Source organism: Secundilactobacillus sp. MJ173 (assembly GCF_059704265.1).
This window is the reverse complement of the sequence record NZ_BAAKGN010000020.1, coordinates 1-57,671: the sequence shown is the minus strand read 5'-3', so window position 1 is coordinate 57,671 and position 57,671 is coordinate 1. Positions and strand designations below refer to the sequence as shown.

Here is a 57,671-nt window from a genome sequence, read left to right as displayed (position 1 = left end):
GTCGCTATTCCATGCAGCTTCATTTGGAAGCCGGCACTTATCAAAAAAATACCGGACTAGAAATTGACGTTTACGATGATAATGTTGGTCAAGTTCGTAGCGTGCATACACTTTCTGGTGGTGAAAGTTTTATTGCTGCTTTGAGCTTGGCATTGGCCTTAGGCGAGTCCATTCAAAACGAATCGGGTGGTATCAGCATCGATGCATTATTTATTGATGAAGGCTTTGGTTCACTGGATCAGGAATCTCTGTCCACAGCTATGAAGGCCTTGGAAAATGTCGAGAGCAGTAATCGCATGATTGGCATCATTAGCCACGTTACTTTGCTGCAAGAAACCATCCCATATCAGATTCAGGTTCAGCCAACGGGCCAGGGTAAATCGGTGGCTAACGTTGTTTTACCCTAGTGGTACTAAGAGAGTAAGAATAGTCGTTTTCAATCTTCGATGAGCGTATAATAAGTTTTCGACTGATTAAAAAGCATTAATTTGAATCAGATAATTTATTAAATAAGGAAGTTAAGTGATGATTACATTAAAATCAACCCGAGAGATTACACAAATGAAGGCGTCTGGTGCTGTACTAGCCGGGGTCTTAAATGGTCTTGAAGAAGTTATCAAACCTGGAATTTCAACCTGGGAAATTGAAAAGTTTGCCAATACTTATATTGAAAGCCACGGTGCTACCGCCGAAGAAAAGGGGTTTGAGGGCTATAAGTATGCGACTTGCGTCAACGTTAACTATGAAGTTGCGCATGCAACTCCGCGAAAAGCACTGCTTTTAAAATCTGGCGATGTTGTGGCAGTGGACTTAGTCGTCAACTTGAACGGTTTCTTGAGTGATGCTTGCCGAACGTTTGCGGTTGGTGAGATTTCATCAGAAAATCAACGTCTGCTGGACGTTACCAGAGAATCACTATATCGCGGCATTGATCAGGCTGTGATTGGTAACCGACTTGGTGATATTGGTGCTGCTATTCAGCAGTATGTAGAAACAGAAAACCACATGGGTGATGTCCGTGAACTCATTGGTCATGGGATTCAGCCAACCATGCACGAACAACCCGATGTGCCAGCCTATGGTGAAGCGGGTAAGGGACTACGGTTGCGCGAAGGCATGACCATAACCATTGAACCAATGGTTAACTTAGGAACCCGTGAAATTCGTTCGATGGAAACCGCTGATCATTCTTGGGAATACTACGTCACAGCTGACGGTAAACCATCAGCGCAGTTTGAACATACCTTAGTCATTACTAAAGATGGTCCTAAAATTTTAACTTCTCAGGATCCAAAAAGAGACGCCAAATACCTATAATGCTTGAATGCCAAACAAAATTGATGGCAAAACTCATCTCCACGGCTATACTATTCTTATAAGTTTGAGGGTGAGGAGAAATCATGGATCAAGTACTTTTATTAATTATTATTTTGGCAGTTGTGGTACTCGCTAATATTCTAGCGAGACATCTCACAGCCATTCCGTTACCATTTTTCCTAATTATTTTGGGATTGTTGCTGGCACTATTACCAGCTTATTCAGGTTTTCATTTGGATCCATCAACGTTTGCTTTCGCAATTATTGCACCAATGCTATTTAATGAAGCGCAGAATAGTTCGCGGTTTTGGATTGGCAGATCGATTACGAACATTCTGTCGTTAGCTGTTGGTCTAGTGGTCGTGACTGTACTGGCTGTAGGGACCAGTATTCACGCACTTTATGCGGTTTTACCGTTAAGTCTAAGTTTTGCTTTGATTGCAATTGTGGCACCTACCGATGCATCGGCCGTTAACTCGATTTTCGAAGCTAATCCCATTGCGGAAGAACAGGCGGAGACCTTGCAGCATGAATCTTTGTTTAACGATGCGGCTGGTATCGTTATTTTTGACATGGCATTGGCAGCCTATATGTCTGGTCGGTTTTCTATTGAGGCAGCCATTGGGATGTTTGCCTGGGAGTTTCTAGGTGGGCTATTATTTGGTGCTATTATTGGCGTAATCGTCGTCAGTTCAAGACTATTTCTCATTAGGCACAATGACGCAACGCCATTGATTATGGTGTTAATTCAATTGCTAACACCGTTTTTAGTTTATTTGTTAGCTGAGAAACTGGAATTATCTGGCATTTTGGCGGTTGTGGCCGCTGGTCTGGTCCAGGGATCGGAACGAGATAAGTTGGGACTGATCTCATCACGGATGCAGCTAGTGACCAGCAATGTTTGGGAAATTGTCAGTGGTATTTTATCCGGAACGGTGTTCGTACTCTTAGGCTTATCGTTACCAGATGTGATTCGGGCTTTAAATGCCCACACCAACGCTCAGGTGACGATTATTAACTTACTGGTACTGGGACTGTTTCTCTATGCGTTAAAGGGAATTATTCGGCTTTTGTGGACACGCTTTTTACTCAAACGTCGAACAAAAACGGATCATGTTTGGCGCGACAGTTTGGTCATGGCTCTGAGTGGTGCTAATGGTACGATTACACTGTCGCTTGCATTTTCAATTCCAACGATGGTCAATGGTCATCCCTTCATGCTACGAGGACCGTTAATTTTTCTAGCAGCCGTGGTCATTTTAACCAGTTTAATCTTGCCAACGATTTTCGTACCGCTGTTATTACCGAGTCAAGAGTCTGCTCAACCGCAGTTCAAGTGGGTGCGGCGGATGATTCAGGCGGGTATCAGTGATTTGACGGGTGAAAAAGATTATCCGGGTGAAGCCCAGATCGTCATTGACTCCCTTCAACAGCAGTTAATTCTGGATGCTACGCCTAATCTACGAATTGAACGTCAAATAAGACGACAAACGCATAGGGTAGAAAATCAAAAGATTCGGGAAATGTATGAGGCTGGTCAAATCACAAAAGATGAGATGACTTACTACAGCCGGTTTTTGCAGTTAAATCACTTTTCTGCTGATGAAAAAGTTTGGAAAAACGTCTGGTTACGGATTCGCTTTAGTTTGCACATTGGCACCCTTTACAAAGATCTGCACCGGGCTCAAGAAGCCTTCTTAACGGCCCCTATCGCGCTAGAAGAGGTTTATTGGCGAGAACAGTTTGAAAAACACGGTGAAGATATTCTGCCAATTGAAAATGCTGGGTTTGAAGCAGTCATGGCTTATTTAAAACAAAACAGCGGGGAAAACGGCGTCGAGACGAATCTTGTTCGACGTTTCTATCGCACCCGTCACCGACGGATCCGTGGTGGTGATGTTGATCCTAATATGGTTTACCAACTCTTTATGCGTGCGTTTCATGCCGAGTATGAACTTGTGCAGCGAGCCATTGCTAAAGGTGATATCTCTGCGGATCTTGCCGAAAAATTGCAACAACGGATTTCTTTTGATGAAATCACATATATTCAAAATAGCGAATCGTATCGATAAATAAAAGCTTGATATTCAGCTGTGAAATTAGTAACATAATAGATGTAAGCCAGCAGTAGGAGTATTATTTTGGTGGGGCCGGTGATTAGGATTACGATGTTTAGATGAAGTAAGGTCCGTCAGACTGTTGACAGGGGATGATAGCGTGATTGCTTATACATTAAAGATTCGAAATAAGGTGACTACCCGCGATATTGTAGTGACTTATCGAGCTACGGTGGATGGTGAACATAAGGATTTAACTACGGGGTCAATGAAGTTTAATTTGGAAACGGCTAATATTAACTACCTGACAAATAGCAAATTTGTGTTAGGAATCGTTGAAACGGTCATTTTGCGACTTAACCAGGAGTGTCAGCTAGACCGGATCGAAGTCGATCAGTCTGCTAACCGACTTCAGTTGCAGGTGCCCAAACTGACTGAGTTTAGAGCTTACGTTCAATCTCATCATTTGCTGAGCCATGTGGCACAGTCTTGCGTGGCAAATGGGCATCAAGCCATCAACGTGACAATTTCAACACCATTTAAATTAGGATGATTCTTAAATAGCTCACTTCGGTGGGCTTTTAATTTGCCTTATTTATATAAAAATGGAATATCAAAATTTTACCATAATGTATATTCAATGGTTTCCAGCAGTATTCTGTGATGTAATTTATAAAATTTTACATTGAAACGGTGACTCCAACATTTTCGAAGTTGTACCGATTATATTGATAAAAGCTTGTGCTATCAGCTGATAATTGAATTTTGTTTATCGATAGATTAGTGAAAAGATGTACTAATTTGTGCTTTTTTGTTTTATTAACGACTATTTTCGAGGTATAATTCTCAACGTAGAGGTACTTTATATATTTTCTAATTTGTGAACTGTTCTGTTTTTTTTGGAGGAGTAATTGGAGCAGGAAGTATTGCTTATTCTGGCTATCAATAAATTATTTTATTATCGGAGGAATTATTTATGAGAAAATATTGGTTTAAGAAATTATTCGGGGGATTTTTTTTAGTTGTTTTCACGTTGTTGAGTGTGAGTGCTGCGGGGCAGGTTAAAGCTAATGCTTTGGCTGACGGTACATATACAGTACCGGTACTGTCAGTAAAAGACGATGGTACAAATGCACATAGCATGGCACAAGGATTTCTCGGTGATACTGGCAATGTAAACGTTGATAATGGAACTTATGAAGTCTCAGTTCCAATCACTTCCGCAGCTGGTCAAGCTGCTTTAAAGAGTGCACTTGTTGATGGAAAATCAATTTTAGATGGTTCAAGCTTAACTTTCGTATTGCATGACGAGTCTCCTAGCGTTGTAGTTGATTATCATGTAGTTGTGACTGTTCCAGGAGTAACGAAGCCTTTAGTAGATAAGCAGGTTTCAGCGTACGAAACTTTTGATTGGTCGAAAGTCAAAAATATCAATGTCATTGATGATTCAGATAAACAGGAACCGGAAATTAATTCAGATTCCATAAGCTCATCTTTGAGTGATAGTAGCACATCATCAAGTAGCTCATCTTCATCTAAACAAAGTGTTATTAATCCAGGAACTGACAAAATCACTAAATTGAATTACTCAGTTCTTCAGGCGGATAAAAAATCTATCTCTGCAGCCAATCAATACTATACTCACGTTGCCAACATTGAAAAATTAAGCGATGGTTCCTACAAAGTCACCATGCACGTTCAGTATGGTAAAAATTCAGGAATGTCTGCTAAGGGCTTTGTTCCATTAACTGTAAATGGTCAAAAGGTAGCTGATGTCACTTACGGATCAACTGACAAAGACTATACGGCAAGCTTTAGCTTCAATGTACCTAGCCTCGATGCGTTAACGAAATCGCCAGTTAAGGGAACGATTCACGTCTCCGTTCCGACAATGGACATTAGTTCTGACTTTGATATCTTCTATAACTTCACGGGTGCAACTACTTCTGATGGAACTGGAACGACTAATGCTAATAATTCAAGTGCAGCAGAAACACCAAGTAACAGTTCTCAAACATCTGCTAAAGCTTCGACTACCAAAAAGGCAGCAGGTAAATTACCACAAACTAACGACATTCAAAACGCGACTGTCGCAATTGTTGGTGTCATCAGTTTAATCATGATTGTTACAACCGCAGTTTACAGAAGAAACCGTGTTTAATGATGTCGTCAAAGGCCACTCAGGTGGGATTAAACTGAGGTGGTCTTTGTGACGATTAACGGGGAAATATGTAGAAAGTAGGGAGAATATGAAACGAGTGAAATGGTTAGTCGGCTTATTAGCTTTTGCTGCCTTGGGACTGGGGTTAGCGGCCGGCAGCACAATGGCTCAAGCAAAATCGCTTAATTATCAGGCGTTAAAGTACAATACCAACCAGACATCCATGGCCAGTGGTTACTTTGTTAAACCGGCCAGTGTGAAAGTCGTTCACCATAAGTACGTGGTGACCATGCACATTCGAACGGCTAAGAAGCTGACGTCGTATCCTGTTAAGGTGCTCTCAGTGAATGGCGGATCACCTCAGAATGTTCGTCGGGTAAAGGATCGTGCTGGGAATTCAAACTTGTATTATTCATTTAGCACAACTAATTTAAAGAAACGAATTAACGCAAAGCTGGCAATCAACGTGCCTAAGGTATATAAAGCCACCCATCTGATTTCGTTCAAATTCAGTACTAATGGGTTACCCAGTTTAAAAGGTAAGGCGGCTGTCACTGCCGCTACAGCCAAAGTGACGGGTGCGTCCACCGCCAAAACCAGCCAACCAGCTAATGACAGTAAGTCTACTAGCGGCCATGATGTCAATTCGTTGGCTCACAATAAACAGGAAAAGCAAAACGGTGAAAACAAGGCAACCAGTCATAAGCCAACTGTTGATTCATCTTCTGTAACAAGCAAGGCGTCTAGTGAAAGTGCGGCCAAGGCTTCATCCACTCAGCCGCAAACCACTTCTGCAGACAAAAAAGATCACAGTAATCCGTCATCGCGAATGCCATTCTTGATTGCTGGCGTGGTGGTCATTGCGGTGGTGGTTCTTGGTGGTAGTTTAATTGTCATGAAAAAGAAGGAATAGGGGGCGCCAATTTTGAAATCGCCAAGACGAACAGCTTTGATCGTCGTCATCGTGTTGCTGATTGTAGGGGGATTTGGTGGCTTCTTTGCGAACCGACAGCTAGCTAAAAAACATCATCAAGAGCGAATTGTGGCGACTACCTATGCCGTGGTGCAAATTGCTGATCGATTAAAACTGCCATTGGTAGGTGTACCGAATACAGCCAATAAACTGCCGGAAAGGTACAAGAACGTCACTAAAATTGGCAGTCCGATGAATCCTAGTGCGGAAAAAATCGCTTCGGTAAAACCCACGGCTGTCTACAGTGTGACGACGTTGAAGGATCAGTTTGGTAAATCATTTAAACAGCAGCACATCAAACCCTACTTTTTGAATTTGCAAAGTGTCAGTGATTTACAGCACGTGGTGACAACCATGGGTAATCAATATGGCCGTAAGGGTGAGGCTAAGACTGCCAATCGAGAAATTAATCAAGCCATTTCTAAGGCTAAACAACGTGCAAACCATCACCAACAACCACGGGTACTCGTGCTGATGGGATTGCCCGGTGCCGGTTATATGATTGCGACTAACCGCTCTTATGTCGGTAATCTAGTCGAATTGGCGGGCGGGAAGAACGTTTTTACTTCCAAGGATCAAGAGTATGTCCAGCCTAGTGATGAAGCCATCCAAAAGGCAGAGCCTCAAGTTATTTTGCGCCTTGAACACGCCATGCCTAAAATGGTGACGGAACAGTTTAATAGTGAGTTTAAATCTCAATCATTTTGGCGACAGACGCCTGCAGTCCAGTCAAAGCGTGTATACGATTTACAAGAACCCGACTTTGACGCCACGGCTAATATGCACGCAGCAAGGGCGTTAGGCGAAGTGTCCCAGTGGTTGTATCCGGGGAGTAAATAAGATGGTAAAGGAACGCATCGCTTACATTTTTATCTGTATCGCCCTTATCGTTACCGCTATATTGACCTTAATGTTAGGCACACAGGATTATTCGGTGAGTCAACTTTGGCAAGCATTGATGGGAAATCATCCCGAAATCCTGACAACGGTGTTGAATTTTCGGCTGCCTAGAATTTTAGCGGCAATGCTGGCAGGCGGAATGCTGGCATCGGCTGGTGCAATTAGTCAGGCGGTTTTTCGTAATCGGTTGGCCGACCCAACCATTTTAGGGGTGACTAGTGCTGGGGAGCTGTTCATGCTGCTGGGTGGGATGTTACTGCCTGCTTTTAGTTTTCAAAAACAGTTATTTGCGCTCATAGGTGGTTTGTTTGCCTTCGTATTATTAGCCAACCGAAAAACCTTACGGCAACCGTACCAGCTAATTATCGTTGGTGTGGCACTGAACCTGACGTTTATGGCATTAACGCAATTATTCACCAAAGGGATCAACGTTGGTACCTCATTAGGATTTAACGGCATTACCTGGTCGTCAGTTTACGTGCTATTAATCACCGGATTCGTGGGGTTAGTCGCCGTTTTGCTGATGGCGCCGTGGGCCAATGATCTCAAGTTGCCGGATGAACAGCTATCTTCAGTTGGTGTTCCCGTCACTGCTATGCGGTTAGGCCTACTGGCGTTAGTCGTTTATCTGTCAGCTGATGTGACTGCCGACGTAGGGACGATTCCGTTTATTGGCATTATTGTGCCAAACGTTGCCCGGTATTTTGTTGGTCATGATTATCAAACGATTTTGCCGTTTTCAATGCTGAGTGGTGCTTGGCTGTTACTTGTGGTGGATACCATTGGCCGCATCGTGGTTCTTCCCAGTGAAATTTCGGCTGCAACCATTATGGCAATTATTGGTGGTCCGTTCTTGATTATTTTGGTTCAAAGAGGGGGATTCCATGGAATTAAAGCACGTTAATTATGGGTACCCAGGTTCAGAACAATTAATTAAAGATTTTACGGCCACGGTACCCAATGGGAAAATTCTGTCGATCATTGGTCAAAACGGTGCCGGCAAATCAACTTTGCTTAAATTACTGATGGGGTCTGTCTCACCAGATACCGGAACGGTTGAATTGGACGGCCAGTCGATTGAAACGTTATCGAATCGACAACGAGCAGCAAAAATTGCGCTGGTCAGTCAGCAACACCAAGTTTACGATGAGATGGCGGTTAAAGAAGTGGTCAAAACGGGACGGTTGCCGTTTCATTCACTATTGGCCACTATTCCTGACGATGAAGTTCAGCCATTTCTGAAAATCGTCGACTTGGCGGATGCCATGAATCGGCCCTTATCGTCGCTTTCTGGTGGTCAGCAACAACGGGTATGGTTGGCTGCAGCGCTGGCGCAGGAACCACAGTATCTGTTTTTAGACGAGCCCACAACGTATCTGGATATTCGATACCAGAATGAGTTAATGGGGTTGATCCAGAGGTTAAACGCAGAGCAGCGGATTACAGTGGTGATGATTTTACACGATATCAATCAGGCGTTGAAAGTGAGTGACCAGCTTTGGCTCGTTAAATCAGGCCAACTTGTGGAAGCAGGAGCGGCCGACGTAATGCTAAATGAGCAACTATTAAGCGATGCCTTCGAACTGCCAGTAAAAATTGTGAATATCGAAAAATATGGCCCATATGTGATTCAATTAACGGCCTCGTAGCGGTGCAAACCGCTTTTTTTGTCCCAATTTTCCAAATCCATTGGCAAGCACGTGAAATTATAGTTAAATATGGTTATAACTGTTGGCATACAGTGACTAATTTTGAGAGAAGAGGTTGGTTCAACTTGAAAGAGATGAGACTTAGTTCCGCGTACGTGGTGGCCGCTATGAGCGTGTTGATTGCGATGCAAGTGGTTTTGGGAAGCTTTTTATCGATTCAGTTTTTAATCACCAAAATTACGTTTTCATTTGTGGTGACTGCTATTATGGCACGCTTGTTTCCGCCAAAATTAACGGCTGCTGCAACAACCATGTCGAGCTTGATTGGTATGCTATTATTTCCTAAATTTAGTTTTTTCTTCGGCTTTCTTATCACGGCTGGTTTGACCGGTTATACGTTCGGTAAACTTTTTTATCAAAAACCGGTTAGACTATGGCGAATCGTGCTGGCCTCATTCATCGTGACCATGGGATGGAACTTACTTCTAAATAGTCTCTGGCTTCACATCATGTACGGCATGACGTGGAACATGCTGTTTGCAACCCGGGTTCCGCAAGAATTAATTTCATTTGTGATTTACAGTGTTCTGATTTCAGTGGTCTTTAAGGCAGTTCCCATTGACCGCTTTACAAAATAGATTAGGAATTGGCCATTGGCAGTGAATAGAAGTGAAGATAGTTGACTTTAACTTCTTAAACGGGCATACTACCCGCATTAATTGGGGGTGATGGACTTGATAGCAATACTGATTGGATTGGTGATTGGGATTGGCCTGCCAATGCAGACCAGTATTAATTCGCGCTTAAGAGCAGCGTTAGGATCACCGTTTTTAGCTTCTTTGGTGTCATTTGGAATCGGCACCGTTTTTCTGGCCATCATGACGCTCATCGACCACCGTAGCTTATTGATCAGTGGTTCTTTGATTGGCACGCAGCCTTTTTGGTTGTGGTTAGGTGGCCTGCTAGGTGTGATCTATCTTACCGGCAATATTATTTTGTTCCCCAAATTGGGCAGTGTCCAAACCGTTATTTTTCCAGTATTAGGGCAGATACTTGCGGGAATCATGATAGATGATTGGGGCTTGTTTTATTCCCCAGTGAGCCCATTAACCATCGTACGAGGACTTGGTGCCTTATTGGTGCTTTTTGGTGTCATGGTCACGGTTGCTGGTAATAGCTGGATGGAACGGATTACCGGTCAAGCCGGATTGGAGACTGTCACTGAAGAAACACCTCAATCAGCTCATTTGATGATCTGGCGGTTGTTTGGTGTATTGGCAGGAATCCTGAGTGCGACTCAAACTGCTGTGAACGGTCATCTAGGGGAAGTTTTAGGATCTAAAATTCAGGCTGCATACGTGTCATTTCTGATTGGTACCATCACGTTGATTGTAATCGTATTGGTAGTGAGACCAAGATTGCAATTTCAGCGAGATAACGGTCATACACCTTGGTGGATGTGGCTTGGTGGCATCCTTGGTGCGTTATTCGTCTTAGGCAATGTCTATCTGGTGCCGATTATTGGAACTGGTTTTGCCGTGATTATTGTTTTGATTGGTTTAATGATCGGAAGTCTGCTGATCGACCAGTTTGGCTGGCTGTCTTCCGAGAAAAACCCAGTGACGTTACTGCAAATTGGTGGGTTGCTGATTATGATTGTTGGCGTAATGGTTATCCGAATTTTGTAAACTAAAAGGGCCTTGGAAAAATTCCAAGGCCTTTTTGCTTTAGCTATTGCTATTCAGCATTGTGCCGATTCCGAACCACGCTATGACGATAACCATAGCTGAAGTAGAATACTAAGCCGATTGCCAGCCAAATGAAGAAGGCAATCCAAGTGAATGATTTCAATTCCAACATTAATGTGACGCAAAGAATAAATGAAACAACTGGTAAAACGGGATAGAAAGGTACCCGGAAAGCTGAATCAAGTTCTTTGAATTCGGGGTTTCGACGTAAGAAGACGATACCAATGGAAACCATCGCGAAAGCAAATAACGTCCCAATGTTCACCAATTCAGTAATCTTATCGATTGGAATGACGCACGCAAAGAAACTGCCCAAGATACCAAACAGCCAAGTATTAGTGACTGGTACATGACTTTTTGGACTCAAACGGCTGAATGCGCGTGGTAACAGACCATCACGACTAATAGCAAAAACTAGTCGTGTGCCACCATATAAGAACACCATTAACACGGTGGTCATCCCAATAACAGCCCCCAGAGAAACAATTCCTGAGACCCAGTTTTGATGGATGAAATGAAGGGCATAGGCAACGGGATCGGCAACGTTTAAGTTTGTGTACTTTACCATGCCAACTAAAACGAGTGACAACGCAATGTAGAGTACTGTGGCGATGACCAGAGAGCCGATAATGCCAAGCGGGACGTTCTTCTGTGGGTTTTTGACTTCTTCTGCCGCAGTTGAAACGGCATCAAACCCAATGTAAGCGTAGAAAGCAACCGCTGCACCTGAAACAATGCCTTTCATACCAAATGGTAAGAAAGGATGGTAGTTCTCTGGGCGAACGTAGAAAACACCCACGACAATAAATAAAATAATTACGATGATTTTCAAAATAACCATGATAGCGTTGATTTGTGCTGACTCACGGACACCACCAATTAGTAAGAATGAAAGCAGCATGATGATGATAAAGGCGGGTAAGTCAAAAAACGCGTGCGGCATTCCAGCAGTTCCGTATGCTGCACGAAGCGCCTCTGGCAGATACCAGTGAAACCCTGCTAAGATGTTTTGAAAGTACGATGACCAACTTGCTGCAACCGCTGAAACGGAGAATAAATATTCTGAGACCAATGCCCAGCCTAATATCCAGGCAATAAATTCCCCGAAAACAGCATATATGTATGTATATGCACTACCAGCTAGTGGAATAGTCGACGAGAATTCAGAATAGCATAACGCAGCCAGGGAACAAACAACGGCGGCTACGACAAATGAAAGAAATGCACCAGGACCGGCATACTTTGCTGCAATGATACCGGGCGTGATGAAGATGCCGGCGCCAACAATTGCGCCAACTCCCATTGTGATTAGACTAAAAGCTGTTAAGGATTTTTCCAACCCTGTTTTCTTATAAAGATCGGTCTTGATATCTTTACGAAGGAAAAGGGTAGAAGCCCTCTTTTTCTGACTCATTTTCAAACTCCTTTCATGAATGAATAAAATGTAAAAAATTGAATATAATGTCCTATTATACATCAAACTCTAATGAAAAGTGAGTTTAAATGAGAAATGCTTAATAAGTTAACTTTCACGGACTCATAATGATCAAAAAACAACTATTAACCTTGTGATTTATATCAAGATGTTATAGAATGCAATGAGTGAGGTTACCACGGTAACCCAGTTCGATGATAAAAGAAGAGTAGTCAGGTCATTAGTTCACAGCGAGTTTGGGGCGATGGAAGCCAAGCAGCTAATCCGATGAAGCGCGCTTTTTAGAATAACATTTTTATAAGTTGAGTGGATAGTAATATCAACAAGAGTGGTACCGCGGGTAGTCTCGTCTCTTACAGTATTTATTTATTGTAGGAGAGGGACTTTTTTTATGCCCTAGGTTCTCATTAGTCGGTTATAACTGCAGTCATAATTTAATAGGTGAGGAGTTAATTTCATGGATTACAAACAATTTGTCGCTGATACGTTAGCACCAGCATTAACGGATGTCCTTTCAGCTGAGGATATTTACCAAAAAATCGAACGGCCTAAGGATACGAGCAAGGGTGATTATGCCTTCCCAGCATTCACATTAGCCAAGACTTTCAAAAAGGCACCTCAGCAGATTGCTGCTGATTTGGTTGAAAAAATTGATACTAGCAAATTTGAAAAGGTCGAAGTCGCGGGTCCTTATCTGAACTTCTTCTTGGATAAAACGGCTTTCAGCGTTCAAGTGTTGAATGATGTTTTAACTCAGGGTGCCGATTATGGTCAGAACCAATCTGGCAATAACGGTAATGTGCCGATTGACATGTCATCACCTAACATTGCTAAGCCAATCTCAATGGGTCATTTACGTTCAACAGTGATTGGTAATTCAATTGCCGAGATTCTAAGAAAGAACGGTTATAACCCAATCAAAGATAATCACTTGGGTGACTGGGGAACTCAATTTGGTAAGTTGATCACTGCTTACTTGAAGTGGGGTAACGAAGAAGATGTTAAGAAGGACCCAATCACTAATCTGGTGAAGTATTACGTTAAGTTCCATAAAGAAGACGTGGAGCACCCAGAATTGGATGACGAAGCACGTGAATGGTTTAGAAAACTGGAAAATGGTGACGAAGAAGCACACCATCTCTGGTCATGGTTCCGTGACGAATCACTGAAGGCCTTCAATGCGATTTATGATAAGTTGGGGGTTAAATTCGATACCTATAACGGTGAAGCTTTCTATAACGACAAGATGCAAGCTGTTATTGATACTTTGAAAGAAAAGGGCTTACTGAAAGAATCACAAGGTGCCCAAGTCGTTAATCTTGAAAAGTACGATTTAAACCCAGCTTTGATTTTGAAGAGTGATGGGGCTTCACTATACATCACACGTGATATCGCTACGGCGGTTTACCGGGAAAATACTTATCACCCAGCGATGAACCTTTACGTTGTTGGTTCTGAACAAACTTATTACTTTAAACAATTAAAAGCTGTCCTGATGGAAATGGGTCTGCCTTCCGCTAAGGATCTGCACCACATTCCATTCGGTTTGATTACCGTTGATGGTAAGAAACTTTCTACCCGTTCTGGTCGGATCATTTTACTGGATGCAGTCTTAGATGACGCCATCGATATGGCTAAAAAACAGATTGCCGCTAAGAATCCTGATTTGCCAAACAAAGATGAAGTTGCCAAACAAGTTGGTGTCGGTGCCATCATCTTTGGTGATTTGAAGAACGAACGGATGAACAGTATCGACTTCAATCTTGAAGAACAGTTGAAGTTCGAAGGGGAAACTGGCCCTTACGTTCAGTATGCTCATGCTCGTGCTGAAAGTATTTTACGGAAAGCCACTGATGTTACCATTTCAACAGATGGTGCCAAGATTTCTGATCCAGAAGCTTGGGAAACAGTAAAAGCATTAGCTGACTTCCCTGATACGGTGGTTGAAGCCTTAAAGGAATTTGAACCTTCAGATATTGCTAAGTACGCCATTCGTTTGGCTAAATCATTTAACAAGTACTATGCACACTCTAAGATTTTAGCTGACGATGCAGAAAAGCCTGCTCGTTTAGCGTTAGTTAAGAGTGTTTCAACTGTGCTGAAAGAATCACTGCGTTTGTTGGGTGTTCAAGCACCAGATGAAATGTAATTTGGAATCGTGAGTGTGTGACGTAACTCGGGAGATTCTAGAGTTTTTAACACAAATAACGCGTATTTCGGTGAACTTGCCGGAATGCGCGTTATTTGGCTTTAAATGGCCGGAATCTGAGTTGTGGCGCATAATTAGGCTATATCAATAATATGAACAAAAGAAAATTGATTTGATAATGCCATTTAAAAAGAATTGCAATCCTCAGCGATATAGATCTTTGTCCCGACGTATTTTTTCACAATCGGCTTGATAAGCGCTTGCAGATGGGTTTATAATTCGTGTTAAATTGTGGGCGTAACATTAAAAAAATATTAACTTCTAAATAAAGTGTCGTTAATTCTAACCATAGAATTCCTGCATTAATATTAATTATGTTGGCGAAGGCTTTGGTACTATTAGCGAATTTTAAATGTCATGGGGTTAATTTATATTCCAATTTATGCTCACTTTGAATAGTTATTTAAAATTGAGCTTTCTTTTCTTTTTTCATTTTGTTATAATAATCACGTATTATACAGTAAGGGGGCTGCATTAGGATGAAGAAAAGTATTCGTCAATCACGGATTGAACAATTGATCAATCAGTATCCGATTGGTACACAAGAAGACCTAATGCGTCATCTAAATGAAATTGGGATTAAGGCGACGCAAGCAACAATCTCGCGTGATATTCGTGAGATGCAGGTTGTCAAAGCCCAGGATGGCCATGGACACTTGCGTTACACAATTTTCAAACCCGGAAATAAATCAGAAGAAGAACACTTGCGCGAGACCATTAATGAAGTCGTGATCGGCTTGACTCAGATTGAGTTTATGAATGTGATCAAAACGCTGCCAAGTAATGGCAATCTGTTAGCTGCAATTTTAGATGATTTAAAATTACCTGAAGTTGTCGGAACATTAGCCGGTCATGATACGATTTTAGTGATTAGTCCAAATGCTGATGTTGCTCAGCAGTTGAACGAAGAAATTGCCAAAAACATGAATCCTGACATTGTGCACTAACATTTTGCAGGTATAAAGAAAACACGCTGATTCTGGCGTGTTTTTTGTTTGTTTAAGCTCCGTTAAAAATTGACGGCTTTTTCAGCCATCTTTATATAATATGATAGAATTAAAAGTGCAAATCTTTTACTTGTTGAGGGAAACGAATGAATAATAATCGGGGAAATTCATCAAAACAGGGCTTTAGAGCTTGGTTATCACCATATTACCAAGTCTTTAAACGACATCTAGGTAAATTTTGGCATCGCTATCAGTTAACACGATGGCTCATTGTCGTTATCCTAACATTAGTCTTTATCGTTAGTGCGACGTTGACTTTTCAAGCAAAGACGGCGAATGTTGGTAACCTAAAGGCTCAGTTGGAAAAAACTACGTATATTTACGATAAGAGTAATCACAAAGCAGGCTCACTGTACGCTCAGAAAGGAACGTATGTACCACTGAGCAAGATTTCGCCAAACGTTCAAAAGGCGGTGATTTCAACGGAAGACCGTAACTTTTATCATGAGTATGGTTTCTCCGTGAAGGGCATCGCACGGGCGTTTTATTTGTTAGCTAAAAATAAACTGCTTCATCGCGACTATATTAGCGGTGGGGGGAGTACATTAACCCAACAGCTGGTGAAGAACGCCTTTTTGACCCAGGAACAAACGATGACACGGAAGTTAAAGGAAATTTTTCTGGCCATTGAAGTTGAAAACGTATATTCCAAACAGGATATTCTTTCCATGTATTTGAATAATGCTTACTTTGGCAACGGTGTGTGGGGAGTTCAGGATGCTGCACACAAATATTTTGGAACGAATGCGGCGAGTTTAACAGTTCCCCAGTCAGCCGTTTTAGCGGGGATGCTGACCTCGCCAAGTGGGTTTAACCCGATTGATCATCCACAGGCTTCTAAAGATCGCCGTAACGTGGTACTGGGGCTAATGGCTCAGACGGGTGCTATCACGAGCTCACAGGCGGCAAGTTATCAGCAAACGCCGTTAACCACAGCGGATACGTATCAGTATAAGGATTCGTACCGTTATCCTTATTACTTTGATGCGGTCATTGATGAAGCAATCTCTAAATATGGGTTAACTGAATCAGATATTATGAATCACGGGTATAAAATTTATACTTATTTGGATCAAGATTATCAGTCTAGTTTGCAAACCAACTTTAAGAGTGACTACCTCTTTCCTCAAAATGCTGCTGATGGCACCAAAGTTCAAGCAGCATCAGTGGCCATTAACCCGAATAACGGTGGTGTGATGGCAGTTGTCGGTGGTCGGGGCAAGCATGTGTTCCGGGGCTACAACCGCGCCACACAGGTTAAACGGCAGCCGGGGTCAACCATCAAACCATTGGCAGTTTATACGCCAGCGCTTGAGAACGGCTATTTCTACGACTCGGAACTGCAAAACAAGAAGACGTCGTATGGGAGTAATCATTACACGCCTAAAAACTATAACAACGTGTATACCGGTAAAATGCCGATGTATGAAGCGCTAGCAAACAGTGTGAACGCACCGGCAGTCTGGCTGTTAAATAAAATTGGTGTCAATAAGGGTTACGATTCCGTCAAAAGATTTGGTATCCCGGTGACAAAGTCAGATAAGAATTTGGCGTTAGCGCTGGGTGGCTTGAGTAAAGGGGTTTCACCTCAGGAGTTGGCGGGGGCGTACACGGCCTTTGCCAATAATGGGACACGAACCGATACGCACTACATCCGCAAAATCGTGGATGCTTCTGGCAATGTCATCGTGGATAATCCTAAAGTTTCGACCCATAAAGTGATGTCGCCTAAGGTTGCTAAGCAGATGACCAGTATGATGCTGGGTGTATTCAACAGTGGAACTGGTGTCGATGCCAAGCCATACGGGTATTCGGTGGCCGGTAAAACGGGCAGTACTGAAGCCGACGACACCGGGGACGGCGATGCTACCCGTGATAAATGGATCGTGGGTTATACGCCAGACGTTGTTTTGACGACTTGGGAGGGCTTTGACAGCACGAACAAGGATCACCATTTGGAGAACTTAAGTGGCACGGGAGTTGGCCCACTGTTTAAGACTGAGATGGAAGAAATTTTGCCGTATACTAAACAAACCAAATTTGATACGCAGGATGCATCTACCTTAGCGAAGGCCTCGAAGTCAGATAATAATTTCTGGGATAACGTCCAGCAGGGCGCTGGAAGTGTTGGTGATCAGATTCAGCAGGGAGCGAATAACGCTGCGAACACTGTCAAAAAGTGGTGGCAGAGTACGTTTGGACAATAGCGTGTGTAAGTTAAGGCGCTTAGAGACCGTAGTATAGTGAAGGCCTCTGCCGCATGAAACAGGTTTAAGCTAGATAAAAACTCACCCTCAAACCCGCACAGCCGTCTTTCCCCGTCTATCATTTCATGATACAATATGAAAGTATTGAAGACAGGAGGATGCTTTTTATGGCAGACATTTTAAAAACCGCTGGTGAGTTACGCGACGAACTAGCTAGTTCTGATGAATTCACAGCTTTACAAAATTCTTATAACACGATGAAGGCTGATGCAGAGGCTTATGACTTGTTCAAACAATTCCAGGGACTGCAATTGAAGTTACAGCAAAAGCAGATGCAGGGCCAACAGCCTGATGAAGATGAAATGAAACAGGCACAGGACCTTGCTGGTAAGGTTAGGGACAAGGACGCCATTAAAGATTTGATGGAAAAAGAAAAGGACGTCAATCAGCTATTGGCTAAATTAAACAGCGAAATCACAAAACCAATCCAGGCCCTGTACGAAAACTAAAACAGGCGTTTAATCGTTGGTTAATAGATCAAAAACGTCGAAGAATTTTTCTTCGACGTTTTTTTAGGAGTTGAGTAGAGTGAAATTTATCCATGCGGCGGATCTACATCTAGACAGTCCTTTTGAAGGCTTACAACGTTTACCCAAAGCACTGTGGCAGCAAATTCACGAAGCGCCTTTTAATGCTACCAAAACAATGGTGAATGATGCAATCGAACAAAAAGTGGATTTCGTTTTATTGGTGGGTGACTTATTTGACCGTGAGACTCAGAGTATCCAGGCACAGGTGTTTTTGAATGAACAATTGCAACGGCTAGTAGATGCCGGCATCGCTGTTTTTGTTTCTTTCGGTAACCACGATTATTTGACAGAGGACCGACAGCTTGTCTTACCGGATGGCGTCAATGTTTTTGGTGGTGACGTCACCACCAAAATGCTGACTACCGCAGATCATACGCGAGTGGCAATCAGCGGGTTTAGTTACACTGATCGCTGGCTGGAACAAGATGTTGTGCCGGAATTTCCAGAACGTGGTACCGTTGACTTTCAAATTGGTATGCTGCACGGTGCGATGAAGCAGGGCAGTACCAACCACTACGCACCGTTTACAGTCAGCGAACTATCAGCGACTCATTACGACTACTGGGCATTAGGCCATATACATAAACCTGACGTGTTAGCTGAACGACCGCCCGTGATTTACGCCGGTACCATTCAAGGCCGTCATAAACTTGAAACGGGTGAACACGGTTATCAGCTAGTAACGACGCAAGGGAATAATTTGCAACGCCAATTTGTGCCGGTTGACCAAGTACGTTGGTCCTCGCTAACGTTGCCAGTGAACGAGGATACAACAGATACCAGTTTAATTAAATCGGTTGAAACAGTTTTGATGCAGCAACAATCAGATGTTTTTGAATTAATAGATTTAAGACTAACTGGCATTGAAACACTGTCCGCTAGTATGCTGAGCCGGTTAAACGATGGCACGTGGCTGGAACGGTTTGATCAAACTCAGAAAAAAAGTTATCGAGAATCCAGAGCGTGGGTCTATGAGGTAAATGTTTTACCAACTGATCAGCCAGTGCAGTATGCAAAATTAGACGCAAGCTATTGGCAAAAAGCCCAAGAAACCGTATTTACACAAGACAACGTGGAAATGACTGCTGGCAAATTAATGCAGTATGCGTTCATTGCGAACCATCTGCATGACCCGAAAACCACGGCTTATTTGACTGATCGGGCTAAAAACGAATTGTTAGCCCAATCTCGTTTGGAGGAAGAAAACGATGCAGATCAAGACGATTAAAATCTACGGGTTCGGTAAGTTTCACGATACAACCATTGACCTGTCGAAGCGGTTTTCACTCCTGTATGGTGAAAATGAAGCCGGAAAATCGACTTTAGTTGCCTTTATTTCCAGTATGTTGTTCGGTTTTGAAACAGCGAAGCACCGCTATGCCATGTATCGGCCTAAGCAAGGTTCGCAGTATGGCGGTGAACTTTATTTTAACCATGGTCAAAGTGATTATTGGTTGAAACGAGTGGCAGGTACTCACGGTGGCAAGGTGACTTTTCGTAATCTGACTACTGATACTTCCTTGTCCAACGATGACCTCTTGCAGTTATTACAACCCTTAAATAAGGAATTGTTTTACCAAATTTTTTGTTTTGGTGAACAAGAGCTGCAAGCTGTCTTTAACTTAAACCGTTTTGATTTGGTGAAACGGATTCAGCGAATTGGGGCTATTGGCAGTGAAAACTGGATTGGATTAACGCAAGAACTGACCGCATCAGCAGGCGAGTTATATAAACCTCGTGGCCGAGTTCAACCACTAGTACGCTTATTACAGGAAAACGATGAACTGACGGCTAAAATCGAAACCGCTAAAGCTCAGTTCCAACAGTATCAGACATTACAAGACGATGAGCAAGAAACGGCTCAACAACTGTCAGAAATTCAAAATCAACTGGAAATACTCAGAGATCAGCAGAATCAATACCAACGTTTGATTAGACTATATCCGCAATACCAGCAACTGAAAAATAGTTCGCCAGTTCAATCGACGACGTTAATTAATAGTACGGATTGGCGGAAGGCTACTCAGCTGTCAACGGCGATTAGACAAATGAAGCAGGATTTAGTTGCTCAAGCAGAAACGATTCAGCAGCAACGTCAGGAACATATACCAAGCGAAGCACAGCAATTTTATACCAGTCATCAACAGCAAATTGATCAGTTGGGTACCCAGATGTCGGCAATGGTGCAATTGGAACGCCGACAGCAGCAAAATGAAAGTCAACTGGTGGCTGTAAATCAGCAACTAGAAAAACTCAATCAGCAGTATGGAACTTCATTGGCGCACCTTAGAGTGCTGACACCTAGTGAACAGCAACAAATTGAAGGCTTATTTGATCAACAGCAACACCTAAGTATTCAGCGGGATTCCCGTGCGGACCAGCGGCTGGAACACCAAAAAACGTTCGAACAGTTGCGACAGCAAGCAGATAAAGAGTCGACTTCTGGCATGGACCTTAAGTGGTTGATTGGTGGGGTAGGTGTGGTATTGGTTGCTTTGTTCGCCTTAAGTGGTGTGATGCGGACAATCGGTGGCATTATTGGTATGCTGATCGCCGCGTACGGGATTTTCAAACCGATTATCTCGGGAAATCAGCAATCCGCCATTGATTCTCAGATGGCGCTGCTGTCAGCTCAGTTAGATCAGGATCGGCAGCAATTAGCGAGCTTAGATCAGCAACTGATAGATGCTGATGCGCAAATCACGCAGTTTGGTGCTGAAAAACACCTGCAAGGTTTTGCGCCAGAACGGTGGCTTGATCTGCAGGCTGATATTGGTCAGTTTCAAACTGCCAGTGCTCAGCAAATTCAGCTTCAGGAACAGCAAAACCAGGTCAATCAAAGTATTCGCGCCTTTTTGGCACAGTGGCAATTTGCTGGTGAAATTATTAGTTTGGGGGGCAGCAATGCCTATCAATTACAGCAAATTAGTCAGTTCTTATCCGAAAGAAGAGATGAGAGTCAAAAACTGCATTGGGCAAATGAGACGCTGACTGCAAGTACGCAACGGCAAGAAAAGCTTCAGCAACAGCTAAACGAACAGCAGACTGCCCTGAAACAATTATTGGCACAATACCACCTTGCAACCTTTGCTGAATTTGAACAGCAGTATCAGCAAGATCAGGTCATTGCTGATCAGACTCAGCAACTAAGCGTTTTGAACGCTCAACTGACACAGGTAGACCGGGAAATCTTGAGAAAGACTGCTTCTCAATCAGCTTTGGAGCAGTTTAGTGAAAAAATTCAAACAGAATTTGTCATTAAGCAGCAAAAACAAGCCGAATTGCTGAGTCAATCTAGTCAGCAGCATTATCAGCTTGAACGGTTGGCATCCAGTGACAAGTATCAGAATTTACTTCAGCAACAGGCGGATTTACAGTCGGAGATTCTTTCATTAACCGATGACTGGTTAACTAAGAAGCTTCTGATCAACTGGATCGATCAAACGTTAATTAATGCTTCGCAGGGACGCCAACCCCAAATTATTAAGGTGGCGGAACAGTTCTTCCAAGAATTGACGGGAGGTCGTTACAGGCAAATTATCTTTACTGATCAGACGGTTCAGGTCACTCGTCATGACGATTTAACCTTCGACGTGGGTGAATTATCCAGTGGTACAGCTGAACAGCTATACGTGGCGTTACGGTTCGCGTTTACCAAGGTAATGGCTGATGTGATCGCCATGCCAATTATCATTGATGATGCTTTTGTGAACTTTGATCGCCAACGCACACAAGCAGCGTTGACAATGCTCAGGGCATTGGCTCAAATAAGCCAGGTTGTTTATTTAACAGCAAACTACGATAATCTTAGATTGGTGGATGATAGTGAAGTCTATCGTCTGGATGCTGGAAAGTCGGTTTGAAAAACTGTAGAATTAGTTTAAATAAGGGGGATTAACCATGGCAGAAAAACAATTAATGGCTTATGCAGTTGGCGAACAGATGAATCTAATGGCACTCCTGAAAAATGTGAACGTTCGAGTAGCTAAAAACGGCAAGCAGTACCTTGATTTGACCTTCGAAGATCAGTCGGGTGAGATCACGGGTAAGTTTTGGGATGCCAGCGCTGCTGATATTGAACGTTATCAGGCAGGGCGCGTGGTTCGACTGGCAGGTAAGCGAGAGAATTATCAGGGTTCCCCACAAGTTAAGATTGGTTCTCTAAGGTTGGCTAACGCTGATGAGCCGAATGATCCCAGTGAATTTGTGGTTCACGCACCAATGAAAGCTAGTGAAATGGAAGATGAACTTAACCAGGTGGTTTTTGAGATCACTAACCAGGTTTGGAATCGCATCGTTCGTTATTTGATTGCCAAGCATCGTGATGATTTCTTCACGTATCCGGCTGCCAAACATAATCACCACGCATTTCAAGGTGGACTTGCTTACCACACGCTTTCAATTCTGCGGTTAGCGCACAGCGTGGTTAACCAGTACCCATCGATCAACGCACCGTTACTTTATGCAGGTGCTATTTTGCATGATCTCGGCAAAGTGATTGAATTGTCTGGTCCCGTTTCCACTCAGTATACGGTAGAGGGAAATCTGCTGGGACATATCAGTATTGTTGATGGTGAAATCGTGTCCGCCTGCAATGAACTAAAGTTTGATTTAAATAACGAAGACGTGGTTTTGCTCAGACACATGATTTTAGCTCATCATGGTCTGTTAGAATACGGTTCACCAGTTCGACCTCGTCTATTAGAAGCTGAAATATTGCACCAATTAGATGAATTAGACGCTTCAATTATGATGGTCACTAGCGCTGTCGAGAATACGACCCCAGGTGAATTTGGTGAACGGTTGTTTGCCATGGACGGTCGTTCGTTCTATCGACCAAACTCACCGCAGACTGGCAATCAAGAAGAGTAAAAATAAACCAAAATAAAAAGGGTTGAAATCCTGATTTTCATCAGGCATTTCAATCCTTTTTTAATTCATCGATTAACACGGAGAATTACTTACTACTCTTTGATGAGCTGCTTGAAGTCAAGTAGTCAGCAAGAACGTTTTGTAATTGACTGTCCTTAATTGAAACGTTACCCTTCTTGAGCACTTTAGAAACAACGCTCTTCAAGGTTGCGCTATCGTTCATACGCTTGTCGTAGATTTGGTTCTTCAATTCAGTTTCATGTTGCTTGTAAGTACCCTTACCAGGGTTGCTGTCCATCTTGATGACGTGGTAGCCATAAGAAGTCTTAACAGGGGTAGTGGTGTACTGGTTAGTCTTCAGCTTGAAGGCAGCCTTCTTGAAGGTTGAGTCAAGTTGCGTATCAGTGTTATCAAATGCATCTAACTTACCACCCTTGTTCTTAGTGGCACTGTCAGTAGAGTACTTCTTAGCTAATGAAGCGAAGCTCTTACCATCTTTCAACTGCTTGATAACATTTTCAGCGGTTGACTTCTTAGAAACTAAGATATGAGAAACAGTGACTTTTGGTTGGTAACTCTTAAATTGTTGCTTGAGTTGTGCATCGGTAACTTTAGTATCAGCCTTAACAGCTTCCTTCAAAAGTAAGTTACTTTTGATTTGCTGCTTTAATTGAGAAGCAGTCATACCACTTTGCTGAAGGACACTACTAAACGATGAACCATATTGTTTCTTATAACTGTTGTATTCTTTGGTAACATCTGAATCCTTTACTTTGCTACCAAATTGCTTATCAAGAACTTTGTTCAAGATCATTTGTTGTAAGACTTGCTTACCGCTAGAAGTGTTTTTTAAGCTGCTGTAAAATTGACTTTCCGTAATTTTACCGCCTGAAGTGGTGGCAACTGTTTTGCTACCACAAGCTGCAAGTGTCAAACTTAACATAACACCTGCAAGAGCAACGAACCATTTTTTCATATCTGAATACACATCCATTTCTTTAGATTAGTTTCATCCCGTTGGGACATCCTACTTAATATAACATAAACTCAAAATAATTTTCAGATGTAAAGGGAACTTAATAAAAATTGAATAGTTCTATTTACTTGAATCCGAATTCTCTAAGTTGGACACACGCTCATTAATGGCATCGAGATGCGGTTGAATTTTGAACTGAAACTGATCAACCGCCGATTCGATACTATCAATGACCGGCTGTGCTTTTTTGAGCTCAGTTTGTAGATCCGCCAAACGTGATTGAACGACCGTGGCTTGTTGCTTAACGTTATTTAGTGCTGTCTGACGAGCTCGAAGGTGGTCAACCGTTTCCTGAACAAAATCGATGGGCGACTGTTGCTTACGGTAAAGGTGAACCGCCAAGGAAGCGCCAGCCGTGAATAGGGCACTGGTTAAAAATCGTTTCAAATCTTCACCTCAAATTAAAATTGTGACTTGATTGCATTTTGAATATCGGTATAAGCTTTTTCGTCATATTTGCTGGAATTATCCTTAAATGTCATGGCGAAATCATCATGGTCAGTATAGCGAGGTATCAGATGAATATGGGAGTGGAAAACGGATTGGTAAGCAACCTCACCGTTATTGTTCAAAATGTTAAGTCCTTTGATCTCAGGGTTAGAAGCCTTAACTGCTCGAGCAATTGCAGGAATCTTACTGAAAACAGTTGCTGCCAGATCAGCGTCGTAAGCAAAGATATCAGCAACGTGAGTCTTTGGAACAACTAAAGTGTGGCCAGGAGTCCCCTGTGAAATATCCAAAAAGGCTTTGACATCATCGTCTTCATAGACGGTGTAACTAGGAACTTCACCCTTAATAATTTTGCAGAAAATACAATCATCATCATAGTTATGAACCATTTTAAATCCTCCTTTAAAATCATAAAAGTTACGTTAAGTATAACGCATTATGCTAAAATTCCATACACTTCGGCGTATGATATAATGAAAACAATTGACCCAAAATACAGAGAAATGAAGGGATGTTCATGACGCTTCAAGTAACCAAAGTTGTTGGCGGTTATTCACAAATACCAGTCTTAAAAGAAGTGACATTTGATGTTCAAGATGGCGAGCTTGTGGGCTTAATTGGGCTGAATGGTGCGGGTAAATCAACCACGATCAATCACATTATTGGGTTGTTAACGCCTTTTAAGGGTGAAATTAAGATTAACGGACTTACCTTAAACGAAGATAAAAATGGTTATAAAAAACAAATTGCCTATATTCCAGAAACACCGATTCTTTATCAAGAGTTAACGCTAAAGGAACACTTGGAAATGACCATGATGGCTTATAGCCTTGACCACGATAAAGCGTGGGAAAAAGCGAATCATTTGTTGAGTATCTTCCGTCTAGATAACAAATTAGACTGGTTTCCAGCTAACTTTTCAAAAGGCATGAAGCAAAAAGTAATGATTGTGTGTGCCTTTATTACGGAAGCGCCACTGTTCATCATTGACGAACCCTTCTTAGGATTGGATCCGTTGGCGGTTCATGACTTGTTAAATTTGATTGATGAACAAAAAGCTAAGGGGGCCAGCGTGTTGATGTCAACGCACGTTTTGGATACCGCCGAAAAGTACTGCGACCGGTTTGTGCTGTTGCACGATGGGACAGTCAAAACGGAAGGAACCTTACCAGAGTTGCGTCAAGCTCTGCCGGATGCGGGTGAATCCTTAGACGATATTTACATGTCAATGACGAGGGCGGATCAGCATGAATAATTTATACCGACAGCGTTTGTCTAGTCATTTAAAAGAAATGTTTAAATACCTGCGATTGGTGTTCAACGACCACTTTGTTTTTGCGCTGCTGATTTTTATTGGCGGACTGGGATATGCTTATTCTAATGGCCTAAAGGAATTGCAGCCCAACCTCTGGTGGGCTAAGCCGGTGATTGTCGTTGTATTACTACTAGTGTTGCAGCTGAAACGATTTGCGACGCTGTTTCAGGACGCTGATGTGGTTTTTCTACTGCCAAAGGAAGCTGAAGTTCGTCAGTATTTAAGCGGTGCCCGTGCGTACAGTGAAAGTCTGGCCTTCATCTACGAACTATTTGGTATGTTCGTCTTGCTGCCATTCATTCAAGTAACGGATGCCATGCCGGTCTTTGATTTGGCACTGATTGCAGTTGCACAATTACTGCTGAAAGATGGTTTGTTTAGCTTAGCAATCGTCAGACGGTTTCAGGTTAAATCGGCTTGGTTAAAAGAGTCAGTCTGGTTCAAATGGGTAGTACCACTGGTTGTGTTAGTAGCCAGTGTATACGGGACGCCAATTATTGGCATGCTGCTGGCACTTGTACTGGCGGTAGGCTTACGAGTAGCGGATAAACGTTACAATGTCGTACCGTTTGACTGGTGGCAAGCCATTACGTTAGAGAATAATCGAATGATGGGTGTTTACCGGTTCTTTAATTTATTCACGAACGTTCCCATGCTTAAAGGGGTGGCCAAACGGCGCCGTTATTTAGACTGGTTATTAAACATCGTGAAGGTGACACCCAAGAATACGTATCTCTACCTCTATAGCCGAGGAATTGTCCGTAGCGGCGAGTTTAGTGGTCTGTATTCTCGGCTCACGATTCTAGGAATGGTTTTGCTCTACTTCGTTCGGGGTACTTGGCTACCAGTAGCGTTGGCTGCACTGTTTCTCTATCTGATTGGTTTCCAGCTGATTCCGTTTTACTGGCAGTTTGATGATATCGTCTTTACTCATTTATACCCTGTCGAGGAGAAACAGCGGGTGAACAGTTTCAGACGTCTAATGTTTTCATTAATTGGCATCACCGCTGTTCTGTTCTTAGTGATGGTCTTTGTTGCCAATCAAGACTTGACGGTGGGACTGATTGCGCTTGCAGTTGAATTAGTCGAAGTAGTTTTGATGGTTCAATATTATTTGCCGTTACGTCTAAGAAAGAAGAAGTAGTAAAAACCAGTTGACTCAATGGGTTTGTTTGCCTAAAATGAACAGTAATCTTAAACGACGGGCTTGAGTTAAGTTCGTCGTTTTATAATGGAAATCGGAGGAACAACATACATGCGGGTACGTAAGAAACCGTGGGCAGCGCAGTACATTAAGGATCACTCAGATTTAATCGTGACGGATCCTGAATCACAGTTAGGTCATTGGCAGGAACGTTTTCCTAATCATCAACCCATTCAAGTTGAAATTGGGATTGGTAAGGGCCAGTTTATTATTGAAATGGCGCGACAAAATCCAGAGATCAACTTTTTAGGGATTGAAATTCAGGAATCAGTCATCGCCACGGCACTGCGTAAATTGGTTGAAAGCGAGCTGCCTAACGTCCAGTTGGTAGAAACTGATGGTGCGTTTGTGGATACCTTATTCGCTGAAGGTGAAATCGATAAGCTATACCTTAACTTTTCAGATCCATGGCCGAAGAAGCGGCACGCTAAGCGTCGACTGACGTCACCTAACTTTTTAACTCACTATCAAAAAGTGCTCAAAGAAGACGGCCGAATTCAGTTTAAAACTGATAACCGTGGTTTGTTTGAATACTCGTTGACCAGTTTTAATAACTTTGGAATGGTTTTTGACGAAGTCTGGCTGGATTTGCACAATAGCGAAGGCAACGAGGGCAACGAGGGCAACGTTCAAACAGAATATGAAGAGAAGTTTAGCGCTAAGGGACCAATTTATAAATTAGTGGCTCGCTTCGACACTAAATAAGCACGAAAAAGTCCCGACTACAATTAACTTGTAATCGGGACGCATATTGCAGAATTTTACAGACGATTCATTTTTAGGATACTACCAGTCTTAGCATCCGCAATAAATTCATACGAAACGAGTTTATTGTCTTCCATGCGGGAAATGCCACCGGAATAAACCATGGTGTGAATGGCGAATTGTGCGTGCTTGTACGGATGATCGTTGATCCAAGCACCTTCAATGGTGGATTCTTTTCGGAAGGCTTGCTTGACACTGTTTAAAATATCGTTTGGTGTCATGTATTGGTGGTTAAATGCTGATTTACCCATCAGAAAGCCAAATAAAATACTTAATAAGGATAATAGGCTGAGTTGCTGATAATCTTTGATGTTTAGTTCCATACGCGTTTCCTCCTGCGCTGTTTAGTATCATGTTAGCTCAAATCTCTCTTTGATACCACATTAATGTACTTTTTCTGAAAACAGGGTATAATCAATTTGCTGAACAAAAGTAAGTAAGGAGTGATAGTAATGGAAAAATTACCTCAAATGACAAAGGATCAACTACTTGAAACCATTAAAAATGGTCGCTACATGTTATTCTTCTCGGCAACGTGGTGCACTGACTGTGCGTTCATTAAGCCATCAATGCCAGCAATTGAAGCCGAATATCCGGACTTTAAATTTATCAACGTTGATCGTGATGAAAACATTGATCTTGCCGTAGATTTAAACGTATTAGGCATTCCTAGCTTTATTGCGTATAATAATGGTGAAGAAATCGGTCGCTTCGTAAATAAAGACCGCAAAACAAAACAGCAAGTAGAAGAATTTATCAACGCACTTTAGTTCTTCTGCTTTTGAAAGGATGCTCCATGTTAATTTCTAGTTATAATCAAAAGGCACTTGGCGACGTGATGATTATTTATGTGGCACCAGATGTCGAAGAACAATCCGTTGTTACTAAAGGTAATTTCACTCGCATCTTTGATCCCGAAACTGATACGACGCTGGGCTATAATGTCGCTCACGTGTCGGATATTTTAGGACCCATCGATCAAAATGGACAGGTTTTTTTGACGGCAGAACAGGTATCGACCTTGAATCAAGCACTGTCTGATGCTGGTTTTGAGCCAGAATTACAGGCTGATTTAACGCCGAAGTTCATTGTGGGTTACGTTGAATCAGCTGAGCCGCACCCAGATTCTAATCACTTATTGGTGACAAAGACCCGGGTCCAAGACGGTAAAACGCTGCAAATCGTTTCAGGTTCGCCCAACATGCAGGCGGATATCAAGGTGGTTGTAGCTGAAGTTGGTGCGATGATGCCAGATGGTCTGATTATTTGGCCTGGTAAATTGCGTGGCGTTGAAAGTGATGGTATGATTTCATCAGGAAGAGAATTAAAGATTCCTGGGGCACCCGATCGGCCGGGCGCGTTGATTTTACCTGATGATTACGAAGTTGGAACGCCATTTGACTTTAACAAGGCACAAACTTTATTCAGTTAGATGAACGACGTGAAAGGGGCCTCGGCTCCTTTTTATTTTGCCCTCGGCCATAAAATGATTAAACTAAACTAACTTGAATACTGAATGGATGACTAATATGAATCACTATGATGGACCAGCTTTTTACCGGAGATACCGTCGACCAGAAAAGTCGGCTAAAGAGCCAGTTTCGCCACAGTTTAAAGTACCTGGTAAACAGGTCAAACATACGGATGAAGAACCGGCAATTTTTCGACGGGAAAAACCGCATCGCGAAGAGATAAAACGGCGTGAGACTAACCAACGACCTGAAACACGGTCAGAGCCTGCGCCCAAGAAACCGGTTAGTAATGATTGGCGCTCTTCAACACCCTTTAGACCAACGCAGGTGCCTAAACAACTTAACAGAAGGGTGATTCGTCAGCCCAAAATAGATTACACCGCTATCATCAAGCAATACTTTCAAAAAGATGATCGTGATGTGATGGTCTTTGACGATGGCACTGAATTGACAGCTGACTCGGTAGTGGAAGAGCAACCACGGTTAGCATTTGAAACAGATAACACTGTTGATGTAGAAACAATCGCTGACCAGAGTGAATTGAATCAGCAACAACCAACGCAAGCTACTCAGGGTAATGCAGAAATATCTGATCAGCCTGATCTTGGTGGCGAGCAACAAACTGAGGCGGGTGAAGAATCACTAGAAGATGCTGCAGACGAAGTTGTTGAAACGACAGTAGATACTAATCAAACAGTCTCATCATTTAATTCTGATGTAGCTGATTCAGATGCTGCATCGGCTGAAGCTGAATCTAATCAAGAATTGATTGATGAGTCAGCGGACACGAGTCGCATCCCTATTCCAGTGATTGCAAAACAGCCTGAGGTGCAAAATGCCGAACCCAATTTGGCATCGCCACAGGATGAAGTGGACACTGATCTTTCCAACAATCAGGCGAAGGGGATTACTGGCCCTACTGATACGACACTGCCAGAAGATTCGGCTGAAACAACTGAGATGGCGGCGTCAAGTGATGATATTGAACAACAGCTAGAATCAGAAGTAAACCCAGAACCAGAACAAAAACCAGAAGCAACACCAGAAACCAAACCTAAACCAGAACTAGGACATGGCTTGGGTCATTCCCTTGGAGATATTCTCGAAGAGGAAAATACTAGTTCACAAATGAATAAACTGGCATTATTCCAGGATAAGCCAACGGCGAAAGCGGTCAATCAGGATGACCAAGATAATCGTGGTTATCAATTTCCGGCTACTTCTTTGTTGACACCACCCGTTGTTACGGATGAAAACGCATTGGATGAATGGATCGAACATCAGGGTGAGGTATTGGATGAAACGTTGCAAGCTTTCCACGTGGATGCACACGTGGTGGACTGGACAGTTGGTCCAACCGTCACCCAGTTTCAGGTTCATTTAGCACTGGGAGTTAAAGTAAACAAAATTACTAATCTGACGGATGATTTGAAGCTGGCATTAGCGGCTAAGGATATTCGGATCGAAGCACCGATTCCTGGTAAGACCACGGTAGGAATTGAAATTCCTAACCCGAAGACGCGACCGGTGATGCTGTCAGAAGTACTGGAATCAAAGGTCTTTAAAGATAGTACCTCACCATTGACCGTTGCCCTTGGAGTGGATTTATTTGGCCAACCAAGAGTGACCGATCTACGGAAAATGCCTCATGGATTGATTGCGGGTGCTACTGGTTCCGGTAAGTCAGTCTTCATTAACAGTCTGTTAATTTCGTTACTATACAAAGCCACACCGGCCCAGTTACGGTTGTTGCTGATTGATCCTAAAGCAGTTGAGCTCGCACCATACGACGGGCTGCCACACTTGTTATCACCCGTGATCTCTGATCCTCAGGCCGCTGCTGCAGCGCTAAAGTGGGCGGTCAAGGAAATGGATGACCGGTATGATCGATTAGCCGCTGCTGGTGTACGAAATATTGAACAATATAACGACCGTGCTGAATTAACTGGTGATTACGCGCAGAAACTGCCATACATTGTCATCGTGATTGATGAGTTAGCTGATTTAATGATGATGGCTTCCAGCGAGGTTCAGGACTACATTGTCCGAATTACGCAAAAAGCACGTGCAGCCGGGATCCATCTGCTGATTGCTACCCAACGGCCAAGCGTTGATATCGTGACGGGGACCATTAAAAATAACATTCCGACTCGGGTAGCCTTCATGGTATCCTCTCAGGTGGACTCCAGAACGATTATCGACACGTCTGGCGCGGAACGCTTGCTAGGGAAGGGCGATATGCTGTTCTTGGGCAACGGTGCCTCACAGCCGCTTCGTTTGCAAGGAACCTTCGTTGATAAAGAAGTTGACCGGGTAACTGATTTCGTGCGGACTCAGGGTCAGCCACACTATGCCTTTGATCCGGATGGTCTGTTAGAAAAACAACAGGTCCAAGAAAGTCAGGATGAATTGATGCCAGAAGTTTTGGACTATATCGTTCAAGAGAAAACGGTCTCTACGTCGAAACTGCAACGGGTCTTTTCAATTGGCTATAATCGGGCAGCAAACTTAATTGATACCCTTGAAAATAAGCAATATATTTCTGGTCAAAACGGCTCCAAACCCCGGGACGTTTTTCTCACTGAAAAACAGCTGGCCGAAATGCGTGCACCTCGAACCGATTAAAAGGTGAAAACCACTCATGTTACAGTGCAGAAAATGCACTGTTCAAGAAGTGTTCGCTCTGCTAAAATATTGATATGGACCAATGATGGCTGATTAACCAGCAATAGTCGGCCTAAATTAAATCATTGAAACGATGAAAAGAGGATTTTGATGGACAACACAACCACGTATTATTTTGTTGGAATCAAAGGATCAGGGATGAGCTCACTTGCGCTCATTCTTCACGACAAAGGTTTTAAAGTAGCGGGATCTGACATTACACAGTACACGTTTACACAACGTGGCCTTGAACAGGCTAAGATCCCAGTTTATCCATTCGACGAAGCGAATATTCACGAAGGCTTAACGGTCATTGCTGGGAATTCCTTCACCGATAATCATCCAGAAATCAAAAAAGCACGGGAAATGGGCTTACCCGTTTACCGTTATCATGAATTTTTAGGTAAATTAATTGAAGGCTATACCAGTATTGGGGTTGCCGGTGCCCATGGTAAGACCAGTACTACTGGCCTACTTTCGCATGTGTTGTCCGGCATCGCACCAACGAGTTACTTGATTGGTGATGGGACTGGTAAGGGTACGCCAAACGCACGGTTCTTTGTCTATGAAGCCGATGAGTACCGTCGCCATTTCTTAGCCACTAAACCTGACTATGCCATCATGACTAACATTGACTTTGATCACCCTGATTACTACCAGGATATCGATGATGTGTTCAGTGCTTTTCAGACGTTTGCTAACCAAGTGAATAAAGGTATCTTTGCCTGGGGCGACGATGAGAATTTACGTCGGTTAAAGACGGATGTACCTGTTTATTATTATGGGACTAGCGACCGGGATGATTTTCAGGCGCGTAACATCAAGCGGACGACTAAGGGTTCTCAGTTTGACGTCTACTACCACGATGAATTCTTAGGTAACTACCATGTTCCACTGTTTGGTGAACACAATGTCTTGAATAGTTTGGCTGTGATTGCCGTGGCATACTTTGAAGATGTTGATTTGGATGCCATCAAAGATGAATTATTGAGTTTTAAGGGTGTTAAGCGTCGGTTTGCTGAACGCAAAGTGGCTGACATGACCATCATCGATGATTACGCCCACCATCCATCAGAGATTCGGGCAACTTTGGATGCTGCTCGGCAGAAGTATCCTGACAAAAAAGTGATAGCTGTTTTCCAACCACATACGTTTACCCGTGTGATTGCGTTAATGGATGATTTTGCGAAGGCTTTAAATAACGCGGATGTTGTTTACTTGACCGATATTTTCAGCTCAGCTCGTGAATCAAACGGTAAGGTTTCCAGTGAAGACCTTGCTAAGAAGATTAACAAGGGTGGCGAAATTTTGAAGTTGGATAACATGTCACCATTGTTGGATTACCATGATGCTGTTGTGGTCTTCATGGGTGCGGGTGATGTCCAGAAGTACGAACGTGCCTACGAAGAACTATTGAGCCATCTGTCATTAAAAGATAACTAATTATTAATATTTTCTAAAAGGTAACTTATTTAAGCTGTAAGCAATCACTTTTCATTGCTTTTTCCACTAGGGTTGTTAGAATGTATTCTTAACAAGGAATATAAAAGGAGAGACCTTAATGAACAATTACGATGAACAGCCACGACGCGTGATTAATGCGGATGTTGGTTTAAACAAATTTTTAACTAAAATGTATGGTTGGATGGCAGTAGCCGTATTGTTATCAGCCTTTGCAGCGTTTTACGTTTCTACCACGCCAGCTTTGATGTCGCTTTTTACGGGTTCATACCGAATCGTGCCAATTATTGTATGGTTTGTCTTTCCATTCCTAGTGAGTGGTCAAGCAATGAAGCGGCCATCGGTTAGTTTCGTGCTGTTAATGGCTTATGGGCTGTTGACGGGTGGCATTATGTCAATGTATGCGTTGGTGTACACCGGAACAACCATGGTGAGTGCGTTCGCTTCTAGCGCAACGATTTTCATTGCCATGGCCGTATACGGGATCGCTACGAAACGTGATTTATCACGAGTGGGTGCACAAGCAACTGCTGCCTTGATTGCGTTAATCGTTGCTTTCTTGATTAATATTTGGTTGAAGAGTTCCATGATTGCCTTTGTTTTCTCCATTATCGGAGTGGTTATCTTCACTGCTTTAACGGCATCAGATAGCCAAAAGATGAAACGCTTGTATTTGCAAAGTGATGGTAGTGCAACCAGTTCCACTGGTTTGGCCATCATCGGTGCGATGCAGCTTTACCTCGACTTCGTGAACCTGTTTATTTTATTACTGCAGATTTTTGGCGGTATGGGTGATCGAGACTAAGCATTTAAAATTAAATATCAATAAATATAGTTTTAACATGTACAAATAATTAAACTTGAACCTGATTATCAGTCAGTAGGTTATGACTGTAGTCAGGTTTTTTGTTTAGATATTTTTTACTTCTAATTACTTGACGTAACTATCAGATTGCTTTACCATCTTTTCAAGTACTTTTTGCGAGAACAGGGGGCATGTTGTTTGAAAAAACGTAGTTGTCACTTCTTTTATAAGTACTTTTAACTTTATATATCATTAAGGACATTAACTTAAATAAGAGGAGGAAATCTTCACTGGTTGGCGACGTGTAAGTAAAACTTGAATCACTATTGTAGAGGGAGAATGGTTTGATGACAATTAAAGATAAAATTTTGGGAACATTGTACGGTCAAGCTATCGGGGATGCTATGGGTATGCCGTCAGAGCTATGGCCGGTGCAGCAGATTCGACAGCAATTTAGCGGCCAGATTACGACCTTTTTGGATGGACCAGCAAATAACGATATCGCTGTGAATTTTACCAAGGGTGAATATACGGATGATACCAATCAAGCACTAGCAATTTTAGACTCACTGATTGAAACGGGGTGGCATCCAGATCAGCAAAATCTGGTTCAGCACATTATGAAATGGGCTGATGAGGTGGGGGCTTGGGAAAACAATATTTTGGGACCCAGCAGTAAAGCGGCCTTGACCGCCATCAAAAAGGGTGAAGATCCGCGTCCCGTAACTGATAAAGCCTTAACCAACGGTGCTGGTATGCGGATTGCGCCTATTGGCTCACTGTTTGATCCTAATGAGCTTAGTGAACTGCTCAAGATGGTTTATGAAGTTACTCGGGTGACTCATTCCAGTGACGTGGCAATGAGCGGTGCTGCCATGATTGCGGGAGCTGTGGCCGCGGCCGCAGCAGACTATTCTTGGGATGAAATCATTGACTTCGCGTTGAAATGCAACGATGAGGGTTTCAAGCTGGGGGCGCCAACGTGGGCTGCCAAAACCCATGAACGGTTAAAATTAGGAATTGAACTAGCAAACCGCTATCCAAATGATGAAGGTCGCTTTAGTCAAGCCATTTACGATGTGATTGGTACTGGAACCATGATTTCTGAAAGTATTCCCGCAGCCTTGTCAATTGCTTATTACACCCAAACGGTGCGGAAGTCTGCCATACTGTGTGCCAATTTGGGTGGGGATACCGACACGATTGGAGCCATGGCAACAGCAATTTGCGGTGCTAAGAATGGCGCTTCATCAATTGACCAATCGTGGCTCAGTTTGATTGATATCAAGAATCCGCAGCACCATTTTGACAAATACGCTGAGCAAATGTTGCAGTTTCGGACAACTAACGAATAGGACGGTATAACATTATGGACGATAAGATTATTAAGATTCCTGAGGCGGATAAAACCTTAACGCCGGGTAAATTATTCTATAACTGGTTTGCGGCCAACATTGGTATTATGGGCTTTGTGTATGGTGCTATTATTGTGAGCTATCATTTATCCTTTGTACAAGCCATTGCCGCTTCCTTAGTTGGCGCATTGTCGTTTCTGATTCCCGGCTGGGTAGCCATGATCGGTCAACGAGAGGGCATTACCACCTTCAAGCTGAGCCGGGCGGCATACGGGACGTACGGTAATAAAATTCCCAACGCCATTGCCTGGTTCAACATGGTAGGGTGGTTGTCAGTCAACATCATCACCGGGACATTGCTACTGATCTCCCTATTCAAAGTGATTCACGTGCAGAAAAATTCACTGACAACTGCCATTGCCTTAATTATTTTTGGCGGACTGGTCATACTTTCTGGGCTACTAAAAGAAGCAACTTTAGCGAAAATTCAAACTTGGTTGAGCTGGGTCTTTGGGGTGTTAACAGCTGTCATTTTAGTGATTTTTCTGATGAAAGCGAACTGGACAGAGGCCTTAGATTTACCAAGCGGTAGCTGGATTACCGGCTTTCTGCCCGCTGTCAGTATCGTAGCAGCTGGGTCCGGAATTTCTTGGTCCATGGCCGCTGCTGATTGGGGTGCTTACGTCAAACCTAATACAAAACCGGCTGCGACTTTTTGGAACACGACGATGGGGGGTGCTGTTCCGCTGTTTGTGTTGATGGCTGGGGGTGTTTTGCTAAGCACGATTGAGCCCAAGCTTGCGACCACGGGTAATCCGTTTGATGTGATGTACGGCGCCTTACCAAGCTGGATTGGGGTAATCTACTTCTTAGTGGCAGCTGGCGGTTTAATTCCTCAATGTATTGTTTCACTGCGTTCAGCACGAATCAATTTGGCAACGATTGGTATCAATGTGTCACAGCGAGCATCATTAACTATTCACGGTTTAATCGTTATTTTAATTCCAGTATATGTTTTGTTTATCTCCGGTAATTTTCTCAGTAACTTTGAGATTTTCCTGAACTTTCTGGGAATTTGCCTGGCTAGTTGGGTTGCTATTTTCTTATGCGACAGTGTGATGTTTCGGAAAAATGGTTATGATACCAAGCTGATTGATCCGCAATCCAGTGCTCGCTATAACTGGGGTGGTATTATTTCTTGGTTGATTGCCACCATTACCGGATTCCTGTTTACAAACAATGCGGTTTGGACGGGACCATTTGCACACGGCATCTTTGCCAATAACAGTTTGGGCGTCTTTGTATCCGCTATTTTAGCCATTATTTGCATGTTTATCGTCAAACTGATTAAAGGCGGGCGTATTGAGAAGGTGGCATAATGAACAAAACTTTGATTTTGGGTGCCACTTATGTTGATGTGATCATTGATGTGCCGCAGTTACCATTTTCAGGTGGCGACGTCACGGGTGAATTGAAAAAATACATTGTTGGTGGATCGGCTTTCAACGTTTATGGTGCTATGCACGCAGCTCATGCAGTTGCAGATTTATTCGTCCCTGTAGGCCAAGGCCAGTACGCTGATATTGTGCGCAGCGAATTGCAGCGTCGGCAAATTCCCGAATTATTACCGGTGACGGAAGCAGACAACGGTTGGGATATTTCCATGGTGGAACCTTCTGGTGAGCGCAGCTTTTTGACCATTCCCGGTATTGATCAGATTTGGCAGGATGACTGGTTTGACCGTATTAGTTTAGCGGATTATCAATATTTCTATCTTAGCGGGTATCAAATTGAGGATGAACACATTGCCAATCAGATTTTGGGGAGGTTAGCTCAGCGTAATGAAGATGCTTACGTTCTATTTGATGCGTCTCCGCGGATCAGCCATTTAACTACCAAAACGATGCAGCAGCTCCTGCACGACCACGTAATCATTCATTGTAATGAAGATGAAATCGGTTATTTCGGCAAACCTGGAGAATCGATGGATGAGATGGCAAAATCAATTTTTGAGCAAACCCAAAGTCCAGTGTTAGTGACGCTGGGGGCTAAGGGAACCTTTTATTACGATGGTAAACGTTCTGACATCATTCCCAGTCATCACGTCGAGGTTGTGAATACCATCGGTGCAGGGGATACCCATTGTGGTGGTTTTTTAGCTGGGCTAGCAAGCGGGATGAATTTAGTGGACGCAATCAAAATGGCTAATGAACTTGCAGGTAGGGTTGTGGCACAAGAGAATAGTAGTTTGTGATGAAGCTGTGCCACAACTTGGTAAATTTCAGAGGTTAACGTGAATAATGCCTATTCCGTGATTTTTGGGAATAGGCATTATTTTTGGCGTCATAACTGACGATGCGAACACCTAACACATTTGCCGTTAAACTGATTTTTAATTGTCTAAATTCTCTGTTAAACTAGAGGTAATATAAATTGCGGAGGCTTATCAATGACTGAATCAAAACGATTATTACTTATCGATGGCAATAGTGTGGCCTTTCGGGCTTTTTTCGCACTGTACACGGCATTGAATAGTATGACAAACGCAGACGGCTTGCACACCAATGCTATCTTTGGTTTTAACCGAATGCTGGATATTATGTTAGAAGATGTTAAGCCAAGTGATGCTTTAGTGGCTTTTGATGCCGGTAAAGTGACCTTTCGAACCAAGAAATACGCTGATTATAAAGGTGGTCGTTCAAAGACCCCACCAGAACTTTCTGAACAGATGCCAGTAATTCGTCAATTATTAGCCGCACGGGGCATCAAATCTTATGAATTAAAGAATTACGAAGCCGATGATATCATCGGAACTATGGCAAAGCAGGCTGAAGCAGCCGGTTTTGAGACAACTATCTTCACCGGGGACCGAGATTTGACTCAGTTAACTTCTGATAAGACCAGTGTTGCTGTGTCTAAAAAGGGTGTTACGGAAGTGGAAACTTACACGCCTGAACACGTTGAAGAAAAGCTGGGAGTTCGACCAGATCAGATTATTGAAATTAAAGGGCTGCAGGGCGATACTTCCGATAACTATCCGGGAGTGGCCGGCGTGGGCCCTAAGACTGCTGTTTCGTTGATTCAGAAGTACGGTACCATTGATGGTGTTTACGAAAACATTGACAAGATTACGGCCAAAAAAATGAAGGAACATTTGATTGAAGACAAAGAGTCTGCCTTTCAATCTCGTGATTTAGCGACTATTCGTCGGGATGCTCCGGTTGAGATCAAACTGAGCGACTTGACTTACAAGGGAGACCAGCAAGACGAACTGGTTAAGTTTTATCAGGAAATGAACTTTCAATCATACTTGAGTAAAATGAATACGGATGCTGGTGACGAGGACGTTCTGGGCTTAAAACCCGTCGAATTCACCGTTTTAACTGCCGATAATTTAAGTGAATTATCGCAGTTTAAAGACCACATTTCATTTTATCTCGAAATGCCAGATGCAAACTATCATACCTCGACCTTTGCAGGGTTCGTGATCGGTGAAAACGACAGCTGGTTTGTTAGCCGTGACGTCGACCTGTTAAAGCAGGCCCCGCTGAAAGACTTATTAACCAGTGACAAAGTTCAAAAGGATGTTTTCGACCTGAAGCGGACCTATGTTGGTTTAAATCGATTGGATGTTCATCTCAGCAACGTTGATTTTGATTTATTATTGGCTTCGTATTTACTCGATACTAATGAAAATAGTAACGACCTCGGCCGTTTAGCCTTTCAGCACGGTTACCACCAGATTCAGTCTGATGAAGAAGTTTATGGTAAAGGTGCTAAGCGTGCGATTCCAGATGATGATCAACTCTTTTTTGAACATCTAACTCGAAAGGGCATCACCATCGAATCATTAAAAAAATCGTTGTTTAAACAATTAGATGAAAACGAACAAACCGAGCTATATCGCGACTTAGAGTTGCCAATGGCCTACGTATTAGCGCATATGGAAATTGCGGGAATCATGGTGGATACGGACCGTTTGTCAGCGATGCAAAGCGAGTTCACTGAGTTATTGGCTCAAACTCAGCAGACCATTTTCCAAGAAGCTGGCGAAGAGTTTAATATTGGTTCTCCCAAACAATTACAGCACATTTTGTTCGAAAAATTAGGTTTGACCCCAATCAAAAAGACCAAAACCGGTTATTCAACCTCGGTTGACGTACTTGAAAAGTTAGCGGCTGAAGCACCAATCGTTGAAAATATTTTGAAGTACCGCCAAATTTCCAAGATTCAATCGACCTACGTTGAAGGGTTATTAAAAGTGGTTCACAGCACGGATCAAAAGGTACACACCCGTTATCTACAAACCTTGACCCAAACGGGACGCTTGTCTTCAGTAGATCCTAATCTGCAAAACATTCCTATCAGAACGGAAGAAGGGCGTCGGATTCGTCAGGCATTCATTCCAAGTCATAAGGGCTGGCAGATTTTTTCTTCTGATTATTCGCAAATTGAATTGCGGGTATTGGCCCACATTACGCATGATGAGAATTTGCAGGAGGCCTTCAAAGAGGGCGATGATATTCACGCATCAACCGCTCGTCGAATTTTCCATTTAGGTCCGGATGTTGAAATTGATCCGAATATGCGACGTCAAGCTAAAGCGGTGAACTTTGGTATTGTGTATGGAATCAGTGATTTTGGTTTATCACAAAACATTGGCATTACTCGTAAGCAAGCACGCCAGTTTATTGATACCTACTTTGAGGAGTATCCTGGTGTTAAGAAGTACATGACTGACATCGTGGCCTCAGCTAAGGATAAGGGGTACGTTGAAACGATTGCGCATCGCCGCCGGTACTTACCGGACATTAACGCCCGAAACTTTAATCAACGGTCATTTGCTGAACGAACAGCGATGAACACACCGATTCAAGGGAGTGCCGCTGATATCATCAAGATTGCCATGATCAAGATGGAGGATGCCATTAAAGACTTGCAGGCTACGATGCTGCTGCAGGTTCACGATGAATTGATCTTTGAGGCACCTGCCGAAGAGATTCCAACGTTGGAAAAATTAGTGCCAAGCGTCATGGATTCAGCCGTGAAACTGGAGATTCCGTTAAAGGTGGAATCCCATTATGGCAACACCTGGTACGAAGCAAAGTAATGATACAAGGAGGCACATCTGATGCCTGAATTACCCGAAGTTGAAACGGTTCGACGTGGCCTGACGCGATTAGTCGGCAACGCTAAAATAACGTCCGTTGATGTTTACTATGAAAAAATGGTCTCACCTGAGGCTGAACAATTTAAAAAAATGCTCGCCGGCAAAACGATTGAGCGTATCGACCGACGAGGAAAATATCTCTTATTCAGATTCAATGATGAGCTAACCATGGTGTCTCATCTGCGGATGGAGGGAAAGTACGACGTGCAACCTGCTGGTAACCCAATTACTAAGCATACGCACGTGGTCTTCCATCTAGACGATAACCGTGATTTAAGGTATACCGACACTCGTAAATTCGGCCGAATGCACTTGCTCAAGACTGGCGAAGAAACTGAGTTGGTTTCCGGTTTGAAAAAAATGGGACCGGAGCCCACGGCAGAAACGTTGACCGTGGATTATATGAAGCGGATTTTCAGCAAGAGCAAAAAGGCAATCAAGCCATTTTTACTCGATCAAAGCAACATTGCTGGTTTGGGCAATATTTACGTTGATGAAACGCTGTGGTTAAGCCGGATTCACCCTGAACAGCCTACCAACACGATTCCGGAGTTTCAGATTCGCCAACTGCGTGAAAACATCATCGTGGAAATTAAGCGTGCGATTGAAGGGCACGGGACTACCGTGCATTCCTTCTCTACCGCTTACGGTGAAGCTGGTGAATTCCAGAATCATTTGATGGTGTATGGTCGCAAAGGTGAGCCTTGTTTTCGGTGTGATACCCCAATTGAGAAAACAAAGGTTGCCCAACGTGGCACGCATTTTTGCCCAGACTGTCAGGTTTTACGTAAAGATCCCGGTGTGACCATGGTGCTTGGATTAACGGGTGGGATTGCCACAGGGAAATCAACTGTGAGCGAATTTTTCAAGGCCTATCAGATTCCGGTGATTGATGCTGATAAGGTTGCCCGAGAAGTTGTTGAACCGGGAACCAAGGGATTGAAAGAGATTCAAACTGCTTTTGGCTGGCAAATGATTCAGCCGGACGGTACTTTGGACCGGCATGCACTGGGGACCTTGGTATTCAGTCAACCAGAGAAGTTAGACCAGTTAAACAGGATTACTGGGCCGTTAATTAAAAAGGCTGTGGTGCGCAAACTACAAGGTTATCGACGACGTCAAGTGCCACTGGTGATTTATGATGCCCCCACACTTTTTGAAGCCCATGGTGCAGCTGGCATGAACGAAATCATGGTCGTCAACGTACCGGATCAAGTACAGCTTCAGCGATTAATGGCACGTGACCACTTGTCTAAGAAAGAAGCATTAGAACGAATCAACGCGCAGTTACCATTGGCTGAAAAGGTTAATCGGGCTGACGTGGTGATCGATAATAGTGATTCAGTTGATAAAACAAAAGCGCAAGTGGTAAGATGGCTGAATGAAGCCGGATTCGGCTCGTTAATAACAGATAAATCTAATTAGGTTAAAAAGTAAAATGTTGATTAAGGATAAGAGGTGAAACTATGCATTGTCCACATTGCCACCATAATGGTTCGCGGGTCGTTGATAGCCGTCCAACAGATGAAGGCCGTGTTATTAGACGCCGCCGTGAATGCGAAAATTGCGGCTTTCGTTTTACAACTTTTGAACGCATCGAAGCAACACCATTATTGGTGATTAAGAAAAACGGTACTCGTGAAGAATTCAATCGTGAAAAGATTTTACGGGGTATCATTCGCTCAGCAGAAAAACGGCCAGTTGGCATGGATGTCATGACCAAATTAGTTGATGAAGTTGAAAACGAAGTTCGTTCGCTGGGCGAAAACGAAGTATCCAGTCAATTGATTGGTGAATACGTGATGAAGCGTTTGGCAGACATTGACGAAATTTCCTATATTCGTTTCGCCAGTGTTTATCGCCAGTTTAAGGATATGAGTGTGTTCTTGGAAGAACTCAAAGATGTGATGAACAAAGATAAGAAAAAAGGGGCTTCCTCTGATAAAAAGAAATGAAACGGGGCTTAATCATGGCGGAGTCAGGGCAACCATTGATGCCAAAAACAGCTGTCGCAATTGTTACCACCACGCGACTTCAAGAAGAGCGGCGACGGGTATTGGACCTGCTGTACCAGCCCATTTTAGGTGTATCAGCCTACAGTCTCGCAACGGTGATGTGGCGACAAGTCTCCTTAACGGCAGATTTAAAAGTTGAAGTTACCCATACTGATTTATTAGCGTTGCTCAATATCAGTATGGTGACGCTTCAAGACTCGAGACAACGGTTGGAAGCTGCGGGACTATTACGGACGTTTGAAAATCAACCCGACCGGCTGCCAGAGTTGATTTATGAATTACAGCAGCCCGTCAGTGGTGAAATGTTCTTTAAAGACGATTTGCTCAGTTTACTGTTGCTGGAAGTCGTAGGTGAGCGGCAGTTTGAACGATTGCGGCAAGCCTTTTTGCCACGGCAGCTTAAACGGGATAAGTGGCACGAAATTTCCAAGTCGTTTTTGGACGTTTTTTCACTGGATAACCGCTTGATTGCGACACCGCCAAAGCTGATTGAAGCCACTAAAGCGGCCTTTGATCAAAAAGAAACGGTTGCAGAATCTGAGTTGCTTACAGCGCCAGACTTTGATTTTGGTCTGCTTTCTGAACTACTCAAACGCTCATACATTGACTTGAATGATTTGCGGCAATACCGGCAGCTAATTATTAACGAACACCTACTGTACGGTATTGATGAAACTGAAATGGCTCGCTACATAGGTGATGCTACTAATTTGGCCACCAACAAGCTAGATGCCAACCAGTTTAAACGTGCAATCGCGGCTGCCTATCAGGGTGAAACAACACCGGTGGTTTCAGCTCAAAAAACGGTGACTGCTCAAAAGACAAGTGAGAATCAGGAAGAAGCAGACCTGATTGCTACTGCCAAGCAGTATGAACCAATGGCCTTTCTGGCTCAGATTCGTCAGCAACAGGGTGGTTATGTCGCTAGTGGTGAGCAACGCATTGTGGAGCAAATCGCCAATAAACAGATTTTTTCCAGCGCCGTGATCAACATGCTGATTTACGAAGTTTTGATTGATTTAAATAATTCAACGATTACTCAGCGGCTCACTGATACTATCGCTAATCGTTGGGCGCAAGATGGTGTCAAAACGCCAGAAGACGCGCTAGCAAGTATTCGTAAGTTTAAGGCGGACCGGGCGAAACCCAAGACGACCCGTCGGCGAAGCGGTACCAAGAATATTAAAGAAACGTTACCAGACTGGGCGAAAAATGATTATCAGCCAAAGAAGAAAAAAACGTTGTCCAAGTCTGATCAAGATCAATTCAACGAGCAATTAAACAAGCTAAAAAAACTGCGGGATGGAGGTGATTAGTATGGAAAATATTAGTGAGTCTATGAAACGTTATATGGACCAACACCAGCTCAATGCTAATTACCAAAAACTAATGAATAGTGTGTATCAAGATACTGATGTTCAGGCCTTTCTAAAGGCAAACGCTGATCAATTGAATGCCGAACAGATCGACCGTTCATCAGCCAAATTATACGAGTATGTTAACGAACGCAATAAATTAGCAGCTGGTGAAACGACATTTGCCCCAGGATATGAACCTAAGCTGGTCTTAAATGACCACTTGGTGGAAGTGTCCTATCAACCGACTGATGCACAAAAAGCAAAGTTAAAGCAGGCCGCTCTAAAGCGAAGGGTCAACGCCATCATGATGCCAAAATTGATTAAGGATGCAACCTTCGATCACTTCATCAATGATGCCGACCGAACGCAGGCACTTCAAGCTGCAGTCGCCTTTATCGAGGCTTATTCGAAGGATTCGAAGCACTTCCATCAGGGACTTTACCTGTATGGCAGCTTTGGTGTGGGCAAGACTTATTTGCTGGGTGCCATTGCTAATCAACTAGCAGATATGGGGATTAAAACGACTCTCGTGCATTTTCCGAGTTTTGCCGTGGAAATGAAGAATGCCATTGCTAGCAATCAAGTAGCGGGTCGTTTGGATGATGTGAAGCAGGCTAAAATATTAATGATCGACGACATTGGTGCTGATGCAATGTCTGCCTGGGTGCGAGATGATATCCTCGGTGTGATTTTGGAATATCGGATGCAAAATGAATTACCAACGTTCTTTTCGTCTAATTTCTCGATGCAGCAGTTAGAAACCGAACACCTGGCAGAGACGCAGAAGGGTGACGTAGAGCCTTTAAAGGCCAAACGGTTAATGGAACGGATTCGCTTCTTGGCCCAAGAAATTCAGATGATTGGTGAGAATCGCCGGCAAAAATAGTGTTGACACTTATTTTTCAAAGTGGTTTAATGTGAATTGTAATCAAATTCAAAGAATTTTAAATGTTTGAAAGACAAGATTTAATTGAACTCTCCAAGAGAGAAGCACCACTTCTGGAAGTGCTTTGTGAGCGATATTAAGTTACCACTTTCTCGAATGTGCGGTGGATAATATCGCATCGGTTGTCCCGTTATCACTGAATGAAGGTTTGGCTCGCAGTATGAGTCAGATAAATTTCGGGTGGAACCGCGTAGAAACGTCCCGGTATGTACAGTAATGTGCATACCGGGATTTTTTATTTTCACGGTTCGGTGGTTTTCAGCATTTGAAGTGATGAATATAAGGAGAAGAGTAGAATGGCAGATATTACGATTGAATTCCCAGATGGTAAAAAGAAACAGTTTGATGCCGAAGCAACTACCAAAGACGTTGCTCAGTCCATTGCTATTAGTTTAGCTAAAAAGGCTGTTGCAGGTAAGTTAGACGGTAAATTGATTGATTTAAACGCTCCATTGAAGCACGATGGCAAGATTGAAATCGTCACAAAGGACAGCGAAGATGGTTTGGCAGTCTTACGTCAATCCGTTGCCTTATTAACTAAGGTTGCTTTAAAGGAAAGCTTCCCATCAATCCAATTTGGTGAAGAAGTCGGCGATGAAAACGGCTTTTACGTTGATACCGATAAGGAAGACGGTCAAGTCAGTGTTGATTCATTACCAGCCATTGCTGATAAAGTTCAAGCTTTCATCGACCAAAAATTAGCCATTAAGCATGTCCGTTTGAGTAAAGCTGACGCCTTGAAGAAACTTGAAGGCACTTCTTACGAAGCTAAGTTGGTTGAAGATAGTGATGAAGAAGAATTTCCATTTTACGAAATTGATGGCGTTTCTGTCTTAGCTAGCGGCGTAAGTTTCGCTAACACTGGCGACATCAAATTCTTCCGTCTATTATCAGTTGCTGGTGCTTACTTCGAAGGCAAGTCATCCAACCCAATGCTGCAACGGATTTATGGTACTGCATTCTACAAGCAAGCTGACCTTGATGCTGACTTACAAGCACGTCAAGAAGCCCGTGAACATGATCACCGTGTGATTGGTAATGACTTAGATTTGTTCTTCGTTGATCCTAAAGTTGGTGCTGGTTTACCATACTGGATGCCAAACGGTGCTACCATTCGTCGTACTATCGAACGTTACATCATCGACAAGGAAGTTGCTGACGGCTACAAGCACGTTTACACCCCAGTTTTAGCTAACCTTGACCTTTACAAGACTTCTGGTCACTGGGCTCATTACCGTGAAGACATGTTCCCACCAATGGACATGGGTGATGGTGAAATGCTTGAATTACGGCCAATGAACTGCCCAAGCCATATTCAAATTTATAACCACCACATTCGTTCATACCGTGAATTGCCATTACGGATCGCTGAACTGGGTATGATGCACCGTTACGAAAAATCAGGTGCCTTATCAGGATTACAACGTGTTCGTGAAATGACCTTGAACGATGGCCACACTTTCGTTGCCTTGGATCAAGTTCAAGACGAATTCAAGAAGATCTTGCGGTTGATCATGGATGTTTACAAGGACTTCAACATCAACGATTACAGTTTCCGTCTTTCATACCGTGACCCAGAGAACACTGAAAAGTACTTTGATGATGACGAAATGTGGAACCGTAGCCAAACCATGTTGAAGGGTGCCATGGATGACCTTGGCCTTGACTACTACGAAGCTGAAGGCGAAGCTGCTTTCTATGGTCCTAAGTTGGATATCCAAACTAAGACTGCTTTAGGCAACGACGAAACCATGTCAACCATTCAATTGGACTTCATGTTGCCAGACCGCTTCGATTTGAAGTACGTTGGTGCCGATGGTGAAGATCACCGTCCAGTTATGATTCACCGTGGGATCGTTGGTACCATGGAACGGTTCATCGCTTACTTGACTGAAATCTACAAGGGTGCTTTCCCAACTTGGTTGGCTCCTAAGCAAGTTAAGATTATTCCAGTTAGTGACGACAAGCATGGCGAATACGCTGAAAGCTTAAGCAAACAATTATTGGCTGCCGGCGTTCGTGCCGAAGTTGACCACCGTGGCGAAAAGATGAACTACTTGATCCGTGATGCGCAAACTCACAAGATTCCATATACGTTAGTTGTTGGTGATCAAGAAGTTGCTGATAAAGCCGTTAGTGTTCGTAAGTACGGTGAACAAGACAGCAAGTCTATGAGTGCTGATGATTTCGAAACTGAAATTTTGAAGGATATTGCTAATTACAGTAATAACTAGATTGTTAAAAGTGGCTTGACACACAAATTAAATAGGCTATACTTATTATTCGTGAGCTTAAAGCCAAGTGATTTGACTAATGTGTCGTGTCGTGGTATATTAGTGAAGTTGAAAAAATGTAAGTAGAAGCACCCGCTTCTCGCCTCGTGGTTAACGCTGCCTGGCTGATACGTAAATAAACCGAACCTGAGAATGGTTTGGATATTTAACGGGTGCGCATTGCGTACCCGTTATTTGTTTGGGTAAGACTTACGTTTCATTGTTTTCAAAATCACTCGGAGGTGAATGACCATAGCAAACGATATGATGGTTAACGAAGGAATCCGCGCTCGTGAAGTACGGTTGATCGGTAATAATGGCGAACAACTGGGCATTAAGAGTAAGCGAGATGCGCTTCAACTGGCTGAAGATGCGGACTTGGATCTTGTGTTGGTGGCAGCGAAAGCGAAGCCACCGGTTGCCCGGATCATGGATTACGGGAAGTATCGGTTCGAGATGCAAAAGAAGCAGCGTGAAGCTCGTAAGAAGCAAAAGGTCGTTAGCGTTAAGGAAGTTCGCTTAAGTCCATCAATTGATACGAACGATTTCAATACGAAACTTAAGAACGCTAAGAAGTTCTTGGGCAAGGGCGAAAAAGTTCGGGTTTCAATTCGGTTCAAAGGTCGGGCAATTACTCATAAAGATATTGGTCGCCAAGTTTTGAACCGGATGGCTGAAGAAACAAGCGATGTTGCAACCGTTGAACAACGCCCAAAGATGGACGGACGGAGCATGTTTTTGATGCTTGCACCAAAAAAAGAAGACTAGTTGTTTAGTATTTGAGGAGGATTTTCGATTATGCCAAAGATGAAGACAAACCGCGCCAGTGCCAAGCGTTTTAAGGTAACCGCTAAGGGCGGCATTAAGAGTGCGAATGCTTACACGAGTCACCGTTTCCACGGTAAGACTAAGAAGCAACGTCGTCAATTACGTGGGACTTCAATGATGAAATCAAACACGATTAAGAAAACTTATCGTCAATTACTGCAAAAGTAATTTCCTGAGTAGTTCAAATTAATCTGTTGAAACGATGATAACCGTAAGTATTAGTAGGAGGAATTCAATATGCCACGAGTAAAAGGTGGAACAGTAACACGCGCACGTCACAAAAAGATTCTTAAATTAGCTAAGGGTTACCGTGGTTCAAAGCACCGTTTGTTTAAGGTTGCTAAGGACCAAGTAATGAAGGGTCGCGAATACGCCTACCGTGATCGGAAGGCCAACAAGCGTAACTTCCGTCGTCTTTGGATTGCACGGATCAACGCTGCAGCCCGTTTAAACGGTTTAAGCTACAGCAAGATGATGTTTGGCTTGAAGCAAGCTAACGTTGAAGTTAACCGTAAGATGCTGGCTGACTTAGCTGTTAATGATGCTGATGCTTTCAAGGCATTAGCTGACGAAGCAAAAAAGGCATTATAATTTAAACCTAAACGAGGCTGGATGAAGACTTCCAACCTCGTTTTTGTTTGATTCGATAGAGATACGCCATAATCGTAGTAATGTCGGCTCAAATCTCGTATAATATAATCTCAGTATAGGATAAAGGAGTTAGTAAATGTTAGCGCAATTTACACCAACTTGGATGATCAACGCAACTTATGATATTAACCCTGAACAGCTGAAACAGTTGGGAATCAAAGTTGTCTTGACGGATCTTGATAATACCCTCATTGCATGGAATAATCCTTATGGGACAGAAGAACTCAGGGACTGGATGACTTCACTGGAACGTGAGAACATCCAGTTGGTGGTTGTGTCAAACAATTCTCACCGGCGGGTTAAAAAGGCGGTGGCAACTTTGCAGCTTCCCTTTATTTCACGTGCGCTTAAACCATTTTCGGGTGGTATTCGGCGGGCGATGCGTCAATACCATGTCGGTAAAAATGAAGTGGTAATGGTTGGCGATCAGTTACTGACGGATGTTGCTGCTGCCAACTTTAGCGGGATCCCTAGTATTTTGGTTAAACCAATTATTGAAAGCGATGCGTGGAACACTAAAATCAATCGGTTTTTCGAACGATTTGTGATGCACGCAATCCGTAAAAGACATCCAGAACTCAAGTTTCGAAAGGACTTAATCAATGAGTGAAACAAATAAAGATGAAGTATTAGTTGATGGAGAAGCCGTGTTTTGTATTGGCTGTGGTGCACAGATTCAGACTACAGATAAAACCAAGCCCGGTTACACGCCGCAATCAGCCCTAGATAAAGGGTTGGAGACCGGTGAATTATACTGTCAGCGTTGCTTTAGACTGCGACACTACAATGAAATCGTACCGGTTGGTTTGACGGATGATGACTTTTTACGTCTGTTAACACAAATTCGTGATGCCAACGCACTGATTGTTTACGTTGTCGATATTTTCGACTTCAATGGCTCGATTATTCCAGGATTGCACCGCTTTGTTGGTGATAATCCTGTGATGTTAGTAGGAAATAAAGAAGATCTGCTGCCAAGCTCTCTGCGACGTTCAAAACTGCGTGACTGGTTACGTCAACGTGCTAACGAACAGGGACTTCGACCGATTGATGTTTCTTTATTGTCAGCCAAGACGAATCAATCAGTTGACCAATTTTTAGATAAAGTTGAAAAACACCGTGACAACCGTGATGTTTACATCGTTGGTGTTACCAATGTTGGCAAGTCAACTTTGATCAATCAAATTATTCGGCGTAGTACCGGGGCTAAGGATGTCATTACCACGTCCCGTTTCCCTGGTACGACGCTAGATAAGATTGAGATTCCGCTGAATGATGACCACGTGTTAGTGGATACACCAGGAATCATCCATCCCTCACAGATGGCCCATTATTTGTCCGGTAAAGAATTAAAGATTGTGACACCACAAAAGCAAATCAAGCCGAAAGTTTATCAGTTAAATGATCAGCAAACCATTTTCTTAGCGGGTGTGGCACGTTTTGATTACGTTTCTGGACCTAAGCATGGCTTTACGGTATACGTAGAAAATAATTTGCCATTGCACCGAACAAAATTGGAGAATGCTGATAACTTTTACGATAAGCACGTTGGCGATTTGCTAACGCCACCCGAAAGTCCAGACAATGACCTGCCACCACTGGAGAGACACGAGTTTAAAATCACTGAAAAAAGTGATCTGGTGTTTGAAGGACTTGGTTGGATCACCGTTCCTGCTGGCGTAATCGTTGCTGGCTATGCGCCAAAGGGTGTCGGTGTTGTGGTTCGTCGGGCAATGATATAAGGAGAAATTAATTTGAAATTAAAAGGTAAACAAAAACGGTTTTTGCGTGCTCAGGCACACCATTTGAGCCCCATCTTTTCAGTTGGGAAAAACGGGCTTAACCAAACTTGGTTAGCCCAATTAGACGGTGCGCTACAGAAACGCGAGCTCATCAAGATCAACCTTCAGCAAAGTGCTGACGAAACAGTTGATGAAGTGCAAGCTTATATTGAAGCTAATACCCAAATCCAGGTTGTCCAAACCATTGGTCGGGTACTGGTTTTATTCCAGCCAGCATCTGAAGAGAAATATCAGGATCTTTCGTTAGAAGTAGCAAAATTAGCATAATCATTTTGAAATAAGGGGAAATCACGATGGTTAAGGTAGTTGAACAGACGAAGACTCAGGTTGTTGAACAGCTGGCAGCCACTATCAAGAAAAAAAGAATTGGTATTCTTGGTGGGACGTTCAATCCACCCCATATTGGGCATTTGATCATGGCGGACCAAGTCATGACGCAGTTAGGGCTTGATCGGGTTTTATTCATGCCAGACGCAAATCCGCCACATGTTGATCGAAAAGTAGCCATTGATGCTGCTGATCGCGTCAAGATGGTAGCGGACAGCATAGCAGGTAATCCCAATTTTGGCATTGAACTGGCTGAGGTTCAGCGGGGGGGTATCAGTTATACTTACGACACAATGTTGGAGTTGAAACGTAAGCACCCTGAGAATGAATATTACTTTATTGTTGGTGCTGACATGGTTGATTATTTGCCAAAATGGTACCGGATTGATGATTTAGTCAAACTGGTGCAGTTTGTTGGTGTCCGTCGCGAAAACTATCCGGTAACATCTAAGTATCCAGTTCTCTGGGTGGATATTCCCTTAATTGATATTAGTTCTTCAATGATTCGCAGCCGAGTCAGACAGGGACAGTCAATCAGATACTTTGTGAAGGATCCAGTAGCAAAGTACATTAAGGAGCGACAGTTATATCATGAATGAAGAAGTATCGTTTACTGGCCGTTACACTACTGATAGTCGTGACCAGTTATTGGCAAAAATTTCACAGCAGTTAAAGCCTGCTCGTTTTGCCCACGTTCAACGGGTGGAACAAACTGCAATCGAATTAGCAAAACAATATGGTGTCGAGGTTGAAAAGGCATCGATTGCTGGCTTAGTTCACGATTACGCTAAGCAACGTCCCGATGAGGATTTTATTGCCGCCATTCACCATTATCAGCTAGACCCTGATTTGGTGAACTGGAACAATGCGATTTGGCACGGTGTCGTTGGTGCTGAACTCATCAAGGCTGAACTGGGTATCGATGATGAAGACATTTTGAATGCCGTTCGTTATCATACAACCGGTAATCGGTACATGACCAAATTAGCACAAATTATTTATATGGCTGATTACATTGAACCAGCGCGGGATTTCGACGGGGTGGAAAAAGCACGACTGCTAACGTCACAAAGTCTGGAACTAGCGGTGGCCTACCAAACAAAACACACTTTGGTATACTTGTTAGAAAACAATCAACGAGTTTACCCGAAAACAATTGAAACGTATAACGCTTGGGTTCCCCAAAGCGGATTGAAAGATTAACGGAGGTACTTAATGAATAGTAAAGATATTTTAGAAGTTGCTGTTAAAGCTGCTTCAGATAAACGGGCGGAAGACATTGTCGCCTTAGACATGCAGAACGTTAGTCTGATTACAGACTACTTCATGATTACTGACGCCACCTCTGGCCGTCAAGTACAAGCAATCACTGACAACATTCAGGAAGCTTGCGAAAAAGCTGATATTCCGGTGAAGCGAATTGAGGGCCGCGATGCTGCTCGCTGGGTTTTGATCGACCTTGGTGACGTTATGGTCCACGTTTTCCAGAAGGACGAACGGGCTCACTATAATTTGGAAAAATTGTGGTCAGAAGCACCCTTCATTAACGTTGATGACTGGGTTGAAGCATGATTTATCAAACTTTCGCTAAGCTATACGACGAACTGTTTGACAGTGAGTTGTATCTTGAATGGCGTTCCTTTGTTGAACAGCAGGTAACTCATAAGCAGCAACCATTGCTGGAACTGGCTTGTGGTGCTGGCCGGCTGGCAGTATTGTTAGCGCAAGACGGTTACAACGTGAGCGGTTTTGATCTCTCGGATGAGATGTTGAGCTTGGCCGACCAGCATGCTCGCGAAGCAGACGTGACATTACCTTTAATTGAGGGAAACATGCTCGATTTGGGTGACTTGGACACGTATCACACAGTGACTTGTTTCGCGGATTCTCTGTGCTATTTACCGGACGAAGACTCATTAGCGACCACATTTGAACAAGTTGCACGTCATCTAGATGATGATGGGCAATTTTTGTTTGACGTGATCTCACCATATCAAACGGATCAGGTTTATCCTGGCTATATGTATAACTATCGTGATGCTGATCGCGCCTTTCTCTGGTCTAGTGAAATGGGAGAAGAACCACACTCAATTGATCATGATTTGACGTTCTTTACTTATAATGAAGCTAAGGACGCTTATGATGAAGTGGCAGAGTTACATCACGAACGGACCTATGATTTATCGACGTATCAACGGTTACTTAAAGTTGCTGGTTTTAAACAGGTTCAGGTGAGTGCTGACTTTGGGAAGTCTGAGGTTCAGGCTGATACAACCCGTTGGTTCTTTATTTGCAGTAAGTAAAGTTAACGGCTTGATCTGACGGAGGTGACATGATGGCCAATATTTTGGGAATTGTAGCTGAATACAACCCGTTTCATAACGGTCATGCCTACCAATTACGACAAGCCAAGGCGCAGTCTCAGGCTGATGTCACAGTAGTTGTGATGAGCGGAAACTGGGTACAGCGGGGTGAACCGGCTCTGATCGACAAGTGGCAGCGAGCCAAACTAACACTACTTGGTGGCGTTGATTTAGTGATTGAGCTGCCGTTTCAATTTGCTGTCCAACCCGCTCATTTATTTGCTCGGGGTGCCGTTCAACTGTTATCAGCGCTGGGGTGTACAACACTTGCTTTTGGCGCCGAACATCCTGACTTGGATTTTGAAACCTTGGTTGCTCATCAGCCAACGAACGCTAACAGTCACTTTAAACAATTTGACGAAACTTATCCCACACTGTTTAATGATTATTTACAGGCGCAGACGGGTATGAATTTACGCGCTTCAAATGATATCTTGGGGTTTAGCTACGTCGCTGCTAATCGTCAATTGGCACAGCCACTTGAAATCCTGCCAATCCAAAGGCGGGGGAGTGCCCATCAGGAGACGCAAGTTGATCCTGAGGCGACGGTTGCTAGTGGGGCGGCGATTCGAGGTGCGGTCCAAACCGGTGACTGGTCGTTAGTTTCTCGGATGGTACCAACTGCGACATTAACTGCACTTCGAAACAATCAGCAGATAACATGGGACGAATATTGGCCGTATTTGCGTTATCAGTTGCTCTCAAGATCGCTTGCTGATTTGCATGACATTTATCAAATGAGTGAGGGTATTGAATACCGACTTAAACAAGCCGCATTAACTAGTGCCAGTTTTAGTGATTTTTTGCGTGCGGCTAAGACCAAGCGGTTTACGTATGCGCGACTGCAACGGTTGTGTGTCTACATTCTGTTACAGATCAATCGGGTGGAACTGCCAACTGGGGTCAGATATGCCCGCGTACTGGGTTTTAACAGTCAAGGGCAACAATACCTGAGTCAAGTTAAAAAACGCTCTAAAATACCCTTAATATCACGTGCGACGGATGATTGGATCAATGGTCCGTACCGACTTGACTATCAAGCGGGTCTAATCCGTCAAATGCTAACCGGGGTAGATCAAGATCGGTTACAGCATGCTGTTATCGTTTAGTTTCACTGTCCGTTTTGAATAAATTCAGCTTTTTAAGGTAACTATGATGTTGTTTGCAACGTGTCATGTAAATTCCCTTGACATCGTCACAACCCATAGTTATAATAATAAAGTTGCGTTAGGAGGATACTGAATTGAAGTTGTCGTTATCCGAGTTACAAAAAGAGTACCGACACGAACCACTCAAATTCGATGAGGCCCTGGATTTAAAAGCAGATCTGATGGAACGTTATCCTGATGAAGTGCTTGACGTAACACCAGTTCACATCAATGGGATGGTTAGTGTTGAAGATGGTGGAGACGTGTTGTTTTATGCGCACGTTTCGGCTACGCTGACGGTACCGTCGACACGTTCACTTGCGCCAGTTGAGTTACCTACCGATTTTAATGTTACTGAGTTTTATGTTGCTTCTCAGGCAGCTTTAACTCGTTACGAAAAAACCGACGTGGTTCTCGTGGTGGAGGATGACGTGATTGATGTTGACAAAGCCATTGCTGACAATCTGTTATTACAGATTCCGATGCAGGTACTGACGAAGGCTGAACAATCTGAAGATGAGTTACCTGAAGGTCAAGACTGGCAGGTAACCATTGAGGGTGAAGCTGAAGAATCAGATTCTAAAACTGTTGATCCACGTCTTGCTAAGTTAAAAAACTTTTTTAATGATTCATCGAAAGATGATGAACAGTAGGACTTAAAAATCTTTCACTAGTGGATAATTTTAAATTTAAGGAGGTGTTTCCATTGGCTGTACCAGCACGTAAGACTTCTAAGACGAAGAAACGTATGCGTCGAGGAAACATTAAGTTGCAAGTACCTAATTTGAGTGCTTGCCCAAACTGTGGTGAATTACGTAAATCACACGTTGTTTGCCCAAGCTGCGGCTTCTATGATGGTCGTCAGGTTGTTAAGACTAACAACTAGTTAATTAAAAAAGAAGCATCCAAGAGAACCGCGGTCTCTGGATGCTTCTTTTTTTACTTTCTGTTGATTGAGTCGGGAAGAAATTGCCGTCTGATGCTGTTTGCGTTAGTCGTTAGAAAAGAATATCGGAGAATGCGTGTAACTGCGCCTGAGGCAATTATGACGCTCTGAACTGGTGTCTATAAGCGATGAGTGATTGATTCAGTTAGTGAATGGAAAAAAAGAACCAGAGATAATCAATCTCCAGTTCTTTTTTAAGTTCACTTAAATTGAAATGATTTATCCCTTAGTAAAGTCAACAACCATCCGGCCAGTGATCTTACCAGCTTTCATTTCATCGATGATATCATTGATCTCACTTAAACGACGAGTCTGAACGATTGGGTGAACCAAGCCTTCAGCACCGAATTGGAAGGTTTCAGCTAAGTCTTGACGGGTACCAACGAGTGAACCAGCCACCTGGATACCATCCAAAACTGTCTTAGCAATGTTTAATTCCATGTTACCTTGTGGAAGGGCAACAGCGACTAAACGACCATCTGGACGAAGCGCGTTTACGGATTGCGTAAATGCTGCATCGTTAACGGCTGTAACTTGGGCATTGTGAACACCGCCGACTTGTTTTTGAATTTCTTCAGAAACGTTTTGTGTCTTACGGTTGATTAAAATATCAGCGCCCATTTCTTTAGCAGCCTTTAATTTGTCAGGGTTACCATCAACGGCAACAACGTGTGCGCCAAAGACGTGCTTAGCATATTGGATAGCTAAGTTACCTAAACCACCAGCACCAACAACTTCAACCCATTGACCTGGCTTAGTTTCGCCGACTTTTAAAGCTTTGTACATGGTAACACCGGCACAAGTTAAACTAGTGGCTTCAACGGGATCCAAACCTTCTGGGACTTTAACAGCGTAGTTAGCATCAACAATCACTTGTTGTGCCATGGCGCCGTCAACAGTGAAACCAGAGTTTTGAACGTTGCGGCAAAGTGTTTCGCGGCCAGTCAAACAATATTCACAGTGGCCACAGCCTTTGAAGAACCAAGCGATAGATACACGATCGCCGACTTTTAAGTTCTCAACACCTTCGCCAAGTTTAGAAACGATCCCAACACCTTCGTGACCAATGATCCGGCCAGGAACTTTGCCAAAATCACCAGCAGCAACGTGAAGGTCAGTGTGGCATAAGCCACAATATTCAACGTCAACTAAGGCTTCACCATAGTTCAAGGGACGAAGTGTAACATCTTTAATATCTACATATCCATCAACTGGGTCGCGTACAACAGCAGCTTTCATTTTTACAATTACCTCTTTCGTATGTGTGTATGTTTTCACAATGTAATTTAAACACACAGTTCCAAAAAGTTCAAGTGATTTTTTGAGCAATTACAAATGTTTGCAAAAATAATAGGGAATTAAGAAAACTTGGATTACCGGTATTATGGTGATTTATTGGGTTGTTTATAAATTTAATTGATGATAATAATTTTTTCACTAAGTCTATCTGACGATAATTTTTTTCACAGCATCAGAATAAATTCGCCAAATTTTAATTTATATAGTAAGATGGAAAAGTAATTTGATTGACAGTATGGTACACTATTAGCGATGTGCCAGAAGTTTTTCTAAACGTAAATAAGAAAATTTTAAGTAAGAGGAGTTCATTAAAAATGAGTCGAATTTTAATTATTGAAGATGAAAAGAACTTAGCCCGTTTCGTGGAGCTAGAATTAAAGCATGAGGGTTATGATACTGAAGTGCAGTTTAACGGCCGCACGGGTTTAGACGCTGCGTTAGCTGAAGATTTTGATGTGATACTCCTTGATTTGATGTTGCCTGAACTTAATGGGATTGACGTTGCTCGCCGAATTCGTGAAGTTAAGAGTACGCCCATTATCATGATGACAGCACGTGATTCCGTCATTGACCGTGTTTCTGGTTTTGATCATGGTGCTGACGATTATATCGTTAAACCATTTGCAATCGAAGAATTGCTGGCACGTGTTCGGGCTTTACTTCGTCGTATTCATATTGAAAGTGAACAAAAAGACTTTAAGCAGACGACAGTAACTTATAAAGACTTAACCATTGAAAAGGAAAACCGGGTCGTTCGTCGTGGCGACGAGGTCATTAATTTGACTAAGCGTGAATACGAACTGCTATTGACCTTAATGGAAAACGTAAACGTTGTCCTTGCTCGTGACGTTCTCTTAAACAAAGTTTGGGGCTATGAATCAGAAGTTGAGACT

The 57,671-nt window shown here is 43.1% G+C and carries 55 protein-coding genes, 1 pseudogene and 1 other annotated feature (1 of these 57 running past the window's edge); of the genes and pseudogenes, 50 read left to right on the top strand and 6 right to left on the bottom strand.

Features of this window, described 5'->3' with window-relative positions; genetic code table 11:
- From AC6H04_RS03405 to AC6H04_RS03355, 11 genes are all read left to right on the top strand, one after another.
- Positions 1-407, top strand: the end of a protein-coding gene (locus tag AC6H04_RS03405) for an AAA family ATPase (protein ID WP_497570356.1). Its footprint begins 2,692 nt before the window's first position; the window shows 407 of its 3,099 coding nt (coding positions 2,693-3,099); the start codon falls outside the window, past its left edge; its stop codon occupies positions 405-407.
- A 118-nt stretch (positions 408-525) separates the two neighbouring features.
- Complete coding sequence (map, locus tag AC6H04_RS03400) at positions 526-1,317, top strand: type I methionyl aminopeptidase (RefSeq protein WP_497570355.1); 792 nt, start codon at positions 526-528, stop codon at positions 1,315-1,317.
- Positions 1,318-1,400: 83 nt separating this feature from the next.
- Positions 1,401-3,389, top strand: a complete 1,989-nt coding sequence (locus tag AC6H04_RS03395) for a cation:proton antiporter (protein WP_497570354.1) — start codon at positions 1,401-1,403, stop codon at positions 3,387-3,389.
- Between the two features lie 145 nt (positions 3,390-3,534).
- Complete coding sequence (locus tag AC6H04_RS03390; protein WP_098824061.1) at positions 3,535-3,927, top strand: hypothetical protein; 393 nt, start codon at positions 3,535-3,537, stop codon at positions 3,925-3,927.
- Between the two features lie 423 nt (positions 3,928-4,350).
- Entirely contained in the window at positions 4,351-5,535 is a 1,185-nt protein-coding gene (locus AC6H04_RS03385; RefSeq protein ID WP_497570353.1) for an NEAT domain-containing protein, read from the top strand.
- 88 nt (positions 5,536-5,623) lie between these two features.
- Positions 5,624-6,448 carry an NEAT domain-containing protein gene (locus AC6H04_RS03380; RefSeq protein WP_497570352.1) on the top strand — a complete coding sequence of 275 codons (825 nt, stop codon included), beginning with the start codon at positions 5,624-5,626 and terminating at the stop codon, positions 6,446-6,448.
- Between the two features lie 12 nt (positions 6,449-6,460).
- Complete coding sequence (gene isdE / locus AC6H04_RS03375; RefSeq protein ID WP_497570351.1) at positions 6,461-7,348, top strand: heme ABC transporter substrate-binding protein IsdE; 888 nt, start codon at positions 6,461-6,463, stop codon at positions 7,346-7,348.
- 1 nt (position 7,349) lies between these two features.
- Complete coding sequence (locus tag AC6H04_RS03370; protein ID WP_497570350.1) at positions 7,350-8,312, top strand: FecCD family ABC transporter permease; 963 nt, start codon at positions 7,350-7,352, stop codon at positions 8,310-8,312.
- On the top strand, positions 8,293-9,057 hold the full coding sequence (locus AC6H04_RS03365; RefSeq protein WP_497570349.1) for an ABC transporter ATP-binding protein: 765 nt from the start codon (positions 8,293-8,295) through the stop codon (positions 9,055-9,057). Before AC6H04_RS03370 ends, AC6H04_RS03365 begins: the two co-directional genes overlap by 20 nt.
- Positions 9,058-9,191: 134 nt before the next feature.
- Positions 9,192-9,695 (top strand): folate family ECF transporter S component, encoded by a 504-nt coding sequence (locus tag AC6H04_RS03360; protein ID WP_497570366.1) that lies wholly within the window; start codon positions 9,192-9,194, stop codon positions 9,693-9,695.
- Between the two features lie 96 nt (positions 9,696-9,791).
- Entirely contained in the window at positions 9,792-10,745 is a 954-nt protein-coding gene (locus AC6H04_RS03355; protein WP_497570348.1) for a DMT family transporter, read from the top strand.
- A gap of 49 nt (positions 10,746-10,794) precedes the next feature.
- Here AC6H04_RS03355 and AC6H04_RS03350 read toward each other — a convergent pair whose 3' ends face one another.
- Positions 10,795-12,219, bottom strand: coding sequence for an APC family permease (locus AC6H04_RS03350; RefSeq protein ID WP_497570347.1), 1,425 nt, complete (start codon positions 12,217-12,219; stop codon positions 10,795-10,797).
- A 478-nt stretch (positions 12,220-12,697) separates the two neighbouring features.
- Between AC6H04_RS03350 and argS the strand changes: the two genes are divergently transcribed.
- The 7 genes from argS to AC6H04_RS03315 all read left to right on the top strand — a co-directional run bounded on the left by argS (position 12,698) and on the right by AC6H04_RS03315 (position 23,125).
- On the top strand, positions 12,698-14,389 hold the full coding sequence (gene argS, locus AC6H04_RS03345) for an arginine--tRNA ligase (RefSeq protein ID WP_497570346.1): 1,692 nt from the start codon (positions 12,698-12,700) through the stop codon (positions 14,387-14,389).
- A gap of 539 nt (positions 14,390-14,928) precedes the next feature.
- A complete protein-coding gene (gene argR / locus AC6H04_RS03340; protein ID WP_098824070.1) occupies positions 14,929-15,396 on the top strand; it encodes an arginine repressor in 468 nt (155 codons plus the stop codon).
- A gap of 146 nt (positions 15,397-15,542) precedes the next feature.
- A complete protein-coding gene (locus AC6H04_RS03335) occupies positions 15,543-17,663 on the top strand; it encodes a transglycosylase domain-containing protein (RefSeq protein ID WP_497570345.1) in 2,121 nt (706 codons plus the stop codon).
- A gap of 167 nt (positions 17,664-17,830) precedes the next feature.
- The gene (locus AC6H04_RS03330; protein WP_497570344.1) at positions 17,831-18,172 is read left to right on the top strand and encodes a YlbF family regulator; all 342 of its coding nucleotides are present in this window, start codon (positions 17,831-17,833) and stop codon (positions 18,170-18,172) included.
- A 79-nt stretch (positions 18,173-18,251) separates the two neighbouring features.
- Entirely contained in the window at positions 18,252-19,481 is a 1,230-nt protein-coding gene (locus AC6H04_RS03325) for a metallophosphoesterase family protein (RefSeq protein ID WP_497570343.1), read from the top strand.
- Positions 19,462-22,116 carry an ATP-binding protein gene (locus AC6H04_RS03320; RefSeq protein WP_497570342.1) on the top strand — a complete coding sequence of 885 codons (2,655 nt, stop codon included), beginning with the start codon at positions 19,462-19,464 and terminating at the stop codon, positions 22,114-22,116. The genes AC6H04_RS03325 and AC6H04_RS03320 overlap by 20 nt, the downstream gene beginning before the upstream one ends.
- A gap of 37 nt (positions 22,117-22,153) precedes the next feature.
- Entirely contained in the window at positions 22,154-23,125 is a 972-nt protein-coding gene (locus AC6H04_RS03315) for a 3'-5' exoribonuclease YhaM family protein (RefSeq protein WP_497570341.1), read from the top strand.
- A gap of 85 nt (positions 23,126-23,210) precedes the next feature.
- On the opposite strand, the gene AC6H04_RS03310 is transcribed toward AC6H04_RS03315, so the two are convergent.
- The 3 genes from AC6H04_RS03310 to AC6H04_RS03300 all read right to left on the bottom strand — a co-directional run bounded on the left by AC6H04_RS03310 (position 23,211) and on the right by AC6H04_RS03300 (position 25,000).
- Entirely contained in the window at positions 23,211-24,101 is an 891-nt protein-coding gene (locus tag AC6H04_RS03310) for a peptidylprolyl isomerase PrsA (RefSeq protein ID WP_497570340.1), read from the bottom strand.
- Positions 24,102-24,221: 120 nt separating this feature from the next.
- Complete coding sequence (locus AC6H04_RS03305) at positions 24,222-24,548, bottom strand: hypothetical protein (RefSeq protein ID WP_497570339.1); 327 nt, start codon at positions 24,546-24,548, stop codon at positions 24,222-24,224.
- A gap of 14 nt (positions 24,549-24,562) precedes the next feature.
- Entirely contained in the window at positions 24,563-25,000 is a 438-nt protein-coding gene (locus AC6H04_RS03300) for an HIT family protein (protein ID WP_497570338.1), read from the bottom strand.
- A 128-nt stretch (positions 25,001-25,128) separates the two neighbouring features.
- Between AC6H04_RS03300 and AC6H04_RS03295 the strand changes: the two genes are divergently transcribed.
- From AC6H04_RS03295 to trmB, 3 genes are all read left to right on the top strand, one after another.
- Positions 25,129-25,866: an ABC transporter ATP-binding protein gene (locus AC6H04_RS03295; protein ID WP_497570337.1), complete on the top strand. Its 738-nt coding sequence runs from the start codon at positions 25,129-25,131 to the stop codon at positions 25,864-25,866.
- A complete protein-coding gene (locus AC6H04_RS03290; RefSeq protein ID WP_497570336.1) occupies positions 25,859-27,070 on the top strand; it encodes an ABC transporter permease in 1,212 nt (403 codons plus the stop codon). The genes AC6H04_RS03295 and AC6H04_RS03290 overlap by 8 nt, the downstream gene beginning before the upstream one ends.
- A 111-nt stretch (positions 27,071-27,181) precedes the next feature.
- Positions 27,182-27,835 carry a tRNA (guanosine(46)-N7)-methyltransferase TrmB gene (gene trmB, locus AC6H04_RS03285; protein WP_497570335.1) on the top strand — a complete coding sequence of 218 codons (654 nt, stop codon included), beginning with the start codon at positions 27,182-27,184 and terminating at the stop codon, positions 27,833-27,835.
- Positions 27,836-27,891: 56 nt separating this feature from the next.
- Here trmB and AC6H04_RS03280 read toward each other — a convergent pair whose 3' ends face one another.
- A complete protein-coding gene (locus AC6H04_RS03280) occupies positions 27,892-28,218 on the bottom strand; it encodes a PepSY domain-containing protein (protein WP_497570334.1) in 327 nt (108 codons plus the stop codon).
- A gap of 129 nt (positions 28,219-28,347) precedes the next feature.
- Here AC6H04_RS03280 and AC6H04_RS03275 point away from each other — a divergent pair, with 129 nt between their 5' ends.
- From AC6H04_RS03275 to rpmF, 28 genes and pseudogenes are all read left to right on the top strand, one after another.
- Positions 28,348-28,665: a thioredoxin family protein gene (locus AC6H04_RS03275; protein ID WP_497570333.1), complete on the top strand. Its 318-nt coding sequence runs from the start codon at positions 28,348-28,350 to the stop codon at positions 28,663-28,665.
- A 26-nt stretch (positions 28,666-28,691) separates the two neighbouring features.
- Positions 28,692-29,327, top strand: coding sequence for a YtpR family tRNA-binding protein (ytpR, locus tag AC6H04_RS03270; protein WP_497570332.1), 636 nt, complete (start codon positions 28,692-28,694; stop codon positions 29,325-29,327).
- 97 nt (positions 29,328-29,424) lie between these two features.
- A complete protein-coding gene (locus AC6H04_RS03265) occupies positions 29,425-31,992 on the top strand; it encodes a DNA translocase FtsK (protein WP_497570331.1) in 2,568 nt (855 codons plus the stop codon).
- A 150-nt stretch (positions 31,993-32,142) separates the two neighbouring features.
- Positions 32,143-33,474: a UDP-N-acetylmuramate--L-alanine ligase gene (gene murC, locus AC6H04_RS03260; protein WP_497570330.1), complete on the top strand. Its 1,332-nt coding sequence runs from the start codon at positions 32,143-32,145 to the stop codon at positions 33,472-33,474.
- 118 nt (positions 33,475-33,592) lie between these two features.
- Positions 33,593-34,297, top strand: coding sequence for a Bax inhibitor-1/YccA family protein (locus AC6H04_RS03255; protein ID WP_098824087.1), 705 nt, complete (start codon positions 33,593-33,595; stop codon positions 34,295-34,297).
- Positions 34,298-34,644: 347 nt separating this feature from the next.
- On the top strand, positions 34,645-35,652 hold the full coding sequence (locus tag AC6H04_RS03250) for an ADP-ribosylglycohydrolase family protein (protein WP_497570329.1): 1,008 nt from the start codon (positions 34,645-34,647) through the stop codon (positions 35,650-35,652).
- Positions 35,653-35,666: 14 nt separating this feature from the next.
- On the top strand, positions 35,667-37,031 hold the full coding sequence (locus AC6H04_RS03245; protein ID WP_497570328.1) for a purine-cytosine permease family protein: 1,365 nt from the start codon (positions 35,667-35,669) through the stop codon (positions 37,029-37,031).
- Positions 37,031-37,906 (top strand): PfkB family carbohydrate kinase, encoded by an 876-nt coding sequence (locus tag AC6H04_RS03240; RefSeq protein WP_497570327.1) that lies wholly within the window; start codon positions 37,031-37,033, stop codon positions 37,904-37,906. Before AC6H04_RS03245 ends, AC6H04_RS03240 begins: the two co-directional genes overlap by 1 nt.
- 195 nt (positions 37,907-38,101) lie before the next feature.
- Entirely contained in the window at positions 38,102-40,762 is a 2,661-nt protein-coding gene (polA, locus tag AC6H04_RS03235) for a DNA polymerase I (RefSeq protein ID WP_497570326.1), read from the top strand.
- 21 nt (positions 40,763-40,783) lie between these two features.
- Positions 40,784-41,593: pseudogene (mutM, locus tag AC6H04_RS03230) on the top strand (DNA-formamidopyrimidine glycosylase); the annotation flags it as partial.
- Positions 41,594-41,629: 36 nt separating this feature from the next.
- Positions 41,630-42,247: a dephospho-CoA kinase gene (coaE, locus tag AC6H04_RS03225; protein WP_497570365.1), complete on the top strand. Its 618-nt coding sequence runs from the start codon at positions 41,630-41,632 to the stop codon at positions 42,245-42,247.
- A gap of 41 nt (positions 42,248-42,288) precedes the next feature.
- Positions 42,289-42,777: a transcriptional regulator NrdR gene (gene nrdR / locus AC6H04_RS03220; RefSeq protein ID WP_098824092.1), complete on the top strand. Its 489-nt coding sequence runs from the start codon at positions 42,289-42,291 to the stop codon at positions 42,775-42,777.
- Between the two features lie 14 nt (positions 42,778-42,791).
- Complete coding sequence (locus AC6H04_RS03215) at positions 42,792-44,153, top strand: DnaD domain protein (protein WP_497570325.1); 1,362 nt, start codon at positions 42,792-42,794, stop codon at positions 44,151-44,153.
- Between the two features lies 1 nt (position 44,154).
- The gene (gene dnaI / locus AC6H04_RS03210) at positions 44,155-45,081 is read left to right on the top strand and encodes a primosomal protein DnaI (protein WP_497570324.1); all 927 of its coding nucleotides are present in this window, start codon (positions 44,155-44,157) and stop codon (positions 45,079-45,081) included.
- A gap of 356 nt (positions 45,082-45,437) precedes the next feature.
- Positions 45,438-47,375 (top strand): threonine--tRNA ligase, encoded by a 1,938-nt coding sequence (gene thrS, locus AC6H04_RS03205; RefSeq protein WP_497570323.1) that lies wholly within the window; start codon positions 45,438-45,440, stop codon positions 47,373-47,375.
- Between the two features lie 114 nt (positions 47,376-47,489).
- Positions 47,490-47,620 (top strand) — a sequence feature (ribosomal protein L20 leader region).
- A 58-nt stretch (positions 47,621-47,678) separates the two neighbouring features.
- Entirely contained in the window at positions 47,679-48,182 is a 504-nt protein-coding gene (gene infC, locus AC6H04_RS03200) for a translation initiation factor IF-3 (RefSeq protein ID WP_203648758.1), read from the top strand.
- A gap of 30 nt (positions 48,183-48,212) precedes the next feature.
- A complete protein-coding gene (gene rpmI / locus AC6H04_RS03195; RefSeq protein ID WP_054654993.1) occupies positions 48,213-48,410 on the top strand; it encodes a 50S ribosomal protein L35 in 198 nt (65 codons plus the stop codon).
- A gap of 69 nt (positions 48,411-48,479) precedes the next feature.
- A complete protein-coding gene (gene rplT, locus AC6H04_RS03190) occupies positions 48,480-48,833 on the top strand; it encodes a 50S ribosomal protein L20 (RefSeq protein WP_098824097.1) in 354 nt (117 codons plus the stop codon).
- A gap of 136 nt (positions 48,834-48,969) precedes the next feature.
- Positions 48,970-49,503, top strand: coding sequence for a YqeG family HAD IIIA-type phosphatase (locus AC6H04_RS03185; protein WP_497570322.1), 534 nt, complete (start codon positions 48,970-48,972; stop codon positions 49,501-49,503).
- Positions 49,496-50,635, top strand: coding sequence for a ribosome biogenesis GTPase YqeH (yqeH, locus tag AC6H04_RS03180; RefSeq protein WP_497570321.1), 1,140 nt, complete (start codon positions 49,496-49,498; stop codon positions 50,633-50,635). Before AC6H04_RS03185 ends, yqeH begins: the two co-directional genes overlap by 8 nt.
- 12 nt (positions 50,636-50,647) lie before the next feature.
- Entirely contained in the window at positions 50,648-50,962 is a 315-nt protein-coding gene (gene yhbY / locus AC6H04_RS03175) for a ribosome assembly RNA-binding protein YhbY (RefSeq protein ID WP_497570320.1), read from the top strand.
- Positions 50,963-50,988: 26 nt separating this feature from the next.
- Positions 50,989-51,621, top strand: a complete 633-nt coding sequence (locus tag AC6H04_RS03170; RefSeq protein ID WP_497570319.1) for a nicotinate-nucleotide adenylyltransferase — start codon at positions 50,989-50,991, stop codon at positions 51,619-51,621.
- On the top strand, positions 51,614-52,225 hold the full coding sequence (gene yqeK / locus AC6H04_RS03165; RefSeq protein ID WP_497570318.1) for a bis(5'-nucleosyl)-tetraphosphatase (symmetrical) YqeK: 612 nt from the start codon (positions 51,614-51,616) through the stop codon (positions 52,223-52,225). Before AC6H04_RS03170 ends, yqeK begins: the two co-directional genes overlap by 8 nt.
- 12 nt (positions 52,226-52,237) lie before the next feature.
- A complete protein-coding gene (gene rsfS, locus AC6H04_RS03160) occupies positions 52,238-52,594 on the top strand; it encodes a ribosome silencing factor (RefSeq protein WP_497570317.1) in 357 nt (118 codons plus the stop codon).
- Positions 52,591-53,325 carry a class I SAM-dependent DNA methyltransferase gene (locus tag AC6H04_RS03155; protein WP_497570316.1) on the top strand — a complete coding sequence of 245 codons (735 nt, stop codon included), beginning with the start codon at positions 52,591-52,593 and terminating at the stop codon, positions 53,323-53,325. The genes rsfS and AC6H04_RS03155 overlap by 4 nt, the downstream gene beginning before the upstream one ends.
- 32 nt (positions 53,326-53,357) lie before the next feature.
- Positions 53,358-54,494, top strand: coding sequence for a nucleotidyltransferase (locus AC6H04_RS03150; protein ID WP_497570315.1), 1,137 nt, complete (start codon positions 53,358-53,360; stop codon positions 54,492-54,494).
- Between the two features lie 134 nt (positions 54,495-54,628).
- Complete coding sequence (locus tag AC6H04_RS03145) at positions 54,629-55,186, top strand: DUF177 domain-containing protein (protein ID WP_497570314.1); 558 nt, start codon at positions 54,629-54,631, stop codon at positions 55,184-55,186.
- A 53-nt stretch (positions 55,187-55,239) separates the two neighbouring features.
- The gene (gene rpmF / locus AC6H04_RS03140) at positions 55,240-55,419 is read left to right on the top strand and encodes a 50S ribosomal protein L32 (protein ID WP_497570313.1); all 180 of its coding nucleotides are present in this window, start codon (positions 55,240-55,242) and stop codon (positions 55,417-55,419) included.
- 279 nt (positions 55,420-55,698) lie between these two features.
- On the opposite strand, the gene adhP is transcribed toward rpmF, so the two are convergent.
- Positions 55,699-56,718, bottom strand: coding sequence for an alcohol dehydrogenase AdhP (gene adhP / locus AC6H04_RS03135; protein ID WP_497570312.1), 1,020 nt, complete (start codon positions 56,716-56,718; stop codon positions 55,699-55,701).
- A 374-nt stretch (positions 56,719-57,092) separates the two neighbouring features.
- Here adhP and AC6H04_RS03130 point away from each other — a divergent pair.
- Positions 57,093-57,671: response regulator transcription factor (locus AC6H04_RS03130; RefSeq protein WP_497570311.1), on the top strand; the 579-nt coding region annotated here is incomplete at its 3' end.

Excerpts from the sequence above, each read along its gene's own strand:
- murC (WP_497570330.1), top strand. The coding sequence starts at position 32,143 with ATGGACAACACAACCACGTATTATTTTGTTGGAATCAAAGGATCAGGG.
- argS (WP_497570346.1), top strand. The coding sequence starts at position 12,698 with ATGGATTACAAACAATTTGTCGCTGATACGTTAGCACCAGCATTAACG.
- rplT (WP_098824097.1), top strand. The coding sequence starts at position 48,480 with ATGCCACGAGTAAAAGGTGGAACAGTAACACGCGCACGTCACAAAAAG.
- AC6H04_RS03265 (WP_497570331.1), top strand. The coding sequence starts at position 29,425 with ATGAATCACTATGATGGACCAGCTTTTTACCGGAGATACCGTCGACCA.
- AC6H04_RS03335 (WP_497570345.1), top strand. The coding sequence starts at position 15,543 with ATGAATAATAATCGGGGAAATTCATCAAAACAGGGCTTTAGAGCTTGG.
- AC6H04_RS03185 (WP_497570322.1), top strand. The coding sequence starts at position 48,970 with ATGTTAGCGCAATTTACACCAACTTGGATGATCAACGCAACTTATGAT.
- AC6H04_RS03385 (WP_497570353.1), top strand. The coding sequence starts at position 4,351 with ATGAGAAAATATTGGTTTAAGAAATTATTCGGGGGATTTTTTTTAGTT.
- adhP (WP_497570312.1), bottom strand. The coding sequence starts at position 56,718 with ATGAAAGCTGCTGTTGTACGCGACCCAGTTGATGGATATGTAGATATT.
- infC (WP_203648758.1), top strand. The coding sequence starts at position 47,679 with ATGATGGTTAACGAAGGAATCCGCGCTCGTGAAGTACGGTTGATCGGT.
- AC6H04_RS03370 (WP_497570350.1), top strand. The coding sequence starts at position 7,350 with ATGGTAAAGGAACGCATCGCTTACATTTTTATCTGTATCGCCCTTATC.
- AC6H04_RS03330 (WP_497570344.1), top strand. The coding sequence starts at position 17,831 with ATGGCAGACATTTTAAAAACCGCTGGTGAGTTACGCGACGAACTAGCT.
- rpmI (WP_054654993.1), top strand. The coding sequence starts at position 48,213 with ATGCCAAAGATGAAGACAAACCGCGCCAGTGCCAAGCGTTTTAAGGTA.
- AC6H04_RS03250 (WP_497570329.1), top strand. The coding sequence starts at position 34,645 with ATGACAATTAAAGATAAAATTTTGGGAACATTGTACGGTCAAGCTATC.
- polA (WP_497570326.1), top strand. The coding sequence starts at position 38,102 with ATGACTGAATCAAAACGATTATTACTTATCGATGGCAATAGTGTGGCC.
- nrdR (WP_098824092.1), top strand. The coding sequence starts at position 42,289 with ATGCATTGTCCACATTGCCACCATAATGGTTCGCGGGTCGTTGATAGC.
- ytpR (WP_497570332.1), top strand. The coding sequence starts at position 28,692 with ATGTTAATTTCTAGTTATAATCAAAAGGCACTTGGCGACGTGATGATT.
- AC6H04_RS03350 (WP_497570347.1), bottom strand. The coding sequence starts at position 12,219 with ATGAGTCAGAAAAAGAGGGCTTCTACCCTTTTCCTTCGTAAAGATATC.
- AC6H04_RS03290 (WP_497570336.1), top strand. The coding sequence starts at position 25,859 with ATGAATAATTTATACCGACAGCGTTTGTCTAGTCATTTAAAAGAAATG.
- rsfS (WP_497570317.1), top strand. The coding sequence starts at position 52,238 with ATGAATAGTAAAGATATTTTAGAAGTTGCTGTTAAAGCTGCTTCAGAT.
- dnaI (WP_497570324.1), top strand. The coding sequence starts at position 44,155 with ATGGAAAATATTAGTGAGTCTATGAAACGTTATATGGACCAACACCAG.
- AC6H04_RS03380 (WP_497570352.1), top strand. The coding sequence starts at position 5,624 with ATGAAACGAGTGAAATGGTTAGTCGGCTTATTAGCTTTTGCTGCCTTG.
- AC6H04_RS03150 (WP_497570315.1), top strand. The coding sequence starts at position 53,358 with ATGGCCAATATTTTGGGAATTGTAGCTGAATACAACCCGTTTCATAAC.
- AC6H04_RS03300 (WP_497570338.1), bottom strand. The coding sequence starts at position 25,000 with ATGGTTCATAACTATGATGATGATTGTATTTTCTGCAAAATTATTAAG.
- AC6H04_RS03215 (WP_497570325.1), top strand. The coding sequence starts at position 42,792 with ATGGCGGAGTCAGGGCAACCATTGATGCCAAAAACAGCTGTCGCAATT.
- AC6H04_RS03170 (WP_497570319.1), top strand. The coding sequence starts at position 50,989 with ATGGTTAAGGTAGTTGAACAGACGAAGACTCAGGTTGTTGAACAGCTG.
- argR (WP_098824070.1), top strand. The coding sequence starts at position 14,929 with ATGAAGAAAAGTATTCGTCAATCACGGATTGAACAATTGATCAATCAG.
- AC6H04_RS03365 (WP_497570349.1), top strand. The coding sequence starts at position 8,293 with ATGGAATTAAAGCACGTTAATTATGGGTACCCAGGTTCAGAACAATTA.
- AC6H04_RS03315 (WP_497570341.1), top strand. The coding sequence starts at position 22,154 with ATGGCAGAAAAACAATTAATGGCTTATGCAGTTGGCGAACAGATGAAT.
- thrS (WP_497570323.1), top strand. The coding sequence starts at position 45,438 with ATGGCAGATATTACGATTGAATTCCCAGATGGTAAAAAGAAACAGTTT.
- AC6H04_RS03395 (WP_497570354.1), top strand. The coding sequence starts at position 1,401 with ATGGATCAAGTACTTTTATTAATTATTATTTTGGCAGTTGTGGTACTC.
- AC6H04_RS03280 (WP_497570334.1), bottom strand. The coding sequence starts at position 28,218 with ATGGAACTAAACATCAAAGATTATCAGCAACTCAGCCTATTATCCTTA.
- AC6H04_RS03360 (WP_497570366.1), top strand. The coding sequence starts at position 9,192 with ATGAGACTTAGTTCCGCGTACGTGGTGGCCGCTATGAGCGTGTTGATT.
- AC6H04_RS03310 (WP_497570340.1), bottom strand. The coding sequence starts at position 24,101 with ATGAAAAAATGGTTCGTTGCTCTTGCAGGTGTTATGTTAAGTTTGACA.
- AC6H04_RS03320 (WP_497570342.1), top strand. The coding sequence starts at position 19,462 with ATGCAGATCAAGACGATTAAAATCTACGGGTTCGGTAAGTTTCACGAT.
- AC6H04_RS03295 (WP_497570337.1), top strand. The coding sequence starts at position 25,129 with ATGACGCTTCAAGTAACCAAAGTTGTTGGCGGTTATTCACAAATACCA.
- yqeK (WP_497570318.1), top strand. The coding sequence starts at position 51,614 with ATGAATGAAGAAGTATCGTTTACTGGCCGTTACACTACTGATAGTCGT.
- AC6H04_RS03275 (WP_497570333.1), top strand. The coding sequence starts at position 28,348 with ATGGAAAAATTACCTCAAATGACAAAGGATCAACTACTTGAAACCATT.
- AC6H04_RS03245 (WP_497570328.1), top strand. The coding sequence starts at position 35,667 with ATGGACGATAAGATTATTAAGATTCCTGAGGCGGATAAAACCTTAACG.
- trmB (WP_497570335.1), top strand. The coding sequence starts at position 27,182 with ATGCGGGTACGTAAGAAACCGTGGGCAGCGCAGTACATTAAGGATCAC.
- AC6H04_RS03240 (WP_497570327.1), top strand. The coding sequence starts at position 37,031 with ATGAACAAAACTTTGATTTTGGGTGCCACTTATGTTGATGTGATCATT.
- coaE (WP_497570365.1), top strand. The coding sequence starts at position 41,630 with ATGGTGCTTGGATTAACGGGTGGGATTGCCACAGGGAAATCAACTGTG.
- AC6H04_RS03155 (WP_497570316.1), top strand. The coding sequence starts at position 52,591 with ATGATTTATCAAACTTTCGCTAAGCTATACGACGAACTGTTTGACAGT.
- map (WP_497570355.1), top strand. The coding sequence starts at position 526 with ATGATTACATTAAAATCAACCCGAGAGATTACACAAATGAAGGCGTCT.
- yqeH (WP_497570321.1), top strand. The coding sequence starts at position 49,496 with ATGAGTGAAACAAATAAAGATGAAGTATTAGTTGATGGAGAAGCCGTG.
- AC6H04_RS03255 (WP_098824087.1), top strand. The coding sequence starts at position 33,593 with ATGAACAATTACGATGAACAGCCACGACGCGTGATTAATGCGGATGTT.